Raw genomic sequence first — 56,874 nt, forward strand, 5'->3', positions numbered from 1 at the left:
GCCGAGGACGGCGGCTGGCTGCTGACCGTCGTCTATCTCGCTGCCGAGCACCGCTCCGCCTTGGTGGTTCCCGACGCCCGCGACCCCTCCCGCGCACCCATCGCCGTCGCCAGGTTGGACCGGCACTTCTTCCCCGGATTCCACGGCAGCTTCACCAGTCGAGTGACGGCCTCATGATTTGGACAGAATCGCGCGTGCGTTCTCTCCGTATGAGATTCCAACCCGTCGTGGAAACGAGCGCCCCGATTGCGGCTCCGAAAAGAGGGCCACCAACGACCAGTCCAATCATGTATCGGTCAACCGAGACCTTGTCGCTCCGTATCGAATGGAACTCGTTCGGCTGGTAGCTGGCCGTGTAGATCGTGAACGGCTGGGAGGCGTACCACCACAAGACGGCAGCACCTACGAGTCCACACACAAAGCCGAAACCGGCGAAGACCAGAGTGTGGCCGCCGCGAAGCCGGACGACAATACACACCGATTCACGTCGGCGGCTCACACGGCAACTTCCCCCGCTTCACCGCGTCGACCAACGTCGCGTGGTCGCGTTCGGTCTGATCCGCGTACGCGTGCGCGAACCGGCTCAGTGCGACGACGAGCGTGTCCGACTTTCCGACGTAGCCGCCGATCATCGACGCACCACTGGTCCGCGCGTGGCCCTTCGCGAGCAGGCGCCCGCAGATGCCGGCGTAGTCGGTCAGCGCTGCGGCGCTGAGGTGGTCGATCGGGACCGCGCCCTTCATGTTCCGGAACTGCCGCACGTAGTACTGCCGGCCCTCCACAGTGGTCCAGCCGAGTAACGGATCGCTGACGGTCTGCAGGGCCTGCTGATACTCGACCACGCGCCGGCCCTGGTGGTCGTGCCAGGCGGACTCGCCGTGAACGAAGCGTGCCACGACGGATCGACGTGCCTGCTTGAGCTGCAGGAACACCACGTCGTCGGCACTGCTCCCTTCGCACAGCACGACGTAGGCACGCAATCCGACGCTGCCCACGCCGACCACTTTGTGCGCGACGTCGACGACGGTGTAGCCACTGAGCAGTCGTGCCCAGTGGCTGGGCAGCGTGGTGAGGTATTCGTCGAGCCCGGCGGCGATTTGCTCGGCCTCCGCCTCGGACACCCGGGTGATCAGCGGCGGCTCCTCCACGATGCGCCGGCCGGTTTCGTCCTGCTCGGTGAATCGGGGCAGCGCCCGGTCGCTGACCCGGCGCCGAGCCCGCTCCGCGGCACGGGTGATCTCGTGGCGCAGCGACTCGTCCGACGCCGTCGTCTGCAGCCGGTCGAGGTCGAGTCGCTCGAACGAGCGCGCCAGCAATGGTTGTTCCGCGAGCCAGCGCACATGCTCGCGATAGGTGGCGACGCAGGACTGCACTGCACTCTCGCACTGCCCCTCGGTCGCCGAGTTCTGCCGGCCCGCCACCCAGATGCTCGCAGTCAGGCGACGCAGGTCCCATTCCCAGCCGCCGGGATGCGCCTCGTCGAAGTCGTTCAGATCCAGCACCAGGTCGCGCTCCGGCGAGGCGTAGAACCCGAAGTTGCCCAGATGCGCGTCCCCGCAGATCACCGGCTGGATTCCGGTCGCCGGCAGCCCGGCGAGGTCCTGGGCCATCACGATCGCGGTGCCGCGCAGAAAACCGTACGGCGAGGCCGCCATCCGCCCCACCCTGACCGGTATGAGCGATTCCACCCGACCTTGGTGCGACACACCGATTTGATCCACCACATCGGGGCGATCGTCCGGTGCGCGCCACTCGCCGAGCGTGGACCGCGGTGCCTGCTTACGCAGGCGTTTGCCGAGCGCGTACCGCTCCGCCCTCGGCGTGGCCCGGCGGCGCAACGACGCGAACGACTGCCCGTCGATGGTCGGCAACACGATGTGCGCGTCCGCGGTTGCTGCGCGCCGACGTGGAGGATCGGGCCGACCACCACGGCGTGCAGCTTGTCGGGGTTGGCCACGTTGCGCATCAGACAACTCGATCACCGTCTCTTCGCTGTGAGCAGTAAGGATGCGTGCAGCATATCGACGGGTCCCTCGCCGAGATCGGCCCAACACCCGTAGAACTCCCTTGGTACCGCCAACGCGTGACGGACCGTCCGCGGTTGGTAGCGATCGTTCAGGTAAGCCTTGCGAGTGACTGAATTGACTGTTCCCGCTGTCGTCGACGACACCGTGCGCGCGGACGCGCCTGGCTTGGTCGCCACACCGAGCCACAGCGCGTAGTCGCGAATCGCGGCCGATGTCGCGCGCTGCCACGGCACGCCGACTATCCGAAGCCATCGCCAGCACCGACGTATATCGAAGGCGTAACTGCGCACGCTACCCGGCCGATTGCCGAGAGCCGAGACCTCGACCAGATACCGACGGATCGGCTCGATCGCTCCGCCGACATCGTCCACCAACAGCCACGGAGAAGAACGAAAGCCTCGACCACCGAACCCCACCGCTCGAGTTCGAACCCTAAGCGATCCACCATCCACGCCGCGCTAGACGATATGGAGTGACGCACGACTTGTCGTGAGCTCGCTCCCGTTGCGGCGGGACGTCCCCTCGGTCCGATGAAAGGGTGCGCCCGGCGCGGGGGACGATCTCAACGTCGTTCATGCTCGCTGCGCTGCGCGTGCTCCACGTTGACATCGCCGGCCTGCGCCGGGCGGGTCAGCAGTAACCGAGGGACGCCCCCCCGAAAGGAGCCGGTAGAGCGCTCTTGCGGGCCGAGGCCTCACGCACAAGATTCGTGGGTTACCGAGCAGACGAACCTGCCTGCCCGGCCTATCCGACAATTGTGGGAGGCCCCGGTGTTTACCGAGCGTACGAGCATTGGACTGGACGTGCACGCACGTTCGGTCGCGGCAGCGGCCATCGACAGTCTCACCGGTCAGGTGGTCCAGGGACGATTGACCCCGTCCTATGAGCACATCCGATCCTGGATATCGAGCCTGCCGGGGCCGGTAGCAGTTGCGTACGAGGCCGGCCCGACCGGTTTCGGACTGCATCGGGATCTGGCCGCCGCCGGCGTCCGGTGTGAGGTTGTCGCGCCGTCCAAGCTGCAGAAACCATCCGGGGACCGGGTCAAGACCGACGCCCGCGACGCTCTGCACCTGGCCCGGTTGCTGCGCCTGGACGAGGTCACCTCGGTAGCGATCCCCAGCGTCGATCAGGAAGCGGCCCGGGATCTGGTGCGGGCCCGGGAGGATTGCCGCGGGGATCTGATGCGGGCGCGTCACCGCCTGTCGAAGCTGCTGCTTCGGCACGGCATCGTCTACTACGGCGGCCGAGCATGGACCGGAGCGCATGACCGGTGGTTGCGCACCGAAGCGGCGCCGCAGTTGATCTTGCCTGCGACACGGATGGCGTTCGACGCCGACTACGACCATGTGCTCACGATGCAGGCCCGACGTCGGCGACTCGATGCCGCGATCGAGGAGATGGCCGCGGCGAGTGAGTTCACCCCGATTGTCCGCCGGATGTGTTGCCTGCGCGGGGTCAGCACCTTGACCGGTTTCGCGTTGGCGGTGGAAATCGGTGACTGGAATCGGTTCACCGGCAACACCATCGGCTCATTCGTCGGATTGGTGCCCTCGGAGTACTCGTCCGGTTCGTCCCGGGTGCAGGGATCGATCACCAAGACCGGCAACACCCACGCCCGACGGCTCTTGGTGGAAGCTGCCTGGCATCACCGGCCGCGCTATCACATCGGGGCAGTGATGCGGTCCCGGTGGGAGCAGGCACCGGCCGCGGCCCGCACCCGAGGCGACGACGGCAACCGTCGCCTGCACCAGAGGTGGGTGGGGTTTCTCGAACGCAGCAAACGACCCGTGACAGCGAACGTGGCCATTGCGCGGGAACTGGCGGGCTGGTGCTGGTCTCTGGCGGTGATGGACTGCTGACGGTCAACCCCCTGATCTGCTTCGCCGACGACCTCCAGCGGTGACGGCGCGTGGATCGACCCGCGACACAACTATGAGCAGGCCGTCGAGGCCGACGCTCGACCCTAGACACGCGGATGCGATCCAGCCGAAAAACCGTCCTGCGGTACCCAACCCGCGTATATCAGTCTGACCGCGCGTCGCATATCGACACGCTCACCACTGGGACCTGTCGATGAAGTGCAGAGGCGCCTCCAGGGTCGCTCCCCGGAGGCGCCTCACTCTGCCCTCTTGACAGACTCCTCTACATATCAGTTGTAAGCCCTGTCGATCAGTTCGGACAGGGTGTTGCAGCGCCGTGCGCGTCGCAGTACAGTCCATGTTATCCGTATATCTGTCGAGCAAACTGTAAATACGTACGGCGGGAGCTTTGGTATATGGCCTCAACTGACGACACCCAGACGCGATCGCGCGTAGGTCCGACCATGAGTGAGCTGTATATCGGCGTGATGCGTCGGGTCGGTCACTACCGCTGGTTCTCCCTGTTCATGAACTACGTCGGCTCACGGGGAGACCGGGCACTGATCCGCGGGAGCCGAGGCCGGCCCTCCCTGAGCGGACCGCAGCTCACGACCCTGCTGCTGCTGACGAAAGGCAGAAGAAGCAAAGATCGAACGGTTCCGCTGCACTATGTTCGCGATGGCAAGAATCTCGTCGCCGCTTGCGAGAACTTCAGGCTAGAAGCGGCCTCCAGTTGGCCGAAGAACCTGCTCGCCGACCAGGCAAGTATCGAAATCGGTGGCACCGCTGCAAACTATCTGTCGCGACCCGCTACAGAGGATGAGGTCGCGCGCAACATGCCGAGGCGGCGCGGGATGTGGCCCGAGCATGACAACCACATGAAGCGAAATGGGGTGCGCCACTCGATCGTCTTCGAGCCGATGAATGCGGGGACTTGAGTGCCAGCCCAGTTACGTTGCGCTGCAACAGCAAATGACCACACCATGCCGCAGCATATGTATCCTTCTGTGTCCCAAATGATGACGAATATGCAAACAGGTAACCGAACGTTCGCCGTATTCGGGGTGTAAGCGCTGCCATTAAGACAAGGTCGCCATCACCAATCTCGCCCGGCGACGCCTGGGCGCTGGATGATCCGCCGCCCGCACACCAACGAGACCTCACCGCCGGCGACCAGCTTCCAAGCACCACCCGAACTCCGCGACACACTCCACGTCCCCGACCAGCAAATCGATCAAGGTCCGACTGGCGCCGGACTCCCCCTCTCATCCTCGTCGACCGTTCCGAGGGAGCATTCGGAACGGCGGTCGACAGCGCATCACTCTCCGCCGCTGGAGCGTCGCCAAGACGTCCACCAACGCCACACCGGGCGGATGTCGATGACATTAGTCGCACGCCGGATCCACACCGTCCGCATCACTGTCCACCCATGTCTCGTCCGCACACCGTCTGACCGAACAACAAGGAGACCTACCATGACCGACACCATCGTCGCCGCCACCGAGGCCGAGGCCGAGGAGCTCGCCGCACCGCTGGACCTGCTGCTGACCGACTCGGTGTTCGGGATCGCCCGCCGGATGCTGCCCAACCGTTCCTGGTTGCGACTCGGCGCCAGCCTGGCCGGAGCACCGCACTTTCTTCTCGGCCGTGGCCGCGGGCTGGCGGTGGAACTGGCGGACATCACGCGCGGCACCTCTACCCGGAGCCCAGCACGCGCGGACCAACGGTTCGCCGACCCGGCCTGGTCTGGAAACCCGTTGCTGCGCCGCATCATGCAGACCCACCTCGCCGTTGCCGAGACCGCGGGCAAACTGCTCATCGACGCCGACCTCGAGTGGAGAGATCGAGAGCGCGTGCAGTTCGTCCTCGACAACGCCGTCGAAGCCGCCGCGCCAAGTAACAACCCGCTGCTCAACCCGCTCGGCTACAAGGCGGTGATCGACACCGGCGGCACCAGCGTCGTGCGCGGGATGAGCAATCTGGTCCGCGACCTGGCCACCACACCACGGGTGCCAACGATGGTGGACCCCGACGCATTCATTGTCGGCGGCACCGTCGCCGCGACACCCGGGTCCGTGATCTTTCAGAACCGGATAATGGAGATCATCCAGTACGCTCCGCAGACCCCGACGGTGCGCGAGGTGCCGCTGCTGATCGTGCCCCCGGTGATCAACAAGTTCTACATCACCGACATCTCACCGGGCCGCAGCATGGTCGAGTACTTCCTCGGCCAGGGTCAGCAGGTGTTCACCATCTCCTGGCGCAACCCGAAGGCCCGCCACCGCACCTGGGGATTGGACACCTACGGGCAGGCCATCGTCGACGCCTTGGACGCGGTCGAAAAGATCACCGGCAGTACGCGCACGCACCTGCACGGGAGCTGCTCGGGCGGGATGCTGGCCGCGATGACCGCCGCACATCTGACCCACATCGGTCAGGGCGACCGCCTCGCCGGCCTCACGTTGGCGGTCACCGTCCTCGACCAGAGCCGGGCCGGATTCGCGGCCGCCGCTCTCGACCCGACAACCGCCCAGGCCGCCATCCAGGTCTCGGCCGCGCGCGGATACCTCGACGGCCGGTCTCTGGCCGAGGTGTTCGCCTGGTTGCGCCCCACCGACCTGGTGTGGCGATACTGGGTGAACAACTACATCCAGGGCCGCACGCCGCCGCCGTTCGACGTACTGTTCTGGAACGCCGACACCACCCGCATGACGGCCACCCTCCACAAGGACATGGTGCAGATCGGCCTGAGCAACGCGCTGACCACCCCGGGCGCGGTGAGTATGCTCGGCACCCCCGTCGACCTGTCCAAGGTCATCGTGGACTCGTATGTGATCGCCGGCATCGCCGACCACATCAGCCCCTGGCAGGCGTGCTACCGCAGCGCCCGCCTACTCGGCAGCGAGAGTAGCCGGTTCGTCCTCTCCACCAGTGGACACATCGCCGCGATGGTCAACCCGCCCGGCAATCCTCGCGCGTCCTACCGGATGGCTTCACCGAGCACCGAGCACCCCGCCGAGTGGCTCGAGACCTCCCAGCAGCAGCAAGACTCCTGGTGGCCCGACTTTGCGGACTGGCTGAGCAAGCGCAGCGGACCCGACAAGGACGCACCAGCCATGCTCGGCGCCGTGGATCTCCCACCCCTGATGCCCGCGCCCGGCTCCTACGTCCGCGAACAATGACCCACCACCTCGCAATCGGAGGGCCGCGATGACCACACACCTGACGCGCCCGGCCGAGCTCCTTGATCTCGTCGGCGAGCAGCTCGGCACCACCGACTGGTACCAGATCACCTACGAGCGGGTGAACCTGTTCGCCGACGCCACCGGCGACTACCGGCGGCTCCCTCACCCCCCACCGCGCACCGCGGCCGAATTCAAGAATGCCGTCGCCTCCGGCTATCTCACCCTCTCACTCCTCCCACGGGCCTTGGCGACCTGCTCACCATCGACAGTGCACCGGAGACCATCGATTACGGGCTCAACAGGGTTCGCTTCCCCACACCCGACCGAGTGGGAACGAAGGTCCGCTGCACCGGCCGGATCCTTTCCGCGCAGCGATTCGAGGCCGGGCTCGAGGCCGTGTTCGGCGTCACCTTCGAGTCCGAGAAAGCAACATCACCCGTCTGCGTCGCCGAAACCAGTGATCGTCTACAGATGAACCGCCCTCCGGACCGGGCGGGCGAGTCCCGGATGGTGCGCGCCGGTGGCCAGCACCTGCGTGTACACATCCGGCGCGGCACCGGCGTGCCGCTGGTGCTGTGCAACGGGATCGGCGCCAGCCTCGAGGTACTCGACCCGCTGGTCGCACATCTCGGCGCACACCGCACCGTGATCCGGTTCGACGCCCCAGGCACCGGGGCGTCACCGACTTCTCCTGTGCCCTATGGGATCCCGTACCTTGCGTGGGTAACCGGACGAATGCTCGACACGCTCGGCTACGGCCGGGTCGACATGCTGGGGTACTCATGGGGCGGGGCCCTCGCCCAGCAGTTCGCGTTCCAGAACCCGCGCCGGTGTCGCCGCCTGGTCCTGGCCGCAACCGCAACCGGCGCCCTGATGGTGCCCGCCCGGCCCGCTGTCCTCGCGAAGATGCTCACCCCGCGCCGGTTCGTCGACCGCAACTACTTGGCCTCCATCGCCGCGACGATCTATGGCGGCAGCGTCGACTTCGGTAACGCCACCGTCACCCAGCTCGTCAGCCATCAACTCGCCGCCGGATCCCGCCGCGGCTACCTGCACCAGCTGCTCGCCGGGGCGGTGTGGTCGAGCCTGTTCGCCCTCCCGGCAATCCGCCAACCCACCCTCATCGTCGCGGGCACCGACGACCCGATCATCCCGATCATCAACGCGCACATCATGTACCGGCTGATGCCGAACGCCACCCTCGTCACACACCCCGGCGGCCACGTCGACCTCCTCACCAACGCCGCCACGCTCGGCCCCGTCATCGAGAACTTCCTACGGAGAGCACCGTCGGCCTGATGTGAGGCCGGCCCTCGGAGGGCCGCAGCGATTCCGTGTGCCCGGGGTGTCGGCGATATCCTTGAGAGGACGCCATCGAGAGGTGAGTCCACGGTTGTATTTCCGCTGGTCGTGCCGTCGGGACCAGCCCGCAGCCCCATGAGCCGACGGAGTGAGTAGACCGTCCGATGGGTGCAGGTGATCCGCTCGACACTCAGAGGTACCCGCCCTCCCCGGCGGCGGAGTTGGCAGGCACCGGCTTCGACGATGCCCAAGAGATCGGCCGCGGCGGTTTCGGCGTCGTCTACCGCTGCACCCAGGAAGACCTGGAGCGCACGGTAGCGGTGAAGGTCCTCACCGTCGAACTCGACGACGAGAACCGGGCACGATTCTTCCGGGAACAGCGGGCGATGGGGCGGCTGACCGGGCACCCGAACATCGTCAACATTCTGCAGGTCGGTGCCACCGACAGCGAACTTCCCTACATCGTGATGCCGTACCACCCGCAGGATTCCCTGGACGTGCGGATCCGCCGCCACGGTCCGCTGCCGGTGGAGGAGGCACTACGCCTAGGGGTGAGAATGGCCGGAGCGGTGGAGACTGCACACCGGCTCGGCATCCTGCATCGCGACATCAAACCCGCGAACATCCTGCTCACCGATTACGGCGAACCAGAACTGACCGATTTCGGCATCGCTCACATCAGCGGCGGCTTCGAGACCGCCACCGGCGCCGTCACCGGCTCCCCGGCGTACACCGCTCCAGAGGTGCTCGGCGGTGAACCACCGAGCCCGGCCGCCGACGTCTACGGCCTCGGCGCCACCTTGTTCAGTACCCTGACCGGCCACGCCGCATTCGAACGCCGCAGCGGTGAGCAGGTCGTAGCGCAGTTCCTGCGGATCACCACGCAACCGGTCCCCGACCTGCGCGAGCACGGCATCCCCGACGACGTGTCCGCGGCGATCGCCCACGCGATGTCCCGCGAGCCCGACCAGCGCCCGGCTACCGCCGCCGACTTCGGAGAGGAGCTGCGAGCCCTGCAATGCGCCCACGGCTTCCCGGTCGACGAGATGGCCCTGCGCGCCGAACCGGGCGCCGAGGTCGGTGACCGAGCGCTAGCGTCAGGCGTTCGGCACCCCACAGAACCCGCCCCTCGGAGCACTACCGGAGCCCTTCCCCTGGAACTGACGAGTTTCGTCGGCCGCCGGCACGAGCTCACCGAGGCGAAGAACCTCCTGGCCGGGTCGCGGCTGGTGACGTTGACCGGGATCGGAGGTGTGGGCAAGACGCGGCTGGCGATGCGGATTTCGTCGGCTGTGCAGCGCGACTACGCCAACGGTGTGCGGCTGGTGGAGTTGGGTGAGCTGCACGACGCGTCGTCGTTGGTCGACGCCCTCGCCGGCGCACTGGGAGTCCGGGACCACTCGACGAGGCCCCTGCGGGATGTCCTGATCGAGTTCCTCGCCCCGCGCGAGGTGCTGTTGGTTCTCGACAATTGCGAGCACCTGGTAGACGCCGTGGCGGAACTGACCGAAACCCTGCTACGGACGTGTCCGCGGTTGCGGACCCTCGCCACTAGCCGTGAGCCCCTCGGCATCGGCGGGGAAGCAGTGCTGCGGGTCCCGCCGCTGGCCGTCCCCGATCCCGAACGGAAGCTCTCCCTGCGCGGGTTACCCAAATACGATGCGGTGACGTTGTTTACCGAACGCGCCAATGCTGCCGTTCCGGGGTTCGCGCTCACCGACGACAATGCGGCGGAGGTGGCGGGGATCTGTCACCGCCTCGACGGGTTGCCGCTGCCGATCGAACTGGCGGCGGCGCGGCTGCGGGCGATGTCGCCCCAGCAGATCCTGGGACGGCTGACCGACCGCTACACGCTGCTGACCCGCGGCAACCGGGGTGCGCCGACGCGGCAGCAAACCCTGCGGTTGTGTATCGACTGGAGCTTCGAGTTGTGCACCGCCGATGAACAACTCGTGTGGGGGCGGGTGGCGGTGTTCGCGGGAAGCTTCGAACTCGATGCCGCGGAGCAGGTGTGCGGCGAGGGCCTCGACCCGGACGAGTTGCTCGACACGCTGACCTCCTTGGTGGAGAAGTCGATCCTGATCCGGGAAGAATCCGGGTCGGCGGTGCGTTTCCGGATGCTCGAGACCCTCCGCGAATACGGCTACGAGAAACTCGAGCAGACCGGTGAGGCTGTGGCGTTGCGCCGCCGGCACCGGGACTGGTACGAGACGCTGGTGCTCGATGCGGAGGCCGACTGGATCAGCGCCCGCCAGCTCGACTGGATCGCCCGGCTGAAGCGGGAACAGCCGAATCTGCGGGAGGCCCTCGAGTTCAGCATCGACGACGATCCCGCCGCCGGCCTGCGCACCGCCGCCGCACTGTACTGGTTCTGGAGTTCCCAAGGCCTCTACAACGAGGGCCGGCGGTGGCTCGACCAACTCCTCGACCGCCGCAGCGGTGCAACGACCCTCGAACGGGTTACGGCGCTCTGCTATGACAGCGTGATGGCCAATAGCCAGGGAGACCTCGAGGCCGGGGCGGCGCTCGTCGAGGCGGCGCGGACTCTCACCGCACACACGAGCGACCCTGTGTTGTGGGCGTACAGCGACTGCGCCGACGGCATGCTGGCGCTATACAGCGGTGATCTCGCGCGAGCATGCTCTCACCTCGAATCCGCTCTCGCCGAGTTCAGTGCACGGAAAGATCGCACACTCGAAACCAGCCTCCTGTACCCGTTGGGAACGGCCTACGGTCTGTCCGGCCGGACAGACCGGGCGATCGAATGCCACGAACGTGCCCTCGCGATAACGGAGCGATACGGCGAGAAAATGTACCGGGCACACTCTCTGTGGGCCATGGGCATCGACGTGTGGCGACAGGGCGATACCGATCGTGCGGTCCGGCTCCTCGAACAATCGCTCGAGCTGACCCGGCACGTGCACACCCCCCGCGTCGCGACAGCCTGCCTCGAGGCACTGGCCTGGATCACCCGCCAACAGGGCGACGCACTACGGGCCGCAACGCTGATGGGAGCCGCGGACGGGCTGGCGCAATCGGTGGGCAGCGCTGTGGTCATACATACCAATTTGCTTGTTTATCATCAGGACTGCGACCAGGAGTCCCGGAAGGAACTCGGAGACAAAGTTTTTGCGTCGGCCCACAGCAAGGGCCGAAGTCTCGGCTTCGATGCAGCGATCGCCTACGCTCTCCATGAGCAGCCGGCCAGCACCTCCGCGCCCGACACAGATTCGTCGGTGCGACTGACCAAGAGGGAACACCAAGTCGCCGACCTGATCGCCGAAGGCCTGACCAACCAGGCCATCGCCGACCGCCTGGTGATCTCACCACGCACCGCGCAAGGCCACGTGGAGCACATCCTGGCCAAACTGAGTTTCGCCTCCCGCACACAGGTCGCGGCCTGGGTCGTGGAGCGGAAACGTCAGTAGCGGCATCGGCGCGGGCTGAGCGAGGTCGCTCACCCCGCGTCCTCGAGCCCGTACTACGACAGCCGCCTCCAACCGGGCCGGCTACCGGAGCGGTCTGCTTCCGCGCTGGAGGCCTCCGCCCGAGCCGCGCCCTGCCGCAAGCCTCGAGGAATGCGCACCGCCGTTCCGACCGAGGCAGATCGCGCTTGGGGCAGAGGGGCGATGGATCCGGTACTCCTCCTCGCCGAGCAACCAGTGCTGCAGCAGGGACGTGACGCGGCCGAGTTCGCCGCGGAATTGGAAGCTCAGCCGCTGCTGTTCTGGGACTGTGCTGCCGACGCGTACGCACCACGGCGGCCGCCGAACAGATCCGTCCGATACCTGCACGAGGCCGCCGGCGTCACCCCGGCAGGCTGCCAGGACGGGGCGCAGGCCCACGCTAGGGCCCGATCTCACAGGGTGAAGCCGGCACGCCCACGCGCGGTCGCGGCCGCTTCGGCGAGGGAACCGCGATGGATCGGCCCGTGGCCGGGCAGAAGTATGTCGGCGCCGAGCTCTCCGATGATGTCCAGTGACACGGCGGCCGTGCCGTAGTAGTGGTTGAGCCACTGCGGCAGTAGCTGGGGACCGGAGATGGGTGAGGTCGGATGCCCGGTGATCAAGGCGTCCCCGGAGATCACCACACCGTGATCGGGAAGGTGATAAACCGTGTGCCCGGAGGTATGACCGGGCACGAGAACCGGAACGGGGGCACCCGGGCAGGTCAGGGCACCAAGTACGGGCATCGGGGTCGGGGAGTCGATGCCGTACTTGGCGGTGCCACCCAGACGCACCAGTTTCATTGCCCAGGACAGGACTCCGGGGCGCCCGATGTTGCTGAGCACGTCCCAGGGGGTCGCGACCTCATGGCATTCACGCCGGGCATGAGCTGCCTCGGCAGGGTGTACCAGTACAGGCGCCCCGTAAGTCTCGGCGAGATATTGTGCGCTTCCGATGTGGTCGACATGCGCGTGCGTGATGAGCACGGCCTCGATGCCGTGAGGATCCCGTCCGATAGCTCGGATCGATTCCTCCACCTCGCCACGCTGCCCCGGGTATCCGGTGTCGATCACAGTCACCGCGTCACCTTCGGTGAGCAGCACCCAGTTGACCATCTCGGAGTGCACGAAGAACACGCCCTCGGCGATTTCGGCGGGCTTCATCGCGTGACCACTGCCAGCCTGCCGCAGGCGTTTCGCGTGTTCGCTGTGACCTGCGCGCTCACCTGGCTGTAGCCCAGCGCGTTGTTGTCGACGAGCGTCTGGTCCTCTGACACGACCCTCATGTATCTCCTCCATTTTGCGTTGTCCAACGGGCAACGTGCGTACGTGGTAAACATCGGTTTTCTTGTTGATCCGGTCGATCACCTGGTCGGCGAGGCGGTGTGGGTGGGCCATCTGCGCTGTTCTTGTGTTCACACGGTCAGGGTCGGTACGCCGCGTGGTGGGTGGTGCTGCCGCTCCCCGGCATGTGAGACACCCCGCGGCGCCGCCCTGGTCTTGCCGTGTGGGTCCAGTTCGTACTTCCCGCCAGACGCCCGGCCCGTCGAGTTGGATTGCCACTTCGAATCGATCGGCGAATCCTGCACGTTCTTCGTCACCACCCTCGTCAGACAGACGGCGAGACGAGCGCCACCGACAAGCGCCACATCGGCCGACAGCGGGTCTTCGACGGGCGCCTTCAGCGACTCGACGACACCGGCGCGTGGCACCGATCCCCCCATGAGTACTCGCGGTCTTCAAACGGTTCAGGGTTCGTTGTCAGCGAGTGTGGTCGATAGCGCGCGTGCGCCCGCGTTCAGTGCCCGCCGAATCGTTCAGGTGGGCTTCGAGAAACCTGACGACCAGGTCGCACGAATGCCTGCCAGGTGGCACCATTCGCAATCCGGGAAAGTCGGTGATCTGCACGGGGAGTGTGTCTGGCGTTCCCGCTGCCACCACAACGACATCGACTCGTTCGAAGCGTGCGTGGTGCCGTATCCCTGCCAGGACCGCGGCTGTAGTCCAGCTGGCAGGGTCCGCGCGAAGGAATACTACGACCTTTCCTGGTCCGCGATGCAGTGAGAGGATCTCATCGACGGATGTGATGAGCGCGCGCCCCTCGGACGCGTCGACCAGGAAGACCGTGTTCTCCGGTGCGCCGGAGGAGAACGTACGTTTCATCGATTTGAGGCGATCCCGATCCTCGTCGATCACGAGCGCCAAATGATTGCCGACGTTGAGATGATCTGTCACCAGCACCTCACCGTGCAATAGCGAATTCGACACTACTTCCCTCCTATCTTGCTTCCATCACGAGTCATTCGACTCGATCCGGCTGTCCTATTCGTGATGCTTGTGAGTGTCCGAACGGAGCGAATGGCGGCATTCATCGCTTGTGGTGATCGGAGTCAGTAGGCGCGGGGAAGCTTCAGCGCCTGCGCGGAGATGTAGTTGAGGACCATCTCCTGTGAGAACGGTGCGTTGCGGAGCAGCCGCGCCTCCCGCCACAGCCGCTCCACGTGGTATTCCTTCGCGTAGGCGTAGCCACCGTGCGTGGACATGGCCCGGTCGCAGGCATCGAAGCCGGCCTCGGCGCCCAGATATTTGGTCCCGGCGGCCTCCTTGCCGCAGTCCTGGTGGTTGTCGTAGAGCTCGGCGGCGTGCATCGCCATCAGTCGAGCCGATTCCAGCCGGATCCAGGAATCCGCTAGTGGGTGGGCGATCGCCTGGTTCTGGCCGATGGGCCGGTCGAAGACCACGCGCTCTGTGGCGTATTTCGTCGCCAGCTCCAGTGCTGCCTGACCGATACCGACGCCTTCCAGTCCCACTACGATGCGTTCGGAGTTCAGCCCGTCGATCAGGTAGCTGAAGCCCCTACCTGCCTCACCGACGACTTCGTCGTCGCGGACCTCGAGGTTCTCGATGAAGAGTTCGTTGGAGTCGATCGCCGACCGGCCCAGTTTCTCGATCTCGCGGATCGTGATCCGGTCGCGGTCGAGGTCGGTGAAGAAGAGCGTCATCCCGTCCAGCGGTCTTTCCTCGTTGCGGGCAGACGTGCGCGCCAGCAGCAGGATCTTGTGGGCGTTCTGTGCATTGGTGATCCAGACCTTCTGGCCGTTGACCACCCAGCCGCCGGCGACTTTCTCGGCCTTAGTTGTGATGCGCGAGGTGTCCACGCCGGCGGTGGGCTCGGTGACACCGAACGCCATGAGGATCTCGCCCCGGGCGAGCTTGGGCAGGAACTGCTGCTTCATCTCCTCCGAGCCGTGACGGATGATCGGTGCGGGTGGGAACAGGTAGAAGTGGACCGCCGAGGCGCCACTCGCGCCGGCACCCGATGCGGCGATCTCCTGCATCATCACGCCGCACTCGGCGAGGCCCAACCCGAGGCCGCCGTACTCCTCGGGGATGAGCGCGCCGAGCCATCCGCCCTCGGCGAATGCCGTGAGGAACTCCCACGGGTACTGGGCCAGTGTGTCTTTCGTGCGCCAGTAGTCGTAGTCGAACTTGTGGGCCAGCTCTCGGGTTGCCTTGCGGACGACGTCGACGTTGCTCTCGTCGGGATCGCTCACCAGTGCGCTCCTGACGTGTTGAGCAGAGATCGCGGTACCTTGGTGTTGCGGGCGCGCAGCCACTCGCCGAGTGCCTTGGCTTGGGAGTCGAGCCGCAGTGTCGAGGTGGCACCGCTGCCGAGCATCCCCCGGATGAGGAAGTTGACCGCACCGAGTTTGGGTAGTTCGTAACGCGAGATGGCCAATTCGTGTGTTTCGGGGAGGAGGCGTCGGAGTTCGTCGACGGTGAGGGTCGACTGGAGCCACTGCCATGCGCCCCGGTCGCGTACCCAGACGCCGAGATTCGCGTCGCCGCCCTTGTCGCCGGAGCGGGCATGCACGATCTCACCGAGTGAGGCGATGACGAGTGGTGCGTCGGTCCAGGGCGCTCGCACCGACGGCGCGGGGAAGAGCTCGACCGGCGGGGGTGCCTCGAGACCCCCGTCGTGTGGCGTGCCGGGGGCGATGATCTCGGTGGTGCCGTCATGGTGGTGGACCATGTGGTCGAGCATTCGCTGGTCGAGCAGTGCGGGCCAGTAGACACCGAACGCGGACCCTGGTTGTGGAGGGCCGAGGGTGTACAACCCGGGGTAGCTGGACAGGGCCAGCTCGACCATCCGCGACGAGAAGGCGCGCCCGGCGGCCTCCTTGGTGCCCTGCACTGCGATCTGGAGCAGCGCGGTGCCCGCATTCTGACTGTCGGGATCGTGCCGGGCCTGACCGATCCGCGTGATCGTGACCGCGTCGAGCCCGTCCGCGGCCTCGATCTCGCGGTGCACGAATCGTTCGACGAGGGCCGCCTTCGCGTCGAGGTCGGTGCCGGTGAGCGCGAGGATCATGCTGTTCTCCCAGCCCCCCACCCCGGTGATCGCGACCTTGGTCGTCGCCGGTGGCGCCGAGCCGCGCACGCCGCGGATCCGGACGCGGTCGTCGCCGAGGTCGGTGAGCTCGGCGGTGTCCAGGTGGGCGATCACGTCGGGGTTGAGGTAGGCGGGTTCGCCGATCTCGTAGAGCAGTTGGGCTGTGACGGTGTCGTGGGTGACGGCGCCGCCGGTGCCCGGGTTCTTGGTGATCACCGAGGAGCCGTCGGTGTCGATTTCGGCGATCGGGAATCCCGGTTGCATGAGGTTGGCGATGTTGCGGAATCCGGAGAAGTTGCCGCCGGTCGCCTGCGGTCCGCATTCGATGACGTGTCCGGCCGCGACGGCGCCGGCGAGCGCGTCGTAGTCGTCGGGGGCCCAGTTCCACCACCAGGCGGCGGGACCGACGACCAACGCGGCGTCGGCGACGCGGCCGGTGATGACGATGTCGGCGCCGCGGGCCAGGGCGCGGGCGATGCCGAATCCGCCCAGGTACGCGTTGGCCGTCAGTGGGCGGTGCGGCCAGGACGAGAGCGGCTCGCCGGTCGTCAGGTGTGGCAGCGAATGGCCGGTCTGCTGCAGCTCGTCGAGGCTGCCGAACACGTCGTCGCCTCCGATGTGGGAGACCTGTAGGTCGTAACCGCGGCCGGCGATCAGGGCGCGGGTTGCGTCGGCCAGCCCGGCGGGGTTGAGTCCGCCGGCGTTGACGACGAGCCGGATCCCGTTCGCGACGAGGTGATCCAGTGCTGCGTCCACGTGTTGCAGGAAGGTGGTCGCATAGCCCTTGGTGCTGTCCTTGGCGCGCGCCTTGCCGAGGATCAGCATCGTGACCTCGGCGAGGTAGTCACCGGTGAGGACGTCGATGCCGCCGGCTCGGGCCATGTCGGCCATCGCGGAGGCGCGGTCACCGTAGAAGCCGGAGCAATTCCCCACGCGGATCGGACGTTGCCCTCGTCCCGGTGCTGATGTCATGTTGTTGCTCCCGTTGTCTTGTTGACCCACGCTGTCCCCTCGAAGCCCACCTCACCGGAGGGGTGCCGCTCGATGAGTTCGAGGGTCAAGCTGTCATCTTCGGCCGCCGTCACCCGGGCGGTGTAGGTCAGGTCCGCCGGTGCGTAGACGGGTCTGCGCAGGCGGTAGGCGGCCTTCGTGACGTGCCATGTCGGGCCGAGGCCCTCGGTGACGCACCGCAAGGCGAGTGCCGCCCGGAGGTGGGAGTGCAGCACGACACCGTCATGGCCCTCCTCGCGTGCATAGGACTCGTCGAAGTGGATGCGGTGCGGGTTCCAGGTGACCGCGCTGTAGCGGAACAACTGAAAGGGCGTAGCCGTGTGCTCGAGCGGTGGCAGCCTGTCTCCGGGCTGGAAGCTGATGGACATTTAGGACTCCTGGAGGGGGTTGCGCAGTACGACGGTGCGCCGGTTCCGGTTGAGGACGGCACCCTCGGCGGACATGAAGGTGTTGATGGTGGTGACGAACACGCAGCTGCCCGCCCGGGTCTGTTTGGGGGTGACCGCCGCGAGGGTGGTCTCGAGCACCACCTCCGTGCCCGCGATCACGGGGTTGACCAACTCCATCTCTTCGCCGGCGCCCATCACACGCAGCCCGAGGTCGCCGTCACCGAGGGGCATGTCCCCGCCGTGCGGGGTTCCGTCGGGCTGGAGCCGGGCCTCGGGGGTGCCCAGACCCCACTCCACGATCGCGGCGAGCATGTTCGGTGGCGCCACGACATCGGCGTACCCGGCCGCGCGTGCGTGCGCCGGATCGTAGTGCTTCGGATCGGTGGCGCCGATGGTCATCGCGTAGCGGCCGATGGTCACCGCCTCGAGGGTGCCGAGGCTGCGCCGTGCGAGAACCTCTCCCGTCCGGGGTTGCGTCTGGGCGTAGTACGCCGCCAGCGCAGTGCCGGATTCAAGCAGTGGGGACATGCTGGGGCTCCTCACCGGACAGTTCCGCCAAGATCTCCTCTGTCGACTGCCCCAGCAGCGGGGCGGCGCGCAGTGGTCCCACCGGCGAGTCACTGAGTCTGAGCGGACATCCCGGTACCGGCACCCGACCCCTCGCCGGGTGCTCGACGTACCGGATCATGCCGCGCTCGATCAGGTGCTCGTCCGTGTCGATCTCCCGGATCGACTTGACCGGCGCACACGGCACACCGGCGGCCTGTAGGTCCCGCACCAGTTCGGCGCGTGTGCGGGTCTTGGTGCACGCCGACATCTCTTCGTCGACCGCGTCGATGTTTGCGGCCCTGTCGCTCTCCTTGGAGAATCTGGGGTCGTCGACCAGCTCGGGCCGGCCCAGTGCGGTCGCGACACCGCGCCAGTGCCGTTCGGAGATGCAGATGATTGCCAGCCATCCGTCGCTGGCCTCGTAGATGTTGTAGGGCGCGAGCGCCATGCCCGAATGCCGATTTCCGGTGCGCTCGGGCAGTTTTCGGTCGGGATTGTTGTGCAGGCCGCCGAGGCTGGAGGCAAGCATGGGATAGATGGTGTCGTGCATCGACACCTCGACGAGCTGCCCCCGCCCCGTGCGTTCACGTTGGAACAGGGCCGCGCTGATCGCCCCGAACAGGTGGATGCCGCCGGAGAAGTCCACGAATGCGGCGCCCGCCTTGGTCGGTGGGCCGTCGGGCATTCCGGTGGCCGCGGCGCTGCCGGACATCGCCTGCACGGTGATGTCCATGGCCGACATGTGTGCGTACGGGCCCGTCGACCCGTAGCCCTTGCCGCGGGCCACGATCAGACGCGGATTATGCTCGAGGAGTTGTTCCGGGCCGAGCTGGAGCCGCTCGATGGTGCCCGGCGCGAAGTTTTCGATGAGTACGTCGGCGGTCTCGGCCAGATCGAGCAGCGCGTGGCGACCGGCGTCGGTCTTCAGGTCGAGGACCACACTGACCTTGTTGGAGTTGAGCATCACGAACTCGTGGGACTCGACCGGCTGGTGTGAGCGGAAGCGCAATTGCTCGCCGCCGGGTGGCTCGATCTTGATGACCTCGGCGCCCAGCTGCGCGAGAAGAAGTCCGCAGTACGGACCGTTGTAGATTTGGCCCAATTCGAGGACCCGGATGCCGTCAAACGCGGACATGATTGCTTGCCTCTCCGATCAGGAGTTGTTGACCGCGGCATCGCCGCAGTGGTCGTCTCGTCGCTGCGCGCGTCTTCACCGGAGCAGCACCTCCCTGTTTCCTTTTGGCGCCCAACAACTCTGGTTCGCAGAAGTTTCGGTGATTTGACGATGAAATGTGCCTCGCGGTCCTACTCCACACTGCACACAGGCCAGACATCTGGCGGCGAGCAGCACCCGCACGGCCATGTCCGAGGCCACCAGCCCGGTCAGTTCGACAATTGTTCCTCGACGGGAACCCACGGTGGATCGCGCGCACATCAGGTCGGGCCGAGGCCGCTGAGCCCCCGGGCGCCAGCTGCAGCCAGGACGGTAAGCGCAGCCGACGCTGCGACATGTCGTCCGACAAGAGCGTGGAGCTGCTCACCTGCACGACACCGTCTTTCGGCCTTCTTGAACTGCCGTCGCGGGTGGCCCGGGTGGCTCCGCCCGGCGCGGGTGTGATGCCGCGCGCGGGCGGCAACCGTGGAGGTAGGGAGATGTCAGGATTTGATGACGCCGGCGGAGCCGCCGTGGATGTAGCCGACCGGTCCGGTGCCCTGAGCCACCGCCACCGTCTCGGTCACGTGCTGAATGGAGGTCGCGTCATTGATCGAATGCAGCGTGCCGTCCTGGTTGAATCCGATTTGCGCGCCTTCCATCCACAGCAGCACGACGGTGTCCTCGGTGTTGTCCTCGGGGCAGTAGAACGTGTGGACCGAGCCGCCGGGCTCGTAGAGGTAGGAGCCGGCGACCTGAGGCTGATCCGGGTACTCGGCGTACTTCCAGCAGCCTGAGAACGTCCACACCTCGGCAGTACCGGTGTGGTAGTGGACGGGCAAGAGGCAACCGGGCGCCATGGTGGCCATGAGCACCACCTGCCCCTTCTCGGGATCCAGGCGCAGCGGCTGAATGTGGATCCCCGGGCCCATAGCGTGCTCGAGCAGCGGGATCTCATCGATATTCACGGTCAGAAGGTCATCCTGCGGCAGAGCGACCAACGGCAGCGGGACGCCGGTCTTGGTGCGGATCATCCCTGGAGAGACTGGTGCGGTCATGGTCTGACCCCTTCGTACGTACGGATTTACGGATGTAGAACCGGATTTCCGGATCCGGTTTGAGAGTACTGTGACGCGCGCCTCTTCGCAAGGTGCGGAGCTCATCTGTTTGAGGCGTTTGCTAGGGTCACCGGCATGCCTGCTCGCCCGCATCGCACAGTCGACCGCGTGATCGAGATCCTCGAGACCGTGTCTTTGAGCCCGCGCGGCGTGACGTTGGCCGAGCTGACAACCGCCCTGGACGCGGCGAAGAGCTCCGTGCAGGAGCTGACCAACGGACTACTCGCCCGCGGCTATCTTCTCGAGGAGGAGCGCCGGTTCCACCTCGGACCGGGGCCGTTCGTCCTCGCCGCACGCGCGAACAAGCTGGCCGCACTCTCACTCGATCACCAATTCGTCGCCGAGCTGGGCGAGGTCCTCGGATGCACCGTCCTCGTCGCAGTACGCGTCGGGGACGCCATCGTCTTCACCGACCTCGCGGGTGAAGAATCACCCAGCCTCACCTTCGTCGCCCGCACCCACGCCCGGCGCCCGTTGTACACGACCGCCGCCGGAAAAACCGTGCTCGCCAACGTCCCCGACGACGAGATGTACCGCCTCCTCGACCTCGCCGCCCCCGAGCAGGCAAGCGAAGTCCGACAATTCCTCACCGAGCTCCCCGAGATCCGCTCCCGCCGACTCGCCTTCAACCGCGGAGTCACGCTCGCAGACGCATACGCCGTGGCCACGCCTCTGCTGGCACCCGACGGCAGTCTGATCGCGGCGATCAGCGCGGCCGTCGACGCGTCGGCGGCGGAGGGGCTCGACGATATCGGCGAAAAGCTCAAGAAAGCTGTTGCCAGTCTCGGTCCTCAATACGGGCTCAAACTGGACTGAAAGCCTGAACACCCGGCGCGCGCCAGGCGAGATTCCGAGCGGCTATGTGGCGGTTGCGCCTCAGGGTTGATCGTCAGCGTCGGGTAAGGGGCGTCTGCAGATTTCGTGGGCTTCGTCGGCCGAGACGCCGAACATGCGCAACAGGTCCTCGGTGACTTGGTCGGTGTCCTCCGCGTCGTCACGTTCGGGGTGCTCGTGCAGCAGTTGACCCAGACAGAGTGCGGCCCCCGCTGTGATCGTCAGGGCCAGTTCGGGATCGCGCACGCTGAACCTGCCCGCACGGGCGGCTGCCTCGATGTCGCGGCGAGCTCTCGGCGCCAGGCCCTTGTCCGAGCTGACCAGACTCGGCCCGTCGCGGAGCAGAACTTTGCTCAGTTCGGGATTCCTGCGATGCAGGCGTCCGGTCAGACGGAAGCTCTGCGCAAAGATCTGGGCAGGGTCGTCCAGATCGGCGGTCAGTTCGTCGAGTATCGCGCCGTGGCGGTCGAGGGCCTCCTCCACGGCCGCGTGAAAGAGCTCCTCTTTGGTCTGAAAGTGGTTGTAGAACGACCCCATTCCGACATCAGCGGCCTGGGTGATCTCGAGAATCGGGGCGGTCAGCTTCCCGGCCGCCATGAAGGACTGGGCTGCGCGCACGAGTGCGGCGCGGGTCCGCGCTTTGCGCCGTTCCAGACGGTTCGGTGCATCGGTGATCTGCTCGGTCATGCCTGCGTGCCCTTCTCCTGATCCGTCCGACCTTGCCCTACACTACCCGGGCGTCATCAATATTGACGAATTCCTCAAACTTGGCAGCCACTCCAGTCCGCAAGCAGCAGCCACACACGGACTAGCTAATGGCCGAGGATCTTGATGCCGACCACGAGTACGCCCACACCGACCAAACCTGCGATAGTGAACAGCTTTTGCCACCAACGTAATTGGGCCATTCTCACGGCAAACAGAGCAATGACCCCCAGTTCGACGACGAGGATCCACATCGCGATCCACATCGCCGTGGACAGGCTCAACAGCCCGACGGCGGCGGCGACCAATATCAGCAGGGGCAAGACCGCGGCCTCCACAATCTGGCCGGAGGCCTGCAACATCCGCAGCGCTGCCCGTCCGCGCGGAGCACTGTGGTGCGCGCCGAGGTGCGCTACCCAGTCGGCCAGCAGGCTCGCCGCCCAGAGCCCGCCGGTGGCCACCGCGACATCGAGGACCCGAGACCATGGGCTTGTCTCGGGAGCCGTATAGCGGACGAGGACGGCGAGCGTCGCCAAACACGTCATCGCGCCGTACACACGCTCCCGCAGGAGCGCGACGACCTGCTCCACGGGAATCTCTTCTCTATTTGCCTCACTGGCCGCACTCACGTCGGCCACCACGTGAATCGGTTCGAATCTGCCCTGCCCGAGCAACCGCTGCATCAAACCCATTCCAGCCATCAGCATCCCGCCGACGACGCGTCGTGGCGGTCGAGGGCCTCCTCCACGGCCACGTGGAAGAGCTCCTCCTCGGTCTGAATGTGGTTGTAGAACGCCCCCATAGTACTCGGGATGAACGAACCCGAATTCGATGTCGAAGGTCTTGATCAGTTTCTCGATCTGACGAGTGATCTCCGGACGGTACCTCTCCAACTCCGGTGTGGCCGGGACGAACACGGAGTATCCGAGGGTCACGTACTCCGAGATGTTGAGGAAGCGGATCTTTCCGTTGTGAATCCATGCCTCGACTGCGAACTCCCACCCGTCCAGATGAGACTCCATCAAGACCGGGAACTCCTCGTCCGGGATGGTGTCGACCTCATCCGGGGTGCGGATCACCCGGTGCCCGAGACTGCCGGCCTTGTCGAAGGCTTTGAGATGGATCGGATCGTTCGGGTCGCCGTCCAACTTGAGCAATGTCTGGTTGACTCGCTTGAGGAATCGGATGACGTCGTCGCGTTCGTGGGCTTCCTCGAAGATTCCCACGCGGATGCCGCCGAGTTGGGCGCGACGTTTCATCAAGGCCTTGTCGCGCAGCAGCAGAGACTGGCCGAAGAGTCGTGGATTGTCGAGAAGAACGGAGTTGATCGCGCCCGCCCACTCGACGGTCTCCTCGAACAGTGGGATCGCGACGTCGACACCTTTCTCCTTCAGCGTCTCGGCGATCTCCATAGAACGATCGTTCAATCGCTCGAAATTCCACGGCACATACGGAATTCCGTGTTCCTTGCAATAATCTTCGGCCCAATCGGGCGCGACGACGAGATATCGCCTGTCGAAACGGTCAACAGCTTCGATAGCATTCAAACTCCAACCCAGAAGGGCGACATACCCTTTCTCTGGGTTTCTGGTTTTCGATTCGGGCTTCGACACCGACAACTCTCTGCTCCTCTCGAAAGGCATTCGGAACGCATGAGCGGGCAGACGAAATTCGGGCGTGGCCGCAGCGTCGTTGACAGCGCGGTAACGCTCGATTGCGTCGATCTTCACCGCATCCATGCAGTGAAGGCTACCTGCAGGCGGTTTTCGGCCCGTTCCCACACCGGTTCAGTGCCGTCTCACACCGGCCTGACCAGCCGAGACGTTGTTTGGGTTGTTTCAGATCGATGCACGGGGTGTGCTCGATGAGAGGGGTATCGATGCGGCGGTGTCGGTGTGTGTGGTCACTGCATGGCAGCAGGCGGTCACTACGTTGTGGTGTAAGGCACCACCTGGTTGCCGCCAATGCGTCCGTTTTCCAACGGCCGAGGACGTTTCCGCTCTCGTCGAAGACGAACACCAGGGTCCGACCACGGAAGGTTTCGACCGCGCGGTCGCCGAGCGACACGGTTCCTACTGCATTCGAGGGCAGTGTTTCGATGTTCGCATCCGTGTACTGCGGTGCGGTGCTGCAGGAGGCAGCGGCCATCATCACCGCCACCAACGCCGCAACATGGGCCACAGAATCTTCTCTGCGTGTTTCGACGACCCATGCCGCGACCTGTGCGCGTGAAGTGAATCCCAACTTCGTAAGTAGGTGTTCGACATGGCCTCTGAGCGGTGCGAGGGGAAATTACCAACCGAGCAGCGATCTCCTTATTCGTCAGGCCCTCGGCAATCAGATCAGCAACCTCCAGCTCACGCCTTGTCAGGTGTGCGGCGGGACCGCAAGGGATCGCCTCCGGAGGATGAAGTTGCTCACCCAAGGCATAGGCGACCGCGGCGTCGAAACCTAACGCCGCGCCGTCACGATGCGCAGATGCATAAGCCTCCGTACTCGAGGCACGCTGCGTCGCGCCTTCACAGGCTTTCTGGTACTCGCTCAAATTGGGCAGTACCACAATCGGGCTTCCCACAGACCGGCTGAGCTCCTCCGATGCCCGATCCATGCCAGCGCCTGCAGACACAGGCTTGCGTTGAACCGGTCATTCACTTTGAGGTCGATTTGCAGCGCCTGTTCGAGCAGCTGGACGCCTCGTTCACGATTGCCGCGTCGCCACACGGCGACCGCCACTCCGGGACGATGGGGGTCGACTGGAAGTATCCCTTCGGGGCGAATTCGAGCATTGTCTCCAGCTCCATCGAAGGATGAGCCATCGCACCCGTGACACGGGCGATGTCCGACCAGCGCAGCCACCGCGTATGCCCGCCGTCGTCGACCGACTGCACCGGGTACAGCACGCGGCCATAGGCTTCGAACCGGGCGGGCACGAGTGAGACCACCGTGGTTTTCCGCATCACCTCGACTCCGTCGCGAACCCAGTACCCAGCTGACATGTCGTTCCAAATCCTGCCATTCGCTTGCCATACAGCCAGTCTCCGCAGGCCGCCGAATCACCACGCGTGTTTGCAGGAACCCGCACCGGGACGAAGTGACGTCCCAGAGCATGCTGGCGGCAGTCCGCCTTCGTTCCGTAAGCGGATCCGTTAGCGGTGAAGCGCTGTGCGCGGTTTGCGGCTGTGGGCAGGCGGCGCCGCGGCCCGCATGCCATCCTCGAGGAATTGCACGAACGTGGTGGTCGGTGACGGTGGAGCTGCTCGGCGGGCGCGGCGAGGAACTGTAGCCATGGCCCGGCCGCGTCTTCGCGGTCGGACCGTCGCATACCTTCAGCGATCTCGCGAATGCGATCAACGACGCCGTCGCCCGGTGGGACCGCTCGCACCTGTCGATGTTCACCCTTGCCGATGGACGAATGGTCACCGACACGGAGACCGGGGCCGAGATGGTGGAGTCACTCGGCGGGCCCATCACCGAGGCGGTGAACATCGAGTCGGCCAAAGTCGCCCGGCTCCTGAAGCCCGGGGCGGAGTTCCGGTTCACCTTCGACCTGGGTGATGACTGGACCCACCGCTGTCTGATCGGCGGCGACAAGGTCGACCCCCTGGAAGTGCTGGGGATCACGCCAGGGAAGCCTCTGCGTACTGGGGGTGGGGCGCCATCCCGGATCAGTACGGGCGCCGGTGGTCCGACGACGACGGGCAGAGCCGAGCACCGCGCAGACCGAGCCATCCGCACCCGATGCTGCTGCACGCGTGGCCCGCACAGGACCAGGTGCCCGCACTCGATGTGTCCGAGCTGCGCGCAGCTATCGCGACAGCAGATGCCGCCAGGTTCCTCACCGCGATGCGGGGGACATGACGTCGACGACGCGCTGCAACAGGTAGGGGCCGGAATACCGATGGCACTGAAGCAGCGACGGGAGCAGGCCGAGCCGGTGGCGGTGTCGGTCATCAACCGGCTGACCTGGCGCGCCGGCGCGGGTGACGGGGTGCTGGCCGAGGACCTGCTCGCGTGTCTGCGCGGCGAGCCGCTGGCCGGGCGGGTGGTGCCAGTCGACCTCGAGATGCTCGGTGCCGAATTGGAGGGGGATCTGGGCATGTCCACCGGTAGCTACCTCGACCTGCGCACCGGACAGGTGTACGACGCCAGCAGCACTGATCCGATGATGGTCGGCGAGGACGCCGCCGTCGACGTGGAGACCGAGCCCGACCGGTGGCTCCGGTTCGACCGCACCGGCTCGCGGGATGGCTGGCGGGACATGGCGGCCTTCGCCGAGCGGCAACACGATTCGGCGCTGCGGGAGCGGCTGGAGCAAGCGATCGAGGGCAAGGGCGCGTTCGGCCGATTCCGCGACCTCGTCCACCAGGAGAGCCTCACCGACCCGTGGTACACCTTCGCCACCGACCGCCAAATGGGTCGTGCCCGCGAGTTCCTCGCCGACAACGGCATCCGCGTGGGCTGACGGGCACCACACAGGAACTGCTTGACCACCGGCTCCTCACTGGTGAGCAGCACCTCCCGCGGACCGAACATCACCAGATGACGACGGAACAGCATGCCGATGTTGTCCGGCACCGTCCGCGCGAGGTTGATGTTGTGCGAGACGATCAGGATCGTCGCGACGATCTCGGCGGCGGTCCGCAAGATCGGGCGAGAACTCGTAGGATCTCGGGCAGGGGCGAGTTCGCTCCAGATTCTCGTGCGCTGGCGCGCAGGTATACAACGCGGACGACGTCCTGGTGATCCGGGCTGGACTGGCTCGGCTGGTCGATGCTGCATCGATACCTGTCCTCACTCCAGGGCGGAGACGAAAGTCAGCGTCGCGCGGTGATGGTGTCGGCGGCGTCGTGCAGCGCCCGGGAGACGGCATGCATGCTCGGGGTGTACTGCCGACGCGCGAGCGAAGCGATGTAAATCGATCGTGTCGGAACCCGGTCGGTGGGAAGAAATCGCACAGCGTGGACGTCCGGGCGATGGTGTGCGACGGCCAGACGCGGAACCATGGCGATGCCCACCCCCGCGGCGACCATCGCTTCGATCTCTTGGTAGTCATGGGCCTCGTAGACGACGTTCGGGGTGAACCCTGCCGTCTCGCAGCTACGGTAGAGCACTTCGGCGGCCGGGTGGTCTGCGTTGCGGATGATCCACTTCGCCGATCGCAGCGATGCCACCGCGACATTGTCGATGTATGGCCCCTCGAGCGGGACGAGCAGGACCGTTTCGTCCTCCATCAGCGGTATGAGGGCCAGGGATTTCTCGGTCTCCTCGGTCCAGTCGTAACTCCAGAGCAACGCCATTTCGACCTCGCTCGAATGGAGCATTTCCAACAGTCGCGGGCGAACCGCGGATTGGACCCGCACGTCGATGCCTGGCCAGTGGGCGTGATAGTCCTTCAGCGCGTCCGAGAGCAGTGAGGCGCTGACGGTCGGGAAGGAACCGAGTCGGACGGTGCCGCGCTCGAGCCCCAGCAGAGCTTCCAAGTCACCACGGGCAGCGCGCATTTCCTGGCGGAACAGCCGCGCACGCGTGACGAGAATTTCACCGGCCTCCGTCAACCGGACGCCGCGAGGCAGGCGGGTCAGTACCGGCTGCCGGATCTCCTGTTCCAACTTGGCGATGCGTTGCGACGCGGCGGATGGCGTGACGTTGGCGCGTTCGGCGCCGCCGGTGAGGGATCCGGCCTCGGCGATGTCGAGGAGCAGGAACAGCGTCACCACATCGAACGAGTTGCGCATCGATACCTCCCACAAGCCTTTAATTCTGCTAAACCCCGCCGTAGAAATACGACATTGTCATAAACATAACCCGCTCATAGTGTGATCTGGGTAATGATCAAGCGAAGGATGTGACATGCAGACGATCGCAACTCCCTCACCACCCGGGATCACAGCACCGAATCGCCCTGTCGATCCCGTCGGTCGCCCAGTGCGCTCACTTCGGCGCCCCTCGGCCGGCATCGATGAGGTACTGCAACCCGGTGCGGGGTGGGCGGCCGACGCCGTCGACAGTCACCTCGGGCGGCGGCGATATGCACCGTGGAGTGCGCCGGCGGGAGTGATAGCTCCCGATCCGTATCGCGTGGCTCCGAACCGTATTCATGTCTGTCCGTCGCGACCGGCCGCCGTCCAGGCGCCGTTCGACCGGCCCCGCAGCGAACCGAAAGTACGCCCATGACTTCCATCGAGATACTGCCACTGATCGCGTTGGTGGCAATGTTCGTGATAGCCACCTTCTTCCCCATCAACATCGGCATCCTGGGGTTTATCGGCGCGTTCGTCGTGGGGTACTTCCTCCTCGGCTACGACGACAAGGAAATCCTCGCCGAGTTCCCCAGTTCGATCGTGCTGACGATCATCGGCGTCACCTACTTCTTCGGTATGGCGAAGAAGAACGGGACTATCGATCTGCTCGTCAACGCCTGTATACGTGGCGTTCGCGGACGGGTGACGGTCATCCCGTGGGTGTTCTTCTTCTGCGCCTCGGTGCTCACCGCCCTGGGCACGTTCAGCCCGGCCGCCGTCGCTCTGATCTCACCGGCCGCGATGTCGTTCGCCGCCCGGACCCGGATGAGCCCGCTGGTGATGGGCATCATGACGATCAACGGGGCGCACGCTGGAGCGTTCTCGCCGATCTCGGTCTCCGGCGTCCTCGTCCGTGACATCGTCGAGTCGAGCGGCCTGACGATCGCCCCCTGGACCCTGTTCTTCGCTAGCTACGGCATCAACCTGCTGCTCTCGGTCCTGACCGTGGTCGGCTACGGCATCCTCGCCCGGGTACGAAACGACCTCGAATTCACCGCTACCGGCTCGAGCGCCGGCATCGAGCCCGACGGCGGCGGGAGCGCGGCCGGCACCCCGATCGCGGGACCCGGGGGAACCCCGGCCGGTGGCTCGTCCGGCACGGGTGGTACCCAGGTACTCATCCGGACACCGCGCACCGAGGCCGTCACCGATCACGACGTGCTGCCGGTCACCGGGGTCCAGAAGCTCACCCTCGTTTTGATTGGCGCGGTGTTGGTGCTGGTCCTGGTCCTGCACATGCCGATCAGCTTCGTTGCCATCGCGGCCGGTGCAATCCTCGCCTTCACCGATCTGTCCAAGCAGAGTGAGGCCATCGCCGGTATCAGCTGGTCCACGGTCCTGCTCGTCGCCGGCATGGTCACCTACATCTCGCTGATGGAGGAGATCGGCACGATCGATCACCTCGCCGAGATGGCGATCACGATCGGCGCACCGCTGCTGGTCGCCGTCGTCCTCTGCTACGTCATCGGCGTCACCTCGGCGTTCGCATCGTCGACAGCGCTTCTCACCGCGGTCATCCCGCTCGCGCTTCCACTGCTGCAAACCGGAGCACTGCCGGTCGTCGGACTCGTGGCCGCCCTCGCCATCTCCGCCACCGTGGTCGACGTCTCCCCGTTCTCGACCAACGGCGCACTCGTCCTCGCCAATGCCCAGAACATCGAGCGTCCCCGGTTCTACCGCCAGCTGCTGCTCAACGCGGGGATCGTGGTCGCGATCGCCCCGGCTCTGTGCTGGCTGGTGCTGGTGGTCGTCCCGACGCTGGTCTGACGCGTCGACAGCCCGCGAGGGTTTAGCTGAAGTTAACCCTCATCGACTTATTCGCCATTGTTCTCCACCCTGATGTCAGTCAGGGTGGGTAGTGGGACACCGCTGGGAAGCACGCTCCCCATCCGATCAGAGCCTCCAGCGGTGCCTCACAGACTCTTCAAACCCGAAAGGTGGGCCGGACCGTGTTCACACTTCATGGAACCTGGATGCGGGGAGGAACCAGCAAATGCTGGCTGTTCAACGCCTTCGACGTCGATCCACTCATTGCCCAGGCCGGCGGCCTGGATGCCATCTTGACCTCCGCGTTCGGCTCCGGTGATCCGCGTCAGCTCGACGGTGTCGGCGGCGGCAGCTCGACCACCTCGAAGGCGGCGATCGTGCGCCGCTCCAGCGAACCCGGAATCGACGTCGACTACCTGTTCGCGCAGGTCGCGATCGGTGACCGCCGGGTCGAATGGGGCAGCAACTGCGGCAACTGCGCCACCGCGATCGGGTTGTACGCGCTGCAGTCCGGGTTCGTTCCGGTCGATCCCCGGGCGACGACCGTGCGGATGCGGAACCAGAACACCGGCGCGATCCTGCACGCCGAGATCGCCACCCCGGGCGGGATGATCCCCACCGAGGGTGACGCGGCCGTACCCGGTACCAGCGCATTGGGGGTTCCGGTTGGTCTCACTTTTACCGGTCTCGCCGCCGGTGCGACCACGCTCCTGCCCACCGGCGCCGCCGCCGACCAGATCTCGATTGCCGACCACACGTACCGAGCCACGATGGTCGTCGCCGGAGCCCCGGCGGCGTTGTTCGACGCCGCCGACCTCGGGCTGACCGGCGCGGAGGACAACCAGACCATCGCCGAACACCTGCCGTTGCTGCTCCGGCTACGACAGGAATCATCGTTGCGGATGGGACTGAGCAAGCCGGGAGATCCCATCTCCCATGCGATTCCGAAAGTTGGTGTCGTGGGCCCGCCGGCTAACTACCGCACCAGCGCCGGCGTCGACATCAGCGCCGACGACTACGACGTCTCGGTCCGGATGCTGTCGATGCTCGCCCCGCACCCGGCGATCGGGCTCACGTCCGCGGTCGCCGTCGCTGCGGCGTCCACCGTGGCCGGTGTCGTCACCGCCAACACGCAGGTCCGGTGGCCGGGATCGCTGCGGGTGGGAACACCTGCCGGAGTCCTCGATGTCGACCTCGCCACCTCGGCCGACGGAATCCTCGAATCGGTCACCCTGCACCGGGCGGCCCGCCGCATCGCGTCGGCGGAACTATTCGTCACCGCCCCGGCACCGGCTCCGGCACTGGTCGGGTCCGCGCGGTGAGGACCCCGCACCGCACCGGCCCCGTGATAGGTGAGGACACCTGATGCCCGAGAAGATCGCGATCGCGCCCCGGCCGGTCGACACGCGGATCGCCCGATCCTGGCTCCTGGTCAACGGCACCCGAACGGACCTGTTCGACCAGGCCGACTGCTCCTGCGCGGACCAGATCGTCCTCGACATCGAGGACGCGGTCGATCCCCAACTCAAATCCGCCGCGCGGGAGGAGGTCGCCGCCTGGCTCGAGCACACCTCGGCCTGGGTGCGGATCAACGACCGGTCCTCGGCGTACTGGAGCGATGACGTCGATCGCCTCGCCGGCCTTCCGGGACTGGCCGGGGTGATGCTCGCAAAAACCGAAGCCGCCGAACATGTCACCGAAACCTTCGACCGGCTCGGCGGATCCACCCCGGTGCTCGCGTTGGTCGAATCCGCCCTCGGCATCGACCGGGCCGGTGATATTGCCTGCGCCCGCGGCGTGTTCCGGCTAGCCTTCGGCAGCGGCGACTATCGCCGCGACACCGGCACCAGCGCGGACGACCTCGCCATGGCCTACCCTCGCTCCCGGCTGGTGGTCGCCAGCCGAATCGGCGATCTGCCGGGACCGATCGACGGGCCCACCGTCAGCAACAGCCACACCGTGCTGCGCGAACAGTCCGCGGTATCCGTGTCCCTCGGCTTGACCGGAAAGCTGTGCCTGGACACCGATCAACTGCCGGTGATCAACGAGGCCATCAGCCCCACGCCCTCGGACGTGACCTGGGCGCGGGAATTCCTCGACGATTTCGACGCCCGCGGCCGGGTTGTCCGCGACGGCAGCGACCTGCCCCGGCTCGGCCGGGCCGAGAAGATCATCCACCTCGCCGACGCGTTCGGCATCTCCCGAATCTGACCGACGATCGGCTCGGGCACTATCCGGCCTCGAATCCCTCCTGCAGTTGGTGGGCGGCGGCAGCGCACACCGCGATCCCTTCCTGCGCCGCCGGACTCAGGCGCCGCTCGGTCAGATGCGCGACCAGGATCCGCCGTTGCGGCGGGCGGGTGGCGAGGGGAATCGACCGGACATCGGGCCGGAGATTGAGCACGGCCAGCCGCGGTGCGATGGCCACACCGAGTTCGACGGCTACCATCGCCTGCACCTCACCGTAATCGTGCGCGAACACACTGGTGCGTGGTGTGAAACCGCCTTGCTGACAGAGTTTTTCGAGTGTCTGTGCGACCGGATGATCGTCGGCGCGGACCACCCACGACTCGTCGCGCAATTCGGCGATCCTGATCGAGTCGCGGTCGGCCAGGCGGTGCCGCTCCGACACCAGCAGCACCGTCGGATCGTTCATCACGTGGTGGTAGGTCAACGTCGGGTCGTCGACCCGGTTCCATTCGTAGTCCCACAACAACGACAGCTCGGTCTCCCGGCGGCGAAGCGCATCGACCAGATACGCGAACCGGCCACTGAGCACCTTCAACTCGACGCCCGGGTGCCGAGTCTTGAATTCCTTGACCACGAGCGGCAGCAGCGACGAACCGGCCGTGGGGAAGGTGCCGATCGCCAGCACACCTGCGCGCAGCCCTTTGATCTCCGCAAGCTCGGCATCGGCGGCCTCGAGTTCGATCAGGATGCGTTCGGTGTGCCGGACCACCGACCACCCGGCCTCGGTCAGCACGATGCCGCGCGCGTGCCGCTCGAGGAGTGGTTGGCCGGCTTCCTTCTCCAGCTTGGCGATTTGTTGGGAGACAGCCGAAGTGGTGTACCCGAGCGCCGCCGCTGCCGCGGTGATCGAGCCGTGCTCGGCGACCTCGCGCAGCGTGAACATCCTGGTCGTGTCCAGCACCCACCCACCTCCAGACTTTAGAAGAAGTTAACGTCTGTCGACATACCCGTGATTGTAGTTGAACCGTGCGGGTGTCAGTCTGAAGTGGCGGCAGCGGCGGCTCCGCACGCCCGGCCGCACCGCGACACCTGCTGGTACCCACCCGTCGGGCGACACTCGTCCGCAGCGAAGCGCCGCACCCCGTATCAATTCACCCCACACGCGAGGACAGCCCATGACTGCACACCCGAGTGACATCCACTCGCCTGACGACCAGGCCGACGAGACCACGGGCGTCGGCTCTACTCCGGCGCGCGGTCCCTTGCACGGCATTCGTGTCCTCGACATCAGTACCGTCTATGCGGCACCGATCACTGCGATGATGCTCGGTGACTACGGCGCCGACGTCATCAAGATCGAGCACCCCACCGGCGATCCCGCCCGCACACACGGAGCACGCAAGAATGGCCACGGACTGTGGTGGAAGGTCATCTCCCGGAACAAGACATGTATCACCCTCAACCTCGGCACGGCCGAGGGCCAGCAGATGCTCCGCGATCTCGTCGTCGATGCCGACGTGCTGGTGGAGAACTTCCGCCCCGGCGTACTCGAGAAGTGGGGCCTCGGCCCGGACCGGCTCCGTGACCTCAACCCAGGACTGGTCATGCTGCGGGTCACCGGCTTCGGTCAGTCCGGACCCTACGCCGAACGCCGAGCATTCGGCACCCTCGCCGAGGCAATGAGCGGATTTGCCCACCAAACCGGAAGCGAGGACGGTCCGCCAACGCTGCCGCCGTTCGGTCTCGCCGACGGTGTCGCCGGACTTGCCGGCGCCTTCGGCGTGGTGACCGCGCTGCTGCACCGCAACAGTCCGGCCGGCGACGGCAAAGGTCAGGTCATCGACCTATCTCTGCTGGAGCCGCTGTTGGGGATCCTCGGCCCCGGCCCCACCGCGCACGACCAGCTCGGCACCATCGCCGGCCGCAACGGCAACCGCTCCCCGAACAATGCCCCGCGCAACACCTACCTCACCAAGGACGGGCGGTGGGTCGCCATCTCCGCGAGCGCCACCTCCGTGGCCGCGCGGGTCATGCGCCTGGTCGGCCGACCCGACATCGTCGAACAACCCTGGTTCGAGTCCGCCGGCGAACGCAGCCGCAACGGTGACCTGCTCGACGAGGCGGTCGCCAAATGGATCGCAGACAGACCGCTGCACGAGGTCACAGCCGAATTCGAACGCGTCGGCGCCGCACTGGCACCGATCTACGACGTCGCGCAACTGATGAACGATCCGCACGTCCTCGACCGCGACTGCATCACCACCATCGACGACGAGGACCTCGGCCCGATCAAGATGCAGAACCTCATGCTCCGCATGCTCGGAACACCCGGTGCGATCAACTTCGCCGGCCGCCGACTCGGCCAGGACAACGAGCAGTTCTACCAGAACACTCTCGGCATCGACCCGGACCGACTGACCGCACTCACCGAGAAGGGCGTCCTGTGATGGACCGCAGCTACCTGTTCGCGCCCGGCCACAACCTGAAACTGCTCAGCAAGGTATTCGACGCCGGCGCGGACGCCGTCATCCTCGACCTCGAAGACGCGGTACCTCCTACCGAGAAGGAGACCGCGAGAGCGAACGTCGCATCCGTCATCACCACCCGAACCGCATGGGTGCGGATCAACGCGCCGGGGACCGAACTGGCGGACGCTGATCTAGAGGCCGTCGCCACGTCCGCGCACGGCATCCGCATCCCCAAGGTCGAAACACTCGACGACATCCGCTGGGTCACGGACCGGGCGCCCGGAAAGCCACTGATCTGCGCCATCGAGACCGCGAAAGGTGTTGCCAACGCCTTTGCGATCGCCGGCCACCCGGCGGTCACGCATCTCGCGCTCGGCGGTATCGATCTTAGAAGAGACCTCGGCACGGGCGACGGCGACATTCCCATGCAGTACGCGCGCTCCCACCTCGTCGTCGCGGCCCGCGCGGCCGGCATCGCCCCACCGATCGACAGCGTCTACCCGCACATCCATGACACCGACGGACTCGTCCGCCAGGCCGCCCACAGCCGTGACCTCGGCCTTTTCGGCAAGTCCGCCATCCACCCCGCTCAGCTTCCAGCCATCCACACCACGTTCAGTCCGCGACAGGACGAAATTGACTGGGCACGAAAGGTTGTCGACGCATTCGAGCACGCCGGCGGCGCTGCGGTGCGATTGTCCGGAGGCGAATTCGTCGACCTCCCCGTCGCGGAACGGGCACGGAAAATACTGGCTTCCGCCCACGCCTGACGAACCGGGCGGTACCCCCGCCTGTGTGCCGCCGGACTTCACGGCAGGCCACACTGTTTGCTGAGATGAGCCCGGCGGCCGAGTACCACTTGCGGCGTCGCAATCTCACCAGCCCTCCCGCCGATGTCCGCGGCCGTCCTGAACGGCAAAGACGACTGCAACACCCGAAACTCCCGCAATCCGCCTCTGTCTATCTCGAGGCGGCGATCCTGATCGCATCGAACCATGGAGTCGAAGGTGCCGTGCACGGAGGCTGTGCCGATTAGTTGCAGCTCGACCTACGGTCGTCATGGGAATTGTCCCGGGATCTCTGAACAGCGTCGAGACCTCCGGGTATCTGCGACGCAAGCGGGCTCGGTGGGGTCGCCGAACATTTCGAGTTGCCGATCAAGACCGTTCGTCCCTACGACGTGGTCAGCCAAGTTCGGGTCGAACGCAGGCAGCACCAGCTCGTCGGCCGCAGCTCAGTCGGAGGAATGGCCGACCAGCCCCAATCCGCATCTGCTCATCTCGACGCACGGTGCGCACGCGGAGAACATCCCGCCCCTCGCGGTGCTCACGATTGCGCTCGTCTTTCGTGGACTGCAACTGTAAGCGCACGGCATTCGTAGTGACCGCTCTTGTACGAGGCATCCATCACCGAAGATCCCGTACTCCTCACACGTGTCTCGGCTCATCAGCCCCGCCGCGATGCATCGTGCACACCGACTCCCTGTACCGAACCTCGATCCCGGGGCATCGGCGACGCCGAACACCGCGACATGGACAGCTTCGTGGATTTGGCTTGGGTGGCACTGTTCCTACAGATTGTGCAGCGCCCGCAGGCCGTCGGTGAATTACGGGCAACCCACCTTCATCGCCGGAGTGTTGCCGGGGGCGTCTCGCCGAACTTCTCTCGGTACTGCACGGAGAAGCGTTCGAGATGCACGAATCCACACCTGCTCGCCGCATCGGAAACCGTCGTCGTCGACGGATCGGCGTCGAGTAGCCAGGCGCGTACAGTTTTCATGCGAACCTCGCGCAGATATCCCATCGGGGTCGTGCCGTAGTACTTCTTGAAACCGTCTTGAAGCGCCCGAACGCTGATGCCCGTAGCCGATGCGACATCCTCGACAGTGAGCAGTTCGTCCGCGTGGTGTTCGAGTATTTCGACCGCGCGGCGAATCGTTCGAGGCGCCGCCGGCACTGGCCGCTGCAACGCCTCTGTGTAGTTATTGGGCTGGGCCACAATGAGTTGACTGAGCAGAAGCCGCTCGAACTCTTTCATAACGATCGGCTCGTTCGACAGTGAGCCACCGTTTTCCATTTCGCCCCGCAATAGCTCGAGCACGTCGCGCCAAGAGCGAATGCCGGTTCGCTCCAGTTCCATTCGAAGGTCGAACCGGAGTGGCTCGCGGAGCGGGGCCCCGAGCGCCTCTTGTACTTGCCGCTCCAGACCCTGGCGATCGATCCGAACAATCAGCTGCCGGTTCCCCTTGCGCCATTCCATGGTCGTCGACCCTCCGGGTTGGAGGATCGATGCGACAGCCGGTGTTGACTCGAATGTTTTTGCACCCCAATTTATTTCCGCCACTTCAGAGAGGGGAATCTGAACGAGATAGAAGTCGTCGAGATCGCTCGGGCGAATGCGCATACCGGTGCCGTATTCCAGGTAGTGCAGGCCGATAGTTCCGGCGGCGGCCGAGTGAAACCTGCAGGACGCCGCACCGTCGCCACCTGTGGGTTCGAGCGTATGAAGTAAGAAGGCGGAACCGACCACCGATCGCACCTGGTCCAGATCGACGCACCTCGACGCCCAATTCGTCGAGTAGTCCTCGAAAGGCCTCCAGCAGTCGTGCAGAGCCTCCCTCGACCACAGGCAGACCGAAACCGTGGACCGTTGCCGCCAGCACCGAAATCATGAAGCCGCCGGAGGCATTATCCGGCGACAGACCTCACGTCAAGTTGTCCACGGACGGCCTGTTCGTATGGTTCGAAGTCATCACCACCGGCGGCACTACGCTGTTCTGGTCGGTTTGCCAACAGCGACCATGTCGCGTACGAAAGTCGACTGGAGCTGGACCGTCTGTGGATGGCGGACTCTGCGCCGAAAGCGAGGCGGATCGCCGCGCAACCGTTGTGGCTGAGCGGACCCGATGGAGCGCCCCGCGAACGTTGACAATGCCTGCGCCGTCGGCGGAAAGTTGAGCAGGGAACTTGTGACCCGATCTGTCAAGTCGGTAAGTAGGTGAGAAGCATGAGCGCAACCGATCCCCCACCGCTGGTCGTCGTGCCGCCGGGGGCCGGGCAGACCGGTGACCTGGGCCCGATCGGGGTCGAATTCAAGCTGTGGGGCCGTGACACCGGTGGGGTGTTGTCGGTCGTCGAGCACCCGTTCCCGGTCGGTGCGCTGGTGCCGCCGCATCTGCATACGCGGGAGGACGAATTCTCGATAGTTACTCAGGGTGTGATCGGATTCCGCTCCGGCGACCGGGAGGCCGTTCTCGAACCCGGCGGATACATCACAAAACCCCGGGGTGAGATGCACGCCATGTGGAACGCCGGCACCGTCCCGGCGCGCATGATCGAGATCATCAGTCCGGCAGGCTTCGAACATTGCTTCCTGGAAATGTCCGAACTGGTCGCCGCCGGCGAACCGGATGTCACCCAGATCGCCGCACTTGCCGAGCGCTACGGTCTGCAATTCGGCGAACCCGACTGGTTGCCCGACGTGATCGCCCGGTATGCCCTGACACCGCCGTGAGCCCCGCTCGAGCCTCGACGCATGCAGTGTCGTTCACTGGTCGGGGCTGCTCAGCTCGGCCAGTCGATGAGCCGAAGACAGCTTCGGAGTAGGACGGCCACGGCCACCGGAAGGCGCCCGGCTTCGGCGAATAGTGGATTCGTTTGTGGACGAGGCGTTCTCGTCGTTCGCAAGGAAGGGTCAACGCGCGCCTGCGGTGGTTCTGGTTTGTCTCACGGTTCGGCCACCGCATTTCTGTCTGAGATTCCTGACATCTCTTCTGTCGTCCGTCACCGGCGTGACAGAGGCCGGAGAGGTAGAGGAACATGGAAGAAATGAAAGTGGTGCGGCTCCACGCCTATGGCGGACCGGAGAATCTGGTCTACGAGGATGCCCCCCGTCCGGAGCCTGCCGGGGACGAACTCGTGGTGCGGGTGCAAGCTGCAGGGGTCAACGTGTTGGACTGGTTGCTGGGAGAAGGCGGGTTCGAACAGTTTCCCGATGTTCTGCTGCCGTGGATTCCGGGGTGGGACATCTCGGGAGCAGTGGAAGTGGTCGGTAACGGCGTCAGCGGGTTCCAGCAGGGCGACAGCGTCTACGGAATGGTTCGGCTGCCCGAACCCGGCAACGCCTACGCCGAGTACACGGCGGTCCCCGCCAGTCAGGTCGTCACCAAGCCGCCCATCCTGGACCACATACACGCGGCGGCGGTGCCGATGACCGGATTGACGGCGTGGCGTGCCCTCGTCGACGAGGCCGGTCTACAACGAGGGCAGCGCGTGTTGATCCATGCCGCCTCGGGCGGTGTCGGCCATCTGGCCGTGCAATTTGCGAAGGCCTTGGGAGCGCACGTGGTCGCAACCGCGTCCGGCTCCAACCGGGAGTACGTGAACTCGCTCGGCGCCGACGAGTTCGTCGACTACCGCGAGCAGCGGTTCGAGACGTCGGTGGCTCCGGTTCATGCCGTGATCGACACGGTCGGCGGCAAAGTCCAACAGCGGTCCCTCGACGTGCTGACGCGAGCCGGGGTTCTCGTCGCCCTGCCGGCAGAGGTCCCGGACGTGGTCAAGGCCGAAGCCGAGCGACGCGGTATACGAACGCGACACTTCAGCGTCGAACCGAATTCTGACACGCTGACCAAGATCTCCCGGCTCGTCGATGACGGCAGAGTGCGGCCCACGGTCAGCTCGGTGTATCCCCTCGCCGAGGCGCAAGCTGCCCACGAAGAGGGCCGGGCAGGACACGTCCGAGGGAAGCTGGTCCTCGACGCGACCACGGTTGCTTCCTGACCAGCGTGCTTCGAAAAGGGCGCCGGCTGCTGCCCGCAATGCGCTGTGCGCCTGTCTCGCCCGGTGAAGGTTCGGCTTGCGGACAATCCGGGATGAGCAACAGACAATTGATGCGGGCCTGTCGATACCTCACCCGGGTCCATCGTCATCGCGAACGCGGACCGCGGCGCGGACCTGTCACAGGCCATCGGGGCGCTATCGGCCAGACCGTCACGTCAGCGCAGATACTCCGGGGCCGTCGAGATCGCCCAGCGCCGACTTGCGCCCCGATATTGCCATGAGCAGTGATAGTGCCGGGCCACAGACTTCTGGGCCATCGCCGATCGACACGTCTGCGTCGGTGGCCCGCAACTGGACCGAGTCAATGAGTTGCTTCGCACCCCCCAGGGATACCGGGGTGCGCGCCTGATACCGCAACGATCTGACGACCGCCTCCGACGGATATATACGGTTGATGCCCAGCGGCCGCCGGATGTCTTCGCCATGGACGACCTCTTCGACCAGTCTGCTGTCGAGCGGTGCTGGCGGCGTCGACGTACGTGTTGCTACCTGCTGAAGCCGGGCAAGCGTTTGGCGGGGTGTGGCGCCGCGTTCGCGTTCGACGCCTTGGGCGTTTTGGCGATCGAAGTTGAAGCGCGCCCGGGCCATATTGCGCACGATGCCGAGGCGGGTTGTCTTCGCGTTGTTGATCAAGTGTGCGGCGACGTCGTGCACGGTCCAGTCACCACAGAGTGAGGGGTGGTCCCACTGGTCGTCGGTGAGGTCGGTGAGGTCATCGATCAGCGCCGCACGCTCCGCATGCACGATCGGCCAGACATCATTCATGAAGCCAGTGTGACAAATTCTGCCCGCCACCGACTGGATTGGACCCGACGCCTGACGGCCGGATCGTCCCCGCTGGTGGTTTGTATCCAGGGCGCGACCAAAACTGGGATGACCCGCTCCATCCTCTACCGATCGACGATGCGGTAGAACGCCTCGGCGGCGTGCGCGAGCGCGTCGATGGCGTTTCGCCGATTCACCGAAAGCAGCCTCGTCGTAGCCGACTCCCTGAGGTAGGCCGCCCCTGCTTGGTCATACGGGACGTTCACGCCGGAGGCTGTCGTGATCAGCGGGATGACCCAACCCTGTAACCTGTAAAAGCTCGTAATGTGGTTATTACACGGAGTTAGCCGCCACCCACGAGACGACGGAGTCCGCTGTGATACACGCGCCAGAGCTCTCGGTCCGACCGCTTGCGGCAGATACCTGGGAGGACTTCGAGACCGTCATGGGCGCGCGCGGCGGTGCCGGCGGCTGCTGGTGCATGCACTGGCGGTTGAGCATCGCCGAGTGGATGGAGAACAAGGGCGACGGCAACAAGGCCGCCATGCGCGCCCTTGCCGAGCGCGATACGCCACCGGGAGTCGTGGGATATCTCGATGCCGAGCCGGTGGCCTGGTGCGCCTTCGGGTATCGCTCGGACTTCCCCGCATGCAGCGCTCGGCGCTCCTGAAACCTGTCGACGACAAACCCGTGGTCTCGCTTGCGTGCCTGCTCATCAAGAAGGATCACCGGGGTGACGGTCTGTTGGCGGCGTGGATCGCCGCGGTGTGCGACTACCTGGCCGAGACCCCGCAGACACGAACGGTCGAGGCGTATCCGGTCGAACCGCCTGCTGGGCGCACGGCGGGACGGGACACGGCGATGACCGGCATCGCCAGCGCCTTCACCGCAGCCGGGTTCACCGAGGTTGCCAGGCCTAAGCACGACCGCCCTGTCCTGCGCTACGAGCTGCCGTGACCACCGCCACGGCCTGGGTCGAGGACCACTTCATCGCCGGTGACGCCGCGCTCGACTTCGCCAACACCGTCTACCGCCGCACGCCCGAACTCGGCGCCGAGCTGTTCACCAACGCCGAAGCACTCGTCACCTGGCTCGACCGGGCCCACCTGCTACCTGCGACGGAGCCTCCGGAACGCGCCTTCGCCGACACCGCGGCCGCCCTGCAGGAGGCTCGCGCATTGCGTGCGCTGTTCTGGACAGTCTTCGACGCGCAGAAGGACGGCCACAACATCCCCGCGGACGCCTTCGCACGGCTACTCGGCACCGCCCGTCGCGGCAGCGACACCATCAACCTTGCGTCCGACGGCTCCATGACTCCACTGGCCGCTGAGGGCGTGTTCACGATCCTGGCGCTGCGCGCCATCACCCTCGTGCTCGCCCCACCACCGCAAGGAGTACGCGCCTGCGACAGCTGCGGCTGGTTCTTCATCGACTCCTCCCGCAGCCGCCGTCGCCGCTGGTGCAGCATGAAGACCTGCGGCAACCAAGCGAAAGCCGCCCGCTACCGCTCGACCCACCCGTGATGAGTATGTCCAGCATCTGGTTCTCAGCGTCGCACGGCCCGATGCCCAGCCCCGTCGCCGATGCTCAAACCCTCACGCACTGCCCGCCGAGCAGCCCCTCCGAGTCACGTCTCCGCCAACCCAAGTTCGCAGCGAGTCCGACAGCCGGGGACTCGCTCCCCAGCGCTTGGGCGCTATCGCATCGGGCACTGCCCAGTCGGATTGAGAAACCCCGCATGAAAACGCGACTCGCCACGTTCAGCGTCCACCAGAGCGATCTGTAGTAACACCACCGTTCGCCAGTGGTGTGCAACGTGCCCGCAGCAAGTGAAATCGGGGGTGGTGAGGAGCAAGCCCCTCACACCACCCCGAGCCCGAGCCCGTCAACGCCGACTGACCCAGCCTACCGGAGCCCCGCGGTAAGACTCCGCCGTCCATGCGAGCCGAACGACCTGTGCCGGAACTTGTTCCGCGGACCCGGTGGCATGAAAGATCAGGACTCGCCCTGCCTGTGTTCGATGACCCAGGCCGCGATCTGAGTCCGGGAGGTGAACCCCAGTTTGGACAGAATGTGCTCGACATGGCCCTGAGCGGTGCGCTGGGAAATGACGAGTTTGTCGGCGATCGCCCTGTTGGTCAATCCCTCGGCGACCAGCTCGGCGACCTGCCGCTCCCGCCGCGTGAGAGGCGTCGACCCCGGCCCGACCGCCGCGGCGGTCGGACCACTCTCGTCGAGGGCGTACCCGGCGGCCTCCTCGAACCGCATCCCGAGACCGCGCCCGAACTCTGCCTCGAACGCGCGGTCACCGATTGCCCCGCGGGCCTTCTCCTCGCACCGGGCGTGGTGGACGAGCAGCCTCGGGTAGAGGATGCTGGGGCTGCAGCCGGCCCGCGCGAGGGCCTCAGCGGCACCCATCAGCGTGGCCGCCCGCCGAGGAGCACCCTCATCCACCGCGACCCACGACAGGACCTCGATGCACCCCGCGCCGCCGGTGCGGTCATCAACTGACCGGGCGAGCTGCAGCCCCTGCATGACAAGCTCTTTCGCCCCGGAATACTCGCCTCGCCGCCACGCCCCCATCCCCGCACCCCACAGCGCCCAGCCCCGGTACATGAACTCGCCGCGCGATTCGGTCAGCGCAAGCATCGCGCGCTGACACTCCTCGCTCCGCGCCCAGTCTTCGGCCGCGTCACTGGCCGCCGCGAGCCCGGACAGGGACCAGATCATGTACAGCACGTTGCCGTCGTCTCGGAACACTGCGAGCGAGGATTCGAAGTGCTTACACGCTGCCCGGGCATCCAGGGTGATCAGTGCGTGCTGGCCGGCGGCATCGTCCATCAGTGCCGCGGCGGTGCGATCGCCGAGCTGCGCCGCCAGGGCACTGCCGCGCTGAACATAGATTGCCGACGCGTCAGCGTCACCGTGCAGCCCGGACAGCACACTGAGCACGTACAACGCCGTGATCTGTTCGAGCCCGGGTTCGTCGCCGCGCACCGCGAGAAGCTGCGCCAGCCACCGCATCCCCTCGCGCGGCTTGCCCCGCACCCGCCAGTACGGGTACATCGCGCCCGCCATCCGAATCCCCGCGTTCGCCTCGAGCGGGCCGGTCAGGCAGAACTGCAGAGCCGCAACGACGTTGGACTGCTCAGCGTCGAGGCGCAGGGTCCAGGACAGCTGCCGCGAACTGATCCAATCGGACTCCGCCCGCAGCACCAGGCGTGCGTACCAGTCCCGGTGCCGCCGCAGCAATGATGCGAATTCGCCGGTCTCCTGCAACCGTTCCACCCCGTAGTCACGCAGCGTCTCGAGCATCCGGTACCGCGCCGCACCTCCCGTCTCCTCCCGGAGCAGGATCGATTTGTCGATCAGCGACGCCACCACGTCGACAACCTGTTCCCGCGTCATGCCGCCGGAACAGATCCCTTCCGCCGCGTCGAGCTCGAAGCCGCCGGCGAACACCGTCAGCCGTCCCCACATCTCCCGCTCCGCCCAGGTACACAAGTCGTAGCTCCAGTCGATACTCCCCAGGAGAGTCTGCTGGCGGGACGGCGCACCGCGGCTACCCGTCGTCAGCAAGGTGAAGCGGTCGGTCAATCGGTGCAGGATCTGCTCGACCGACATCACCCGCAGCCGCACCGCCGCCAACTCGATCGCCAGCGGCAGACCGTCCAGGCGCCGGCAGATCGCCGCGACAACGCCCTCGTTGCTCTCGGTGATCTCGAAACCCGGCACCGCCGTCGCCGCGCGTTCGGTGAACAGGGTCATCGCCTCGTAATGGCCAAGCCCCCCGCCGGCCACCGACCGCTGCCTCGCCTCCGGCAGCGTCAGCGGCGGCACCCGCAGCACGGCCTCGCCCCCGATTCCGAACGGCTCCCGGCTGGTCGCGAGAATCCGCACGTCCGGACAGCTGCGCAGAAGGGTTTCCGCGAGGTTTGCGACCGGGCCGACGAGGTGCTCGCAGTTGTCCAGCACGAGCAACAACTTCCGCGGCGTCAGATACTCGACTAGCTGCGTTTCCGGGGCGCCGGGGCCCTCGCGCAGGTTCAACGCCGAGAGCACCGTGTCGACGACCGCGCCCGGGTCGTACAGTTCCCCCAACCCGACCGACCACACACCGTCGTCAAACGCACGAGACGAATCGGCGGCGACCCGCAGCGCGAGCCTGGTCTTTCCCACACCCCCCACACCGGTCAACGTCACAAGCCGCGACACGGACAGTAGACGGCGGATCTCGGCGATCTCATGACGGCGGCCGACGAAACTCGTCAATTCGTAGGGGAGGTTCCCCACGTTCGCCGTGCCGCCGGAAGGCATGAAACCGTCACTTTCATCTCACATCCCCTTGCCGACCACGGTACCTTCGTCGCCACGACGCGATCCGGTCCTCGATTACCCTCTCGCTACTGTCTCGTGGCTCTGCACGGATGATCACCGTGCTGAGCGCCCCCACTTCGCCCGCGGCGGGTGCGACAACTGCGGGGGCTCGCCGAGTACCGGCCACCGGTGGGATAATCCACCTAGGAGGATCGTCCAGCCCGAAGACGATGTCCTTGCAAAAACGTCGACCCCGGCCCAGGGCCTCAGGACCGCCCGAGTGCGCCGGGGTCGGCCCACAGAGGACGGGTGTCATCCGGCAACCGACGGCGTGCGGACAACACCGGGGAACCCACAACCGACTGCAGGGTTCCGATTCCGTGCCGCTCTTCTCTGACATGCGGTAACAAGTCGGAGCCCGTCACCGACGTACTAGGTGTCGTAGTCAACGATGACGGACCCGAACAGCGGGTGCTGGACTCGAAAGGCGAGCAGGCAGATGAACGAACTGCCGAGAAAACGACCCCGGCCGTGGGTACTACCACGGGAGCTGTCCGCGTGGCTCGACACGAGCCACGCGGGTAACGAGGGCAGGTGAGAGGTTTGGCTAGGGGCATCAAGCGCAACGGCGATCCCGATGCCGATCCCCCAGGAGACGACGCACCGGTGAACGTCGCGGCGGTACGCCGCGACGACGCTTTGATCGACGCGATCGCCGGCGGCGGTCCCGTCGCAACGGATTCGCCGGAACAGGACCAGCTCGCGCTCCTGCTGACCAATTGGCGCGCCGACATCGTGGCGACACCGATGCCGACCGGGCCGCTGCTCGACGACGTGATCGCGGCGATCGACGCCTCGGACGCCCGTTCCGCACGCAGCGCCGCCCGCGGAAAGCTCCGCTTGTTGCGACCCATCGCAGGCGCTGCCGCCGCGATCGCGGTCGTCATGGGTGGCGCCACCATCTTCTCGTACAACGCCGCACCCGGCGATCCGCTGTGGAGCGTCAAGTCGGTCGTGTTCAGCCAGCAGGCCGAGTCGACCGTCGCGCAGATTGACACCACGTCGCAGCTGCAGGAGGCCGAGCGGCTGATCGCCGCGGGCGACGCGGCGGCGGCGAAGAACCTGCTCGAGGACGCCGCCGACCGTTCCGGCGGGGTACGTGACGCCGACACGCGCAACGAACTCGACGTGTGGCGGGCGAAGCTCGCCGCGGAGGTCGAGAAGATCACTCCCACCACGCCGCCTGCGACGACGACGCCCGGAACCACCACCACCGGCACGCCGACGCAGACCATCGAATTGCCGGCTACACCCGGTTCCACGACGGCGCCGGGAGTCGAGCCGTTGCCGGGAACCCTGCCGACCGACCTGCAGCTTCCCGGACAGCCGCCCACGTCACTGCCGCCGCTACCCACGACGACGCTCCCGCTCCCGCCCGAGACATTGCCGTCCACCAGCCCTGAACCCACCATCACGATGGTCCCGCCTCCGCAGCCGCCCCTGCCTCTGCCGTCGGACAACCCGACCACACAACCACCCCCGCCTGTTCCGTCGGACAACCCGACCACACAACCGCCCCCGCCTGTTCCGTCGGACAACCCGACCACACAACCGCCCCCGCCTGTTCCGTCGGACAACCCGACCACACAGCCACCCCCGCCTCCGCTGTCGGAGCCTTCCTCGGCGCCGCTCCAGCCGCCAGTCCCGACCAGCTGAGGCGGGCAGCATCACGCTGACCCACACCCTGATCGTCTCCGGCTTGGTCGACGGGTACCGGATGTTCGTGTACCCCACCGTGCAGGGTCGGGGACGACGGCTGTTCCCCGACGGTTACGCCATGCGGAAACTGCAGCTGGCGCAGGCCCGCAGCTTCGAAAACGGCGTCTCTCTGCTGCGCTTCACCCTCTGAGCGCGGCGGTGCCCATACCGGCGGCGGATAGTTGTCCTACTTATGCCGGCTTTCGGCGATCCGCGCCTGAGCAAGCGCGGTCATCACCCGCTCGGTCATCTCCGGCCATGGCGGTCGCCGCAACACCGCGATCGTGCCGATGACGGCCGCCGCGAAACCCGTGCAGACCCCGATCAACGCGTGCCAGCTCGCATCGACGGCGGGCGTCCACGTAACACCCTCCGCACCGACTGTGTAGATGCCGACCGGACGCTCACCTCGTCGACCCCAACCTGTCCGCGACACAGTGATGATCACCGTGCCGTTACTCGCCTCGTACGGCTCGCCGAAGACCAGCATCGAGTCCTCCTTATCGGGGCCGTCAGTCTACTGCGCGAAGCACGGCGATCGCCCCGATCCGCCCCTTCGGCCGGGCGACCGTGGTGGCGTCGGGCGCGCGACTCGCCAGTGCACCTCGGTAGGTTTTCGGATCACGGCTCTGGTCATTTTCGGCCTTCGTCCGGCTCCTCAGAGGGAACCGCGTCCCTGCTGTCGATGTCGTCACTGGGCTTCGACTGTTCGTTGCGTAGTGGTATCAGCCCTGAGTGCAAAGAAATGCCAGACTGGGCTGACCGCCTTTGGCGGCACTGCACCATTCGGAAGCAGATCGGCCGACGGGACACGATTTCGACGTTCGCGATGAGTCCAGCCATCTCTTCCGGTCTGTCTATTTGTATCCCGGTCCATCCGATCATTGGAGGAGGCGCCCATGCCCCGCACCCGCATCCACAACATGAACATCTCCCTCGACGGCTACGCCGCCGGCGAGCACGTGACTTTCGACGCCCCGATCGGCGGTGCGCAACGGCTATTCGACTGGTTCGACGGACGCGTCATCCACGGGGTCGACCGGGTAGACGCCCCGATCACCCTGGACCGCGCCGTGACCAGCCTGTGGAGCCAGGGCATCGGCGCGGAGATCATGGGGCGCCGCAAGTTCGGACCCCACAGCGGCGATTGGCCCGACGACGGGTGGCGGGGCTGGTGGGGCGACGAACCGCCATTTCAGACACCGGTGTTCGTCATGAGCCACTACCCACACCCGAGCATCGACTTCCCCAACGGAACCAGCTTCCATTTCGTGGACGCGCCACCCGATGAGGTGCTGCGCATGGCCCAGGAAGCAGCGAACGGTCAGGACGTCCGTATCGGCGGAGGACCCTCGATCGTGCGGCAGTTTCTGCAAGCCGACCTGATCGACTTCATGCACCTGGTGATCGTGCCCATCACCCTCGGGCGCGGCGTATCCCTCTGGGAGGGCTTGGAGGGCATCGAAGACCGCTTCACAGTCGAGACCGTCACCTCACCCAGCGGTCTCACCCATCAGCTCTGGAACAAGAACGGCCACGACTGAATCCGGACGCCTCGGTGGGGTGACGGCGCCCTGATTGACGGGGAAGAAGGCCTTGTCGTCGTCGAGCATTGTCGGACCTAGGGCGGGGACGCGTTGGAGTGGCCGACAGCGCGCCGAGGGACAGGCGGTTCCGCACGCGGATCCTCGGCGGGAGGTCCTCGATCGCTTGGCGTTGGGCTAGGGCCGTCGTCCGAACCAATCGAGGAGTCGGGTCTGCTGCGAAGCGTCGGGAGGCAATGTGTCGCTCGGGCCCTCGCCGTACGCACCGAAGGCGAGCATGTCGTCCAGATGTGGTTCGACCACGCGCGACAGTCCGGCGACCACAGGCGGATCAAGAGTTTCATCGAGGCCCGCCGCGCGGAGGAGGTCCCACGCGTGGACCACGAGATCGACGAGCCGGAAGCGCAGGAACGCCTCGGCGGGGACGTCGCCGTTCGGGCCCGGAACTGGCTGTTCCGGTGGTGCGGCGGCGAAGGCCTCGGCCTGCTGTCGTGACGATTCGGCCACCGCGGCGACCGGGTCGTCTCCGAGCTGGTCATCCGTGAGCATGTTCCGGGCCTGTTCACGACCGACGCCGCCAAGCAGGAGCGAAGTGAAGCGGTTCCCCACCACGACGTGCTCGACCAGGTCGCGCACCGAAATCTGTGACGGTGTGGGCAGGTCCCATGAGTCCACCGGGAGTTGGCGCACCACGCGCTCGAATTCGGCCGAGGCAGCGAGAATGAGTTCCACCTTTCGCACGGTAGCGGTCGTGGACTGGTTCCGGACAGGTGCGTCGTGGCGGATGTCCTCCTCGGGAACGGCGTACGGCGATTCCGTGGAACCGTGGACTCTGACAGCCACGCTGCCGCTCGCGGCGGGCATATCGTGGGCGCAGATCGCCGAACGTTCCCCGGTCACGGCCCCCACGACATACTGAACCAATCGGCAAGCGCCCGCTGTCGATCGAGATTCTCTGGCTCCCGCTCGCGCACGTCGTCAGGCGCGAGAGCGACGTTCGAGCATCAGGACGCTGATACTGGCGACGACCAGAACCACCGCCAGCGCGAAGAAGACGTCGCGTGGGAGGAAGCCGGCGCCGAGGGCAGACCCGACGATCAACGGGCCGGCGATTCCGCCGAGGCGCCCGATCCCGAGGGCCCAGCCGACTCCGGTGGACCGCATGCCGGGTGGATACAGCACAGTTGCCAGGGCGATGACGCTCATCTGCCCGCCGGTCACACACGTGCCCGTCAGGAATGCGGTTCCGAGAAGTGCCCAGGTGCTGCCGCCACCGATGACCCACCCCAGTGCCGCGACGAAGGCCGCACCGCCGAGATAGACGATGCCGAGAGTGTGGAACGGGTTGGTCTTGTCCATCGCGGGACCGATGATGATTGCTGCCAGAATCCCGCCGATCGTGGTCAAGACGGTCGAGGCGATAACGACGCGTGACGGCGCTCCCAGCGAGCCGACAATCGTCGGAAGCCAGCTTTGAATTGCGTAGAAGGCCGCCAGATTTGCCGCGAAGGCAGTCCACAGCAGGAGGGTGCTCAGGAACCACCTGCCGCGTACCAGATCGACGACCATCGGAACCTTCCCACGGCCGGGTTCCTCGGCACTCGAGTAGTCGGTCCGAATGACCGTATCGGCGGGCAGGCCGGGGTCGATGCGGCGCAGGGTGGCATGTGCACGGGTGGGAGCGCCGCGCATCAGTAGGTAGCGGGGTGAATCGGGGAAGTAACGCAGCAGAGGAATGAGTAGCACCAACGGCACGATGCCTCCGATGACGAACATCGCGCGCCAGCCCAAGTGTGGGATGACCACGCCGGAGACGATTCCCGCGGCCACGAAGCCGAGTGCGAACCACGCGGCTTTCCTCCGCGGGGACACCGACACCGCAGATCTCGCCCACCGCGTCGCTTCGACCATCTGGTCCGGCATCGCCGCGCCCTAGCCGGGTGCGGAAGGCTCCGGTGCTCGTCGAGTGGAGCTTGAAGCGCCGATGGAGGCACGTGGCCACGGCGAGAACCGTGCACGCTTGCGCCGGCCGACCCCACCGTTTCCGATATCCGCTATTGACGAAACCGCCAGCTCCAGGTGATGATTTGGGTATCCCACCCGAGGTGGGGAGAGGGCCCGCCCCTCTGTTGGAGATCACTCATCGGGCAGCACCAGAACGGTCGCTGTCGTCGTGTGTCCACAACAGAAAGGGGTCCACATGGTCCAGCCCGAAGTCCTGATCGCCCTGCTGATCGCCGCCTGCTTCATCTTCTTCGTGAGCGCCTGCTTGGTCACGGTCATCGTCATCGTCATCGTCACCGGCAGTACCGCCGGCCTCCGTGACTTCGCGAAGGTGCTCGCTGCATTCGGACGCGTAATCCGCCTCCGGTTCCGGTTCGGCAACTGACCACAGCGCGAAACCCTCGCACAGGAGGGAGTCCCCGGTATCGGTCCGGGGACTCCCCCGGGGTCTGTGTCCATCAATCGAGAAACTGTCACCGAAGCCCGAACACCAGAACGACGATGCTGGTCGCCGCTAACTGACCTCGAGCGGACCGAGGTGTCCGATCAGATGGTGCGAGAAGAAATCCTTCAGGCCCCGCGCCGATGCCGTCGGGTTTTGCACCATCAGTAGGTGCCCGGCCCCCGGCACGGTGAGGCGCTCGGCCCGCGGGAACCAGCGCTGCACGAGCTCGCTTCCATCGACGAACCGCGCGCAACTCTCGGCACCGAGCACATTGAGCACCGGCCGCGTGATGCGCCCGGGCCTCCCCTGCCCCGAAACTCCGCTGCTGCACGGCCGGCATCTCAGCTCGGCAGAACAAGTCAGCCTCGTCGAGCTCCTCGTCGAAGGCGTGGGGAATCACCCGGTCCAGCACGGCACGGTAGCCATCGCCGCACACATGGCGCAGGAACCCGTCCACCGCGGCGGCCTTGTCGCCTGATCTGTAGGCAGCGATGACCCGCAAGGTCGAATACTCCATCAGCTGCGCGACCAGTGGGTCGTACCACGAGACGAAGGCACCGGCGTGTAGGAGCACGACGCGCTCACCGCCCTCGCGCAGCTCATAGGTCAGTGAGACGTCACCAAACCGGGCACTGTCCACGGCGTCCCCTACGGATCCGCTCCATGAAGTCAGTTCTAGTGGAATGGCTCACGAGTCAAGGGCTGCGGCAGGTGACCCGGTGGGTGGTCCCGCAGAGCCACCCACCGGGTTTCGAACTTCAAACGGCCACCGTGCACCGGCGGCCGCGTCACACCTCTAGCGAAGGGGGAACCCGAGACGAACGAGCGATTCCTTCAGCCGATCCCGCCCGTTCAGCCGCGTCGCGGACGCGAGTCGGTCCAGAACCCTTTCGATCCAGGAATGTTCGAGCTGCTGCGCCGAGTAGAAGGCAGCGATCCGCCCCTCGTAGGCGTCGACGTGGTCGCGTTGGGCGAGCAGGTCGTACTTCTCGTGGTGCAACACCGCAGCTCGGGGCAGGCGCGGCTTGATCTGGGCGTCGGCGTCCGGATGGGGCTGCCCGACGACGAGCCCGAACACCGCGAACACGTGGGGTGGCAGGCCGAGTTCCGCCGCGACTTCCTCGGGCTTGTTGCGCAGCGCCCCGATGAACACCGTTCCCAACCCGAGCGACTCCGCCGCGGTCACGGCGTTCTGCGCCGCCAGGGCGGCATCGATGAACCCGATATAGCTGCTCTCGAGGTAGTCGGCGCCCTCGATCGGCGCGCCGCGGTCGCCAGCGAGCTGGCGGACACGGGCGAAGTCGGCGAGCCAGACCAGCAGGACGGGAGCCTCGATGATGTGGGCCTGGTCGCCCGCGAGTGCGGCCAGACGAGCCTTGCTGTCGGGGTCGCGGACCGCGACGACGCTCCACGCCTGGAGGTTCGACGACGTGGCGGCCGACTGCCCGGCCGACACGAGCACGTCGAGCGTCTCGTCGGTCAGCGGATCGGGTAGGTAGCGGCGGACCGACCGGTGCGAGTGCAGGGCTTCGAGAACCGGATTCCACTGCGCGGGTTCGGTGAGGGCGGGGTCCCAGTAGCGCTGCTGCAGCGCCGTGCGAGGTGCGATGTCTGCGATGGTCACCCGGACAGGAAAGCCGACCACCGCCCCCCGCTCCAGTGTTAGGCGCACCGTGATTCCTGAGAGCCCCCCGCGTTCTCGTCGACACCCGCGAACGGAACGCGTGAACAGCCGCAGCGACGCCGCCGATCGGCGACAATTCGGGGGCTTCCGACAGCTGTTCGGAACTACGTGATGCAAGGGAGTGGATGTGACGGAACGGGTGATCGTGGTGACGGGTGCCGGCTCGGGAATCGGTCGGTCGATCGCGACCGGACTGCTCGACGCCGGGCATCACGTGGTGCTGACAGGGCGGGCGCGGGAAAAGCTGGACGAGACAGCGCACGGTCGCGAACACGCAGTCGTGGTGCCGGCCGACGTCTCGTCGCCGCAGTCGGTGCACAGCCTCTTCGCCGCCGTGGCCGAACGATTCGGCCGCCTCGACGTACTCGTCAACAATGCGGGCACCTTCGGCCCGTCCGGCGCGGTGGACGAGATCGAACCGGAGGACTGGGACCGAACAGTCGCCACCAATTTGACCGGCGTCTTCCTCTGCTCCCGGGAGGCCGTGCGAATGATGAAAGCCCAGACACCACGCGGCGGACGCATCATCAACAACGGTTCACTGTCCGCCCACACGCCACGACCCGCGAGCGTCGCCTACACGGCAACTAAACACGGGGTGTCGGGGTTGACCAAGTCGATCGCGCTCGACGGACGCGACCACGACATCTGCTGCACCCAGATCGACATCGGGAACGCCGCAACCGCCATGACCGAAGGCATCGGCCAATCCGCCCGGCAACCGGACGGATCAATGCGAGCGGAACCCACCTTCGACCCGCGGTACGTCGCGGACGCAGTGACCCGACTGGTCGAACTCCCCTTGGACGTCACCGTGCCGACGATGACCATCATGGCCACCGGCATGCCGTACATCGGCCGCGGCTGACCGCGCGGCCGATCAGCGGCGCGGGTCTGCCCAGTCGACCCGGGCGGCCAGTGCGTGCAGCGACCGTTTCCTGCTCGCGTTGGATTCCCCGACCCGGGCGATGCGTCCGTAGACGTATTCACGGAAATGCGTTCTGCCGTCACGATTCTGCGAATCGGGTGCGTAGCGAGCGCAATTGAAGAGCAGGGCTCTCAGGTCGTCGTATTCGGCGCGCGCCGCCTGCGGACGGGTGTTGACCACCAGCCCGGCCAGGTGCTGGCGTCGGTGCGCCCGCATGATCCGGGTCTTGGCCGGGTGCACGGAGAAGCCTTCGTCCGCAACGATCCGGCCGACGGCGTGGATCAGTCGGTCCACCGCCAGTTCCGTGCCGGAGAACGCGAGGTCGTCGGCGTATCTCGTGTAGCAGGCCCGATGGGTTCTCGCGAGTCCGGTCAGTCTGCGGTCGAGCCGGTAGGCGGCGAGATTGGCGAGCGCCGGCGAGGTCGGTGCGCCCTGCGGCAGGTGCGCACCCCGGAGTCGACTCGCCGCATCGAAGGGAAGCTGCGCGAGAACACCCGGCGGGGTGCCCGTGGTGCAGAGTCCGGCGAGCACGCGTGACACCGCGTTCGGGTAGCCGAGGGCATCGAAGACCGCCCTCACCCGCGTCTGGGAGACGGAGGGAAAGAAGGCACGGAGGTCGATGCGCACCACGACGTCGTGCCCCGCATGGGGAGCGGCGAAGGTGTGGACGCTGCGACCTCGGACGTATCCGTGCGGCGCGGCGTGGGGTGGGACGCGGTCGAGGACCGAACGCAGAATCCGGCGCTGCACCTCTCGAAGGCGTCCTTGGGTGCCTCGAGCAGGCGGTTGTCCGATCGGATCCGATAGCGGTAGTGCTGCAGCGGAGTCGCTTTCGTGCGCAGCCATCCGCCGGGATCTGCAAACCAGTCGAGTTCGGCGGGGGTGAGACCGACCGCGTCGGCGACCCCCGCCGTGTGCGACCACCGTGGGACGTCGAATTTCCAGTCACTGCCGGACACTTCGACGACCGTCTCCGGTTGCTCGATCTGCGGGAGCTCCGACAGCAGCCGATAGACGCTGTCGGCGCCGTCGGCCGGCGGCGTGGGCATCAGGTCGTGGAGCCGTGTCGCGATTCGTCCGGCATCCGGCGCACCGGCTTCCTCGAAGCGGAGCATCAGGCCGGCCCTGGTCCACGCTCCGGCGGTCGCCACTTCCGCGAGGCGACGAGCAAGTTCAGCTGCAGGGCCCGGCCGGTTGTCATGTGTGCGACGGTGCGAGGTGACCGATATCTGTCGTCTGCGGCGCGCCGAAGCACGCGGAGCATACGGTCGCGCGTCGGACGGTGTCTCCGATGAACACTCTCGAGCCAGGGGTTTCCCCTGGCGTGGTCGCGGCCGGCGTACCGGCCACACCACTCTCACCTCTGCACCGTCGCACCTCGTGAGAATGCCACATGATCTCGGCCGTGCGGGCCCCTGTCGGTCTTGATGTCGAATCGAGCGACTCCGTCAGTCGGAGTGCGCAATCGACCCAGTCAGCGGGGGCACAGGGCGACGACGTCGATTTCGACCAGGAAGTCACCGAGATGCGATCCGACGGTGGTCCGCGCCGGGTACGGGTGCGAGACGAACTTCTGATAGGTCTCGTTGAAACCGGTGAAGTCTCGCGCCGGATTCTGCAGGTGGACGGTGGCTTTGACCACGTGTGAGAAGTCCGAGCCACACGATTCGAGTACGGCTGCCAGATTGCGCATCGCCTGTTCCGTTTGTTCTTCGATGGTGGTGCCGACGAGTTCCCACGTATCCGGGTGGTGGGGCGTCTGACCTGCCGTGTACAGGACCCCGTCGGCAATGATCGCCTGGGAGTAGTGCCCTGCAGGGCTGGGTGCATGTTCTGTGCTGACCTGTTGCCTGTTCACGTGGTTCCTCAGTCCTGAATGTTCGTTGTTCTCGATCTCGGGCGGGCGGGTGAGGTGCTCACAGCACCTTCGAGAGAAACGCGCGGGTCCTCTCCTGTTGCGGGTTCCCCAGAACCTCGGACGGCGGGCCCGCCTCGACGACGACACCCTGGTCCATGAAGACGATCTGATCGCTGACCTCGCGGGCAAACCCCAGCTCGTGGGTGACCACGACCATGGTCATACCCGCTCCCGCAAGGAACTTCATCACATCCAGTACCTCACCGACGAGTTCCGGGTCGAGCGCTGAGGTCGGCTCGTCGAAGAGCAGCAACTTGGGCTTCATCGCCAGTGCGCGAGCAATCGCGATCCGCTGTTGCTGTCCCCCGGAGAGCTCCCGCGGGTATGCCTGACCTCGGTTCCCCAGCCCGACACGATCGAGAAGCACGTGCGCCTCCGCTGTCACCTCGTCGCGGGGTCGGCCGAGAACGTGGATCGGGGCTTCGACGATGTTCTCGAGAACGGTCATGTGCGGAAACAGGTTGAAGCGCTGAAACACCATCCCGGCATTCAGCCTGGACCGTGCCGTCTGCCGTGGCTTCATCTCGTGAAGCCTGCCATTGCGTTCGGAGTAGCCGATCAACTGTTGATCCACGTACAGGCGGCCCGCATCAACCTTCTCGAGGTGATTGATGCAGCGCAGGAACGTTGTCTTCCCGGATCCGGACGGTCCGATGAGGCAGGTCACCGAGCCGCGTTCGACACTGAGGTCGATGCCCTTGAGGATCTCGGTGGCACCGAACCTCTTCCGGACGCCCTGTGCTTTCACCATGACGGTGTTCATTTCGCCCTTCCCAGTGCAAATCGACGGCGTGCGGGGGCTATCGACGCGGTGAAACCACGCGCGTAGTGTTTTTCGAGCTTGTCCTGGAAGAAGCTCAGGATGGTGGTCATCAGGAGATACCACAGGCTCGCGACGATGAGTAGCGGAATCGTCTGGTAATTCAGCGAATAGATGATCTGCGCGGAGTACAGCAGATCGGAGATCGCCAGAACGCTGACGAGGGTTGTCCCTTTCAGCATCGAGATCACCTGGTTCCCCGTCGGCGGGAGCACCACACGCATGGCCTGGGGAAGAATGACCCGGCGCATCAGCTGAGTCTTGTTCATTCCCAGCGCCTGAGCCGCGTCGTACTGGCCGTTGTCCACCGATCCGATGCCACCGCGGATGATCTCTGCCATATAGGCCGCTTCGTTCAGCGACAACCCGAGGAGGGCGGCCCCGAGTGGCGTGATCAGCGTGTTGACGGAACCGATCATGAATTCGGGTCCCCCGAACGGGATTCCGATCGAGATGGTGGGATACAGGGCTGCGATGTTGTACCAGAAGATCAGTTGGACGAGGAGCGGAGTTCCCCGGAAGAACCAGATGTAGCCCCGGCTGATCGAATTGACGATCGGGTTGTCCGACAGTCGCATGACAGCAAGAAGCGTTCCGAGCGAAATCCCGGCGGTCATCGAGACTATCGTCAGGATGATCGTCAGAACTACGCCTCGAAGTATCTCCGGGGCAAAGAGATAAGACGACACGACAGTCCAATGGAATCGGTCGTTGGTTGCGACGTTCCACGTCACCGCCACGGCGACGATGAGCAGCGCCAGTCCGAACGTCTGTCGCACAGGATGTTTGAGCGGCACAACCGGGATGGACGTGTCCGGGGACGCCGATACCGCGGACGGTGGAGGAAAGGCGTCTCGCGAGGCCAATTGGTGCATGGTAGGTCTCCTTATTGAGCCGCGTTGACGCGTGCTCGAGTGATCATCGCGGACTCCGAACCGTATTTTCCGAGGACTTCCCTGTACGCATCGCTGGCGATGACGGCGTCGAGTGCCGCGGACACGGCGTCGACGAGTGCGGGTTCCTTGGTCACGCCGACGGCGACGGGGGCGTAATCGAATGTGTCCGACAACTCGAGGGCGGGATTGTTCGCCGTGGCGTACGAGAGGATCGGGGAATCTGCCAGGACGGCGTCCTGCCGGCCACTGGTCAACGCAGAAATCGCCTGCCGCGTGTCCTGGAACTGGCCGGTCTGGATCGGCGGCTTACCGGCGGCCGCGCAGTCTTGCTCATAGGCCGGAATGTTGACGGTGAGCTGATACGAGCCCGTCAGGACGCCGACCCTCTTGCCGCACAGGGTGTCCTTCGTGACGGGTTCCCCTCCCTTCGCGACGACGATGGCGTTTCCCACCTGCATGTAGTCGACGAAATCCATTGCCGCCATCCGCTTGGTGGTGGGCGTCATCGAGGACACCGTCATGTCGTAGCGTCCGGCTGCGATCCCGGGAATGATCGAGTCGAAATTGACGACCTTGATGTCGACGTCCAGGTTCAGGGCCTTTCCGATGAGTCTCGCGATGTCGGGGTTCGTGCCCGTCATGTATCGGGTGCCCTCCGAATAGAACTGGGTGGGAGGTTCATTCGTCGGGATCGCGACCCGCAGTGTGTGCCGTGCGGTCACCGAGCCGGGCAGCAGTGCGACTGCCGCTTCGTT

The 56,874-nt window shown here is 65.9% G+C and carries 55 protein-coding genes and 3 pseudogenes (2 of these 58 only partly in view); 26 read left to right on the plus strand and 32 right to left on the minus strand.

Features of this window, described 5'->3' with window-relative positions; all coding sequences use genetic code 11:
* A protein-coding gene (locus RHA1_RS03570; RefSeq protein WP_272942774.1) for a carotenoid oxygenase family protein crosses the window boundary here: on the plus strand, positions 1–177 show its 3' end. 411 nt of this gene lie to the left of the window's left edge; the window shows 177 of its 588 coding nt (coding positions 412–588); its start codon lies off the left edge, out of view; its stop codon occupies positions 175–177.
* A gap of 305 nt (positions 178–482) precedes the next feature.
* On the opposite strand, the gene RHA1_RS03575 is transcribed toward RHA1_RS03570, so the two are convergent.
* Complete coding sequence (locus RHA1_RS03575; protein WP_050787238.1) at positions 483–1,874, minus strand: DUF2252 domain-containing protein; 1,392 nt, start codon at positions 1,872–1,874, stop codon at positions 483–485.
* A gap of 923 nt (positions 1,875–2,797) precedes the next feature.
* Between RHA1_RS03575 and RHA1_RS03585 the strand changes: the two genes are divergently transcribed.
* The 5 genes from RHA1_RS03585 to RHA1_RS03605 all read left to right on the plus strand — a co-directional run bounded on the left by RHA1_RS03585 (position 2,798) and on the right by RHA1_RS03605 (position 11,804).
* Positions 2,798–3,889, plus strand: a complete 1,092-nt coding sequence (locus RHA1_RS03585; protein ID WP_011593996.1) for an IS110 family RNA-guided transposase — start codon at positions 2,798–2,800, stop codon at positions 3,887–3,889.
* Between the two features lie 464 nt (positions 3,890–4,353).
* Entirely contained in the window at positions 4,354–4,827 is a 474-nt protein-coding gene (locus RHA1_RS03590; protein ID WP_041811025.1) for a nitroreductase/quinone reductase family protein, read from the plus strand.
* 537 nt (positions 4,828–5,364) lie between these two features.
* Entirely contained in the window at positions 5,365–7,071 is a 1,707-nt protein-coding gene (locus tag RHA1_RS03595) for a PHA/PHB synthase family protein (protein WP_011593998.1), read from the plus strand.
* Positions 7,072–7,545: 474 nt separating this feature from the next.
* On the plus strand, positions 7,546–8,373 hold the full coding sequence (locus RHA1_RS03600) for an alpha/beta fold hydrolase (protein WP_041812313.1): 828 nt from the start codon (positions 7,546–7,548) through the stop codon (positions 8,371–8,373).
* Positions 8,374–8,540: 167 nt separating this feature from the next.
* Positions 8,541–11,804: a protein kinase domain-containing protein gene (locus tag RHA1_RS03605; RefSeq protein WP_011594000.1), complete on the plus strand. Its 3,264-nt coding sequence runs from the start codon at positions 8,541–8,543 to the stop codon at positions 11,802–11,804.
* A gap of 431 nt (positions 11,805–12,235) precedes the next feature.
* Here the strand turns inward: RHA1_RS03605 and RHA1_RS03610 are convergent, their stop codons facing one another.
* From RHA1_RS03610 to RHA1_RS03650, 10 genes are all read right to left on the minus strand, one after another.
* Positions 12,236–12,985, minus strand: coding sequence for an MBL fold metallo-hydrolase (locus tag RHA1_RS03610; protein WP_016880680.1), 750 nt, complete (start codon positions 12,983–12,985; stop codon positions 12,236–12,238).
* On the minus strand, positions 12,982–13,107 hold the full coding sequence (locus tag RHA1_RS52855) for a hypothetical protein (RefSeq protein WP_016880681.1): 126 nt from the start codon (positions 13,105–13,107) through the stop codon (positions 12,982–12,984). The genes RHA1_RS03610 and RHA1_RS52855 overlap by 4 nt, the downstream gene beginning before the upstream one ends.
* 129 nt (positions 13,108–13,236) lie before the next feature.
* The gene (locus tag RHA1_RS03615) at positions 13,237–13,533 is read right to left on the minus strand and encodes a hypothetical protein (protein ID WP_192815042.1); all 297 of its coding nucleotides are present in this window, start codon (positions 13,531–13,533) and stop codon (positions 13,237–13,239) included.
* Positions 13,534–13,582: 49 nt separating this feature from the next.
* Complete coding sequence (locus RHA1_RS03620) at positions 13,583–14,074, minus strand: hypothetical protein (protein ID WP_237726845.1); 492 nt, start codon at positions 14,072–14,074, stop codon at positions 13,583–13,585.
* Between the two features lie 137 nt (positions 14,075–14,211).
* Positions 14,212–15,375, minus strand: coding sequence for an acyl-CoA dehydrogenase family protein (locus RHA1_RS03625; protein WP_011594004.1), 1,164 nt, complete (start codon positions 15,373–15,375; stop codon positions 14,212–14,214).
* Positions 15,372–17,186, minus strand: coding sequence for an acyclic terpene utilization AtuA family protein (locus RHA1_RS03630; protein ID WP_011594005.1), 1,815 nt, complete (start codon positions 17,184–17,186; stop codon positions 15,372–15,374). Before RHA1_RS03630 ends, RHA1_RS03625 begins: the two co-directional genes overlap by 4 nt.
* Positions 17,183–17,593 carry a MaoC/PaaZ C-terminal domain-containing protein gene (locus RHA1_RS03635; protein ID WP_011594006.1) on the minus strand — a complete coding sequence of 137 codons (411 nt, stop codon included), beginning with the start codon at positions 17,591–17,593 and terminating at the stop codon, positions 17,183–17,185. The genes RHA1_RS03630 and RHA1_RS03635 overlap by 4 nt, the downstream gene beginning before the upstream one ends.
* Positions 17,594–18,142 carry an FAS1-like dehydratase domain-containing protein gene (locus RHA1_RS03640; protein WP_011594007.1) on the minus strand — a complete coding sequence of 183 codons (549 nt, stop codon included), beginning with the start codon at positions 18,140–18,142 and terminating at the stop codon, positions 17,594–17,596.
* Complete coding sequence (locus RHA1_RS03645) at positions 18,126–19,298, minus strand: CaiB/BaiF CoA transferase family protein (RefSeq protein ID WP_011594008.1); 1,173 nt, start codon at positions 19,296–19,298, stop codon at positions 18,126–18,128. The genes RHA1_RS03640 and RHA1_RS03645 overlap by 17 nt, the downstream gene beginning before the upstream one ends.
* Before the next feature lie 521 nt (positions 19,299–19,819).
* Positions 19,820–20,374, minus strand: coding sequence for a 2,4'-dihydroxyacetophenone dioxygenase family protein (locus RHA1_RS03650; protein WP_011594009.1), 555 nt, complete (start codon positions 20,372–20,374; stop codon positions 19,820–19,822).
* A gap of 135 nt (positions 20,375–20,509) precedes the next feature.
* On the opposite strand from RHA1_RS03650, the gene RHA1_RS03655 reads away from it, so the two are divergent.
* Positions 20,510–21,250: an IclR family transcriptional regulator gene (locus tag RHA1_RS03655; protein ID WP_011594010.1), complete on the plus strand. Its 741-nt coding sequence runs from the start codon at positions 20,510–20,512 to the stop codon at positions 21,248–21,250.
* 60 nt (positions 21,251–21,310) lie between these two features.
* Here the strand turns inward: RHA1_RS03655 and RHA1_RS03660 are convergent, their stop codons facing one another.
* The 4 genes from RHA1_RS03660 to RHA1_RS51620 all read right to left on the minus strand — a co-directional run bounded on the left by RHA1_RS03660 (position 21,311) and on the right by RHA1_RS51620 (position 24,903).
* Positions 21,311–21,955, minus strand: a complete 645-nt coding sequence (locus RHA1_RS03660; RefSeq protein WP_011594011.1) for a TetR/AcrR family transcriptional regulator — start codon at positions 21,953–21,955, stop codon at positions 21,311–21,313.
* Between the two features lie 125 nt (positions 21,956–22,080).
* Positions 22,081–23,616 carry an ATP-grasp domain-containing protein gene (locus tag RHA1_RS53210; RefSeq protein ID WP_423816272.1) on the minus strand — a complete coding sequence of 512 codons (1,536 nt, stop codon included), beginning with the start codon at positions 23,614–23,616 and terminating at the stop codon, positions 22,081–22,083.
* A 284-nt stretch (positions 23,617–23,900) separates the two neighbouring features.
* Positions 23,901–24,581 (minus strand): helix-turn-helix transcriptional regulator, encoded by a 681-nt coding sequence (locus RHA1_RS53215; protein WP_337503944.1) that lies wholly within the window; start codon positions 24,579–24,581, stop codon positions 23,901–23,903.
* Positions 24,582–24,621: 40 nt separating this feature from the next.
* Positions 24,622–24,903: a hypothetical protein gene (locus RHA1_RS51620; RefSeq protein ID WP_237727000.1), complete on the minus strand. Its 282-nt coding sequence runs from the start codon at positions 24,901–24,903 to the stop codon at positions 24,622–24,624.
* A 377-nt stretch (positions 24,904–25,280) separates the two neighbouring features.
* Between RHA1_RS51620 and RHA1_RS53955 the strand changes: the two are divergent.
* Both RHA1_RS53955 and RHA1_RS52860 read left to right on the plus strand, forming a co-directional pair.
* Positions 25,281–25,535: pseudogene (locus tag RHA1_RS53955) on the plus strand (plasmid pRiA4b ORF-3 family protein); the annotation flags it as partial.
* 45 nt (positions 25,536–25,580) lie between these two features.
* The gene (locus RHA1_RS52860) at positions 25,581–26,435 is read left to right on the plus strand and encodes a UPF0158 family protein (protein WP_518525573.1); all 855 of its coding nucleotides are present in this window, start codon (positions 25,581–25,583) and stop codon (positions 26,433–26,435) included.
* A 5-nt stretch (positions 26,436–26,440) separates the two neighbouring features.
* Here the strand turns inward: RHA1_RS52860 and RHA1_RS45735 are convergent.
* Positions 26,441–26,608, minus strand: a pseudogene (locus RHA1_RS45735) (ABC transporter ATP-binding protein); the annotation flags it as partial.
* 179 nt (positions 26,609–26,787) lie between these two features.
* Complete coding sequence (locus RHA1_RS03680; RefSeq protein WP_011594017.1) at positions 26,788–27,708, minus strand: LysR family transcriptional regulator; 921 nt, start codon at positions 27,706–27,708, stop codon at positions 26,788–26,790.
* A 435-nt stretch (positions 27,709–28,143) separates the two neighbouring features.
* On the opposite strand from RHA1_RS03680, the gene RHA1_RS03685 reads away from it, so the two are divergent.
* The 3 genes from RHA1_RS03685 to RHA1_RS03695 all read left to right on the plus strand — a co-directional run bounded on the left by RHA1_RS03685 (position 28,144) and on the right by RHA1_RS03695 (position 31,752).
* Positions 28,144–29,541, plus strand: coding sequence for an SLC13 family permease (locus RHA1_RS03685; protein WP_009473408.1), 1,398 nt, complete (start codon positions 28,144–28,146; stop codon positions 29,539–29,541).
* Positions 29,542–29,747: 206 nt separating this feature from the next.
* Positions 29,748–30,863, plus strand: coding sequence for a PrpF domain-containing protein (locus RHA1_RS03690; RefSeq protein ID WP_081437406.1), 1,116 nt, complete (start codon positions 29,748–29,750; stop codon positions 30,861–30,863).
* Positions 30,864–30,906: 43 nt separating this feature from the next.
* Positions 30,907–31,752 carry an HpcH/HpaI aldolase/citrate lyase family protein gene (locus tag RHA1_RS03695; RefSeq protein WP_009473410.1) on the plus strand — a complete coding sequence of 282 codons (846 nt, stop codon included), beginning with the start codon at positions 30,907–30,909 and terminating at the stop codon, positions 31,750–31,752.
* Positions 31,753–31,771: 19 nt separating this feature from the next.
* Here RHA1_RS03695 and RHA1_RS03700 read toward each other — a convergent pair whose 3' ends face one another.
* Positions 31,772–32,692, minus strand: coding sequence for a LysR family transcriptional regulator (locus tag RHA1_RS03700; protein WP_011594019.1), 921 nt, complete (start codon positions 32,690–32,692; stop codon positions 31,772–31,774).
* 214 nt (positions 32,693–32,906) lie between these two features.
* On the opposite strand from RHA1_RS03700, the gene RHA1_RS03705 reads away from it, so the two are divergent.
* Both RHA1_RS03705 and RHA1_RS03710 read left to right on the plus strand, forming a co-directional pair.
* Positions 32,907–34,178: a CaiB/BaiF CoA transferase family protein gene (locus tag RHA1_RS03705; RefSeq protein WP_011594020.1), complete on the plus strand. Its 1,272-nt coding sequence runs from the start codon at positions 32,907–32,909 to the stop codon at positions 34,176–34,178.
* Complete coding sequence (locus RHA1_RS03710; RefSeq protein ID WP_029538111.1) at positions 34,178–34,969, plus strand: HpcH/HpaI aldolase/citrate lyase family protein; 792 nt, start codon at positions 34,178–34,180, stop codon at positions 34,967–34,969. Before RHA1_RS03705 ends, RHA1_RS03710 begins: the two co-directional genes overlap by 1 nt.
* Positions 34,970–35,822: 853 nt before the next feature.
* Here RHA1_RS03710 and RHA1_RS03725 read toward each other — a convergent pair.
* Positions 35,823–36,728 carry an AraC family transcriptional regulator gene (locus RHA1_RS03725; protein WP_011594024.1) on the minus strand — a complete coding sequence of 302 codons (906 nt, stop codon included), beginning with the start codon at positions 36,726–36,728 and terminating at the stop codon, positions 35,823–35,825.
* A gap of 477 nt (positions 36,729–37,205) precedes the next feature.
* Here RHA1_RS03725 and RHA1_RS03730 point away from each other — a divergent pair, with 477 nt between their 5' ends.
* Positions 37,206–37,712 carry a cupin domain-containing protein gene (locus tag RHA1_RS03730; protein WP_011594025.1) on the plus strand — a complete coding sequence of 169 codons (507 nt, stop codon included), beginning with the start codon at positions 37,206–37,208 and terminating at the stop codon, positions 37,710–37,712.
* Between the two features lie 305 nt (positions 37,713–38,017).
* Positions 38,018–38,980 (plus strand): NADP-dependent oxidoreductase, encoded by a 963-nt coding sequence (locus RHA1_RS03735; protein ID WP_011594026.1) that lies wholly within the window; start codon positions 38,018–38,020, stop codon positions 38,978–38,980.
* Between the two features lie 210 nt (positions 38,981–39,190).
* On the opposite strand, the gene RHA1_RS03740 is transcribed toward RHA1_RS03735, so the two are convergent.
* Both RHA1_RS03740 and RHA1_RS50345 read right to left on the minus strand, forming a co-directional pair.
* Positions 39,191–39,805, minus strand: coding sequence for a maleylpyruvate isomerase family mycothiol-dependent enzyme (locus RHA1_RS03740; protein WP_041811033.1), 615 nt, complete (start codon positions 39,803–39,805; stop codon positions 39,191–39,193).
* Positions 39,806–39,930: 125 nt separating this feature from the next.
* Positions 39,931–40,071, minus strand: coding sequence for a hypothetical protein (locus tag RHA1_RS50345; protein WP_167540923.1), 141 nt, complete (start codon positions 40,069–40,071; stop codon positions 39,931–39,933).
* Positions 40,072–40,181: 110 nt separating this feature from the next.
* Here RHA1_RS50345 and RHA1_RS44435 point away from each other — a divergent pair, with 110 nt between their 5' ends.
* Genes RHA1_RS44435 through RHA1_RS03750 form a run of 3 tightly spaced genes read left to right on the plus strand, consistent with a single transcriptional unit; the run spans position 40,182 to position 41,328 of the window.
* Entirely contained in the window at positions 40,182–40,475 is a 294-nt protein-coding gene (locus tag RHA1_RS44435; protein ID WP_011594028.1) for a hypothetical protein, read from the plus strand.
* Positions 40,454–40,762 (plus strand): hypothetical protein, encoded by a 309-nt coding sequence (locus RHA1_RS44440; protein WP_050787241.1) that lies wholly within the window; start codon positions 40,454–40,456, stop codon positions 40,760–40,762. Before RHA1_RS44435 ends, RHA1_RS44440 begins: the two co-directional genes overlap by 22 nt.
* Positions 40,759–41,328, plus strand: a complete 570-nt coding sequence (locus RHA1_RS03750) for a CGNR zinc finger domain-containing protein (protein WP_011594030.1) — start codon at positions 40,759–40,761, stop codon at positions 41,326–41,328. Before RHA1_RS44440 ends, RHA1_RS03750 begins: the two co-directional genes overlap by 4 nt.
* 472 nt (positions 41,329–41,800) lie before the next feature.
* Here RHA1_RS03750 and RHA1_RS03755 read toward each other — a convergent pair whose 3' ends face one another.
* Positions 41,801–44,122: an ATP-binding protein gene (locus RHA1_RS03755; protein WP_011594031.1), complete on the minus strand. Its 2,322-nt coding sequence runs from the start codon at positions 44,120–44,122 to the stop codon at positions 41,801–41,803.
* A 594-nt stretch (positions 44,123–44,716) separates the two neighbouring features.
* Between RHA1_RS03755 and RHA1_RS03760 the strand changes: the two genes are divergently transcribed.
* Together RHA1_RS03760 and RHA1_RS49290 are read left to right on the plus strand one after the other, a co-directional pair.
* A complete protein-coding gene (locus RHA1_RS03760) occupies positions 44,717–45,838 on the plus strand; it encodes an anti-sigma-D factor RsdA (protein WP_011594033.1) in 1,122 nt (373 codons plus the stop codon).
* Positions 45,839–45,842: 4 nt separating this feature from the next.
* Positions 45,843–46,031 (plus strand): annotated as a pseudogene (locus RHA1_RS49290) (dihydrofolate reductase family protein); the annotation flags it as partial.
* A gap of 36 nt (positions 46,032–46,067) precedes the next feature.
* On the opposite strand, the gene RHA1_RS03765 reads toward RHA1_RS49290, so the two are convergent.
* Positions 46,068–46,370, minus strand: coding sequence for a hypothetical protein (locus tag RHA1_RS03765; RefSeq protein WP_009473426.1), 303 nt, complete (start codon positions 46,368–46,370; stop codon positions 46,068–46,070).
* A 409-nt stretch (positions 46,371–46,779) separates the two neighbouring features.
* Here RHA1_RS03765 and RHA1_RS03770 point away from each other — a divergent pair, with 409 nt between their 5' ends.
* A complete protein-coding gene (locus RHA1_RS03770; protein ID WP_011594034.1) occupies positions 46,780–47,424 on the plus strand; it encodes a dihydrofolate reductase family protein in 645 nt (214 codons plus the stop codon).
* A gap of 177 nt (positions 47,425–47,601) precedes the next feature.
* On the opposite strand, the gene RHA1_RS03775 is transcribed toward RHA1_RS03770, so the two are convergent.
* A complete protein-coding gene (locus tag RHA1_RS03775; RefSeq protein WP_029538116.1) occupies positions 47,602–48,156 on the minus strand; it encodes a TIGR03086 family metal-binding protein in 555 nt (184 codons plus the stop codon).
* Between RHA1_RS03775 and RHA1_RS49295 the strand changes: the two genes are divergently transcribed.
* Entirely contained in the window at positions 48,146–48,343 is a 198-nt protein-coding gene (locus tag RHA1_RS49295) for a hypothetical protein (RefSeq protein ID WP_148228371.1), read from the plus strand. The genes RHA1_RS03775 and RHA1_RS49295 overlap by 11 nt on opposite strands.
* A gap of 59 nt (positions 48,344–48,402) precedes the next feature.
* On the opposite strand, the gene RHA1_RS03780 is transcribed toward RHA1_RS49295, so the two are convergent.
* Complete coding sequence (locus RHA1_RS03780; RefSeq protein WP_011594036.1) at positions 48,403–49,347, minus strand: MFS transporter; 945 nt, start codon at positions 49,345–49,347, stop codon at positions 48,403–48,405.
* Between the two features lie 277 nt (positions 49,348–49,624).
* Between RHA1_RS03780 and RHA1_RS44445 the strand changes: the two genes are divergently transcribed.
* A complete protein-coding gene (locus RHA1_RS44445) occupies positions 49,625–49,813 on the plus strand; it encodes a hypothetical protein (protein WP_009473436.1) in 189 nt (62 codons plus the stop codon).
* A gap of 129 nt (positions 49,814–49,942) precedes the next feature.
* On the opposite strand, the gene RHA1_RS49300 is transcribed toward RHA1_RS44445, so the two are convergent.
* A complete protein-coding gene (locus RHA1_RS49300; RefSeq protein ID WP_016880722.1) occupies positions 49,943–50,152 on the minus strand; it encodes an alpha/beta fold hydrolase in 210 nt (69 codons plus the stop codon).
* Between the two features lie 7 nt (positions 50,153–50,159).
* Between RHA1_RS49300 and RHA1_RS49305 the strand changes: the two genes are divergently transcribed.
* The gene (locus RHA1_RS49305; RefSeq protein WP_148228372.1) at positions 50,160–50,351 is read left to right on the plus strand and encodes a hypothetical protein; all 192 of its coding nucleotides are present in this window, start codon (positions 50,160–50,162) and stop codon (positions 50,349–50,351) included.
* Positions 50,352–50,669: 318 nt separating this feature from the next.
* Here RHA1_RS49305 and RHA1_RS03795 read toward each other — a convergent pair whose 3' ends face one another.
* Positions 50,670–51,518 carry an NADPH-dependent oxidoreductase gene (locus RHA1_RS03795; protein ID WP_016880724.1) on the minus strand — a complete coding sequence of 283 codons (849 nt, stop codon included), beginning with the start codon at positions 51,516–51,518 and terminating at the stop codon, positions 50,670–50,672.
* Positions 51,519–51,678: 160 nt separating this feature from the next.
* Between RHA1_RS03795 and RHA1_RS03800 the strand changes: the two genes are divergently transcribed.
* Positions 51,679–52,425 carry an SDR family oxidoreductase gene (locus RHA1_RS03800; protein ID WP_016880725.1) on the plus strand — a complete coding sequence of 249 codons (747 nt, stop codon included), beginning with the start codon at positions 51,679–51,681 and terminating at the stop codon, positions 52,423–52,425.
* 12 nt (positions 52,426–52,437) lie between these two features.
* Here the strand turns inward: RHA1_RS03800 and RHA1_RS03805 are convergent, their stop codons facing one another.
* The 5 genes from RHA1_RS03805 to RHA1_RS03825 all read right to left on the minus strand — a co-directional run.
* Positions 52,438–53,331 carry a reverse transcriptase family protein gene (locus RHA1_RS03805; protein ID WP_237726846.1) on the minus strand — a complete coding sequence of 298 codons (894 nt, stop codon included), beginning with the start codon at positions 53,329–53,331 and terminating at the stop codon, positions 52,438–52,440.
* 628 nt (positions 53,332–53,959) lie between these two features.
* Positions 53,960–54,343, minus strand: a complete 384-nt coding sequence (locus RHA1_RS03810; RefSeq protein ID WP_011594042.1) for a RidA family protein — start codon at positions 54,341–54,343, stop codon at positions 53,960–53,962.
* 58 nt (positions 54,344–54,401) lie between these two features.
* A complete protein-coding gene (locus RHA1_RS03815; RefSeq protein ID WP_011594043.1) occupies positions 54,402–55,166 on the minus strand; it encodes an amino acid ABC transporter ATP-binding protein in 765 nt (254 codons plus the stop codon).
* Positions 55,163–56,098: an amino acid ABC transporter permease gene (locus RHA1_RS03820; protein ID WP_011594044.1), complete on the minus strand. Its 936-nt coding sequence runs from the start codon at positions 56,096–56,098 to the stop codon at positions 55,163–55,165. Before RHA1_RS03820 ends, RHA1_RS03815 begins: the two co-directional genes overlap by 4 nt.
* An 11-nt stretch (positions 56,099–56,109) precedes the next feature.
* Positions 56,110–56,874 carry the 3' portion of a transporter substrate-binding domain-containing protein gene (locus tag RHA1_RS03825; protein WP_016880730.1) on the minus strand. The gene runs 159 nt beyond the window's last position, so only the last 765 of its 924 coding nucleotides appear in the window; its start codon lies beyond the right edge, outside the window; its stop codon occupies positions 56,110–56,112.

Source organism: Rhodococcus jostii RHA1, assembly GCF_000014565.1.
Classification (GTDB): Bacteria; Actinomycetota; Actinomycetes; order Mycobacteriales; family Mycobacteriaceae; genus Rhodococcus_F; species Rhodococcus_F jostii_A.

Excerpts from the sequence above, each read along its gene's own strand:
- RHA1_RS03705 (WP_011594020.1), top strand. The coding sequence starts at position 32,907 with ATGACTGCACACCCGAGTGACATCCACTCGCCTGACGACCAGGCCGAC.
- RHA1_RS03730 (WP_011594025.1), top strand. The coding sequence starts at position 37,206 with ATGAGCGCAACCGATCCCCCACCGCTGGTCGTCGTGCCGCCGGGGGCC.
- RHA1_RS03820 (WP_011594044.1), bottom strand. The coding sequence starts at position 56,098 with ATGCACCAATTGGCCTCGCGAGACGCCTTTCCTCCACCGTCCGCGGTA.
- RHA1_RS03710 (WP_029538111.1), top strand. The coding sequence starts at position 34,178 with ATGGACCGCAGCTACCTGTTCGCGCCCGGCCACAACCTGAAACTGCTC.
- RHA1_RS03685 (WP_009473408.1), top strand. The coding sequence starts at position 28,144 with ATGACTTCCATCGAGATACTGCCACTGATCGCGTTGGTGGCAATGTTC.
- RHA1_RS03590 (WP_041811025.1), top strand. The coding sequence starts at position 4,354 with ATGAGTGAGCTGTATATCGGCGTGATGCGTCGGGTCGGTCACTACCGC.
- RHA1_RS03600 (WP_041812313.1), top strand. The coding sequence starts at position 7,546 with ATGAACCGCCCTCCGGACCGGGCGGGCGAGTCCCGGATGGTGCGCGCC.
- RHA1_RS03595 (WP_011593998.1), top strand. The coding sequence starts at position 5,365 with ATGACCGACACCATCGTCGCCGCCACCGAGGCCGAGGCCGAGGAGCTC.
- RHA1_RS44440 (WP_050787241.1), top strand. The coding sequence starts at position 40,454 with ATGCAGCGCTCGGCGCTCCTGAAACCTGTCGACGACAAACCCGTGGTC.
- RHA1_RS03755 (WP_011594031.1), bottom strand. The coding sequence starts at position 44,122 with ATGCCTTCCGGCGGCACGGCGAACGTGGGGAACCTCCCCTACGAATTG.
- RHA1_RS03655 (WP_011594010.1), top strand. The coding sequence starts at position 20,510 with ATGCCTGCTCGCCCGCATCGCACAGTCGACCGCGTGATCGAGATCCTC.
- RHA1_RS03740 (WP_041811033.1), bottom strand. The coding sequence starts at position 39,805 with ATGAATGATGTCTGGCCGATCGTGCATGCGGAGCGTGCGGCGCTGATC.
- RHA1_RS03815 (WP_011594043.1), bottom strand. The coding sequence starts at position 55,166 with ATGAACACCGTCATGGTGAAAGCACAGGGCGTCCGGAAGAGGTTCGGT.
- RHA1_RS03605 (WP_011594000.1), top strand. The coding sequence starts at position 8,541 with ATGGGTGCAGGTGATCCGCTCGACACTCAGAGGTACCCGCCCTCCCCG.
- RHA1_RS03780 (WP_011594036.1), bottom strand. The coding sequence starts at position 49,347 with ATGCCGGACCAGATGGTCGAAGCGACGCGGTGGGCGAGATCTGCGGTG.
- RHA1_RS49295 (WP_148228371.1), top strand. The coding sequence starts at position 48,146 with ATGAGTTCCACCTTTCGCACGGTAGCGGTCGTGGACTGGTTCCGGACA.
- RHA1_RS03660 (WP_011594011.1), bottom strand. The coding sequence starts at position 21,955 with ATGACCGAGCAGATCACCGATGCACCGAACCGTCTGGAACGGCGCAAA.
- RHA1_RS03650 (WP_011594009.1), bottom strand. The coding sequence starts at position 20,374 with ATGACCGCACCAGTCTCTCCAGGGATGATCCGCACCAAGACCGGCGTC.
- RHA1_RS03690 (WP_081437406.1), top strand. The coding sequence starts at position 29,748 with ATGCGGGGAGGAACCAGCAAATGCTGGCTGTTCAACGCCTTCGACGTC.
- RHA1_RS03640 (WP_011594007.1), bottom strand. The coding sequence starts at position 18,142 with ATGTCCCCACTGCTTGAATCCGGCACTGCGCTGGCGGCGTACTACGCC.
- RHA1_RS03695 (WP_009473410.1), top strand. The coding sequence starts at position 30,907 with ATGCCCGAGAAGATCGCGATCGCGCCCCGGCCGGTCGACACGCGGATC.
- RHA1_RS44445 (WP_009473436.1), top strand. The coding sequence starts at position 49,625 with ATGGTCCAGCCCGAAGTCCTGATCGCCCTGCTGATCGCCGCCTGCTTC.
- RHA1_RS52855 (WP_016880681.1), bottom strand. The coding sequence starts at position 13,107 with ATGAGGGTCGTGTCAGAGGACCAGACGCTCGTCGACAACAACGCGCTG.
- RHA1_RS03770 (WP_011594034.1), top strand. The coding sequence starts at position 46,780 with ATGCCCCGCACCCGCATCCACAACATGAACATCTCCCTCGACGGCTAC.
- RHA1_RS03635 (WP_011594006.1), bottom strand. The coding sequence starts at position 17,593 with ATGTCCATCAGCTTCCAGCCCGGAGACAGGCTGCCACCGCTCGAGCAC.
- RHA1_RS03735 (WP_011594026.1), top strand. The coding sequence starts at position 38,018 with ATGGAAGAAATGAAAGTGGTGCGGCTCCACGCCTATGGCGGACCGGAG.
- RHA1_RS03645 (WP_011594008.1), bottom strand. The coding sequence starts at position 19,298 with ATGTCCGCGTTTGACGGCATCCGGGTCCTCGAATTGGGCCAAATCTAC.
- RHA1_RS03805 (WP_237726846.1), bottom strand. The coding sequence starts at position 53,331 with ATGGCTGCGCACGAAAGCGACTCCGCTGCAGCACTACCGCTATCGGAT.
- RHA1_RS03765 (WP_009473426.1), bottom strand. The coding sequence starts at position 46,370 with ATGCTGGTCTTCGGCGAGCCGTACGAGGCGAGTAACGGCACGGTGATC.
- RHA1_RS03680 (WP_011594017.1), bottom strand. The coding sequence starts at position 27,708 with ATGCGCAACTCGTTCGATGTGGTGACGCTGTTCCTGCTCCTCGACATC.
- RHA1_RS53215 (WP_337503944.1), bottom strand. The coding sequence starts at position 24,581 with ATGGATCGGGCATCGGAGGAGCTCAGCCGGTCTGTGGGAAGCCCGATT.
- RHA1_RS03630 (WP_011594005.1), bottom strand. The coding sequence starts at position 17,186 with ATGACATCAGCACCGGGACGAGGGCAACGTCCGATCCGCGTGGGGAAT.
- RHA1_RS53210 (WP_423816272.1), bottom strand. The coding sequence starts at position 23,616 with ATGCCTTTCGAGAGGAGCAGAGAGTTGTCGGTGTCGAAGCCCGAATCG.
- RHA1_RS03610 (WP_016880680.1), bottom strand. The coding sequence starts at position 12,985 with ATGAAGCCCGCCGAAATCGCCGAGGGCGTGTTCTTCGTGCACTCCGAG.